We start from the raw sequence: 57671 nt of genomic DNA on the forward strand, positions 1-57671 counted from the left end.
TTATTGAAACGCTAAAGCAGAAATAGCGCTAGATGGTAGGGCTGGATGCATACAAAGAACTTACTGGCATCACCGATAAAGTGATGTCTACACTTGTCCTGGCAAACATCATCGCCGCCATAAAAGGCTGGCCTGAGATAATCAAAGGACAGCCGAATTGTCGCGGTTTATCACAGCAATACATTGTGAGATATCTTTCCGGCAAAGGCATTGCAAAAAACATTGATTCATCAGAAATAAGGATACAGCGTGACCAATAACGAAAACCCAAACCAATCAAACATAATCCCATTCCCAAAACGCTTTAACGAAGATGGTGACACAGCCGAAGACTACGGATTAAGTCAGTTTGAATTTGAACGCCTGCTTGGCATTATGGATGCCTTGCTGCAGCTTCCAGACGATAATTTAGACGTTCTTTATTCGTGGATAAGAAACGTTGTTGAGTCCTGATGTTTAGGGGTTCACTCTAGAGGTGAGTGGTGATGATATAGGAAATCCTGCATCTTAATGGTTATGGGAAATCCCATATCAGCCGGTATCCCGCAAGGGCACCGGTTTTTTTATGCCTGGTGGTTCTGCATCGATCTGACCAGAAAGCCGGCAGGCTGGTTTTATGGCCGGGTTACGTTGGGATGGTTGGTGCGGTTTATTGTTGATTACAGATGTTTAACTGCAACGATTGCCGCCTAATTGTTCGGTATTGTCCGCCAAAATCCGATGCTGCATGGTGGGTAAAATGGTGGGTAGAAACCAGAAAAGAGACGTAAATTATTGATTTATAAATAGTGAATGGCGGAGAGACAGAGATTCGAACTCTGGGTGGGCTACAAACCCACGACGGTTTTCAAGACCGCTGCCTTAAACCACTCAGCCATCTCTCCGCGATCTGTATATATTAACCCAACCACTTTAAAAAGCAACCTTTTTCGTCAGTTTTTTAGCTCAAAATCTGGCTCAAAATTGAAAATCATCCATAACCGCCTCCTCCTGGAGTTTCAATTTGGATTGCATCACCAGCTTGAGCCTCAATTTGTGCACAGCCCGGTAAACATTCTATTGTGCCGTTTTTCCGGATAACGGTATTTTTGCCGCATTTCCCCGGTTCTGCGCCGTTGACTGCAAATGTGGGTTTGAACCGGTGACTGGATAAAACACTGACAGTCATAGGCTCCATGAATCTGATCCTGCGCTGCACGCCATTGCCGCCTTTATGCCTGCCGGTGCCGCCGCTGCCTGCTCTCATTGAGAACTCTTCCAATAAAACCGGAAACCGCCACTCCAGCACCTCAGGATCGGTTATGCGGGAATTGGTCATGTGCGTATGAACGGCATCGCAACCGTCAAAATCAGCGCCAGCTCCCGCACCGCCACAGATCGTCTCGTAGTACTGGTATTGGGCATTGCCGAAAGTCAGGTTATTCATTGTGCCTTGCGATCCTGCCAATACGCCTAATGCGCCATATAAAGCATCGACAATATATTGCGAGGTTTCGACGTTGCCTGCGACAACTGCCGCAGGATAATGCGGATTTAACAGCGAACCTTCCGGAATAATGAGTTCCAGCGGTTTCAGACAGCCTGCATTCAGCGGGATGTCATGCTGCACTAAGGTTCTGAACACATACAGCACGGCGGCTTTACAAACGGCTGACGGCGCGTTGAAGTTAGTTGCCGACTGTTTGGAAGTGCCGCTGAAATCGATTATCGCTGTTCCGGCTTTCCGATTTACGGTGATAGCTACGGCGATTTCGGCGCCGTCATCCATACTGTAAACAAACTGTCCACCTGGTAGCGACTTCAGGACATAGCGCACCGCCGCTTCGGCATTGTCCTGCACATGCTGCATGTAGGCCCGGACCGTAGCCAGCGAATAGCTGTCGACTATGTTTTTGAGCTCCTGCAGCCCTTTTTGATTGGCGGCAATCTGAGCCTGCAGATCGGCTATATTTTGTTCCGGATTGCGTGCAGGATACTTTCCTGACAACAGCCAGTTTCGAATGAGATGCTCCTGAAAATGCCCTCTGCTGACAATCTTCATACCGCTGCTGAGCACGCCTTCCTCTTCTATTTCCCGACTATGCGGGGGCATTGAGCCGGGCGTGATACCGCCGACGTCGGCATGATGTCCTCGGGAAGCGACAAAAAACAATAGCTCGTTGTCTCTATAAACCGGTGTCACGACCGTAATATCAGGCAGATGCGTTCCGCCATGATAGGGTGAATTCAGCAGATAAACATCGCCTTCCTGCATGGTGGCGCGCTCGGCCCGCAGCAAAGACTGAACGCTTTCACCCATTGATCCCAGATGCACAGGAATATGGGGTGCATTGGCAACCAATTGCCCTTTTCCGTCAAAAATGGCGCAGGAAAAATCCAGTCGTTCCTTGATGTTGACCGAATATGCGGTATTTTGCAGCACAAAGCCCATCTGCTCGGCAATGGACATGAACAGTTTGTTGAATATCTCCAGCATCACCGGATCAGGTGTCGATGATGCCAGAATGTTCTGCCGGACTTTGGTTTGTACGCGCGTCAGGATCAAATCCTGCTGAGCAGTCATTTCGCCCTGCCAATCCGGCTCGATGACGATAGTCGAAGTCGGCTCGATAATAATGGCGGGCCCCGGTATCGGAACGCCGGCCTGCAGTTGCTCTCTACGGTAAACCGGCGCTTGGTGAAAGTCATTCTGCATGAATACGCGCGTGAGGAACAACGGCTGATCATGCGGATGCTCCGCATAAAACTGCCGATCCTCGACCTGTTCATTGACCCCGATGATTTCCACCGAAGCTGCTTCGATCACCAGCGGTTTGCCCTGATAAACAAAACCGAATTGCTGCCTGTATTTGCTTCGAAACTCATTGAGCATTGTTTCCTTATCGGCAAACACGACCGGTAAAGCCGTGTCGGTGCCTTGAAAACGAAGGCGCAGGCGGCCGATTGCTTTAATGTGAGCCGCATCGACATACTGCGCCAGCATCTCCTGGCGGCCGCGCTGTTCAAGGTCCGCTATAATCGATTGCAAATCGGCCAGCGAAGTTTCCTGCCACGGCAGTTCCAGCGCCTGTTCTTTTAGCAGTCTGACATCGGCCAGCCCCATGCCGTAAGCCGACAAGACGCCGGCCAGCGGATGCAACAGAATACGCTGAACGCCCAATCTATCAGCAACCGCACAGGCATGCTGGCCGCTGGCCGCGCCATAACAGCATAAACTGTATTGGGAGACATCATAGCCTTTCTGTACCGATATTTTTTTAATCGCGGCCGCCATGTTTTCAACTGCAATGGCCAAAAATCCTTCCGCAACCTGTTCGGGTGTTCTATTGTTGCCGGTCTTTGCATTTATCTGGTCCGCCAATTCGGTGAACAACTGCCTGACTCGATCCTGATCCAATGGCAGATTACCCTCGGGGCCAAAAACATGGGGAAATAACGGCAGCTTGCCGAGCAAAATATTGGCGTCGGTAACGGTTAAAGGGCCGCCGCGACGATAGCCAGCGGGCCCCGGATTGGCTCCGGCGGAATCGGGCCCTACCCGATAGCGTCCCGCTTCGAAATGCAGAATCGAGCCGCCGCCCGCAGCAACGGTATGAATATGCATCATTGGCGCACGCATCCGTACGCCCGCCACTTCCGTTTCAAAACTACGCTCATATTCACCGGCATAATGAGCGACATCAGTGGATGTCCCCCCCATGTCAAAAGCAATGATCTTATCAAACCCAGCCCTGGCTGAAACAGCCACTGCGCCGACTATGCCGCCGGCCGGCCCCGAGAGAATGCTGTCTTTGCCTTGAAAACTTGCAGCATCGGTCAAACCGCCGTTTGACTGCATGAACAGCAGGCGGGCCGCATGACTATTACCATTAATGCCATCGGCCACCTGTTTGACGTAGCGCCTGAGCAACGGCGACAGATAGGCATCAACGACCGTCGTATCGCCCCGGCCGACAATCTTCATCAAGGGACTGACCTGATGCGATACTGATATTTGCGGGAAACCGATTTCTTCAGCCAAATCCTGCAATAACCGTTCGTGAACCGGATACCTCCAGGCATGCATCAGCACGATGGCTATGGAGCGAAAACCGGCATCGTAAACAGCCTGCAATTGCTGTCTGGCTTGTTGTTTATCGAGAGCAACCAGAATATCGCCCTGGGCGCTAACCCGCTCGTCGATTTCCGTGACGCTTCGATAGAGCTGTTCAGGCAACTGGATGTTCAAGGCAAAAATATCGGGACGGTTCTGGTAACCGATGCGCAAACAATCCTTAAAGCCACGGGTTATGATCAAAGCGGTCGGCTCGCCATGACGCTCCAGCAAGGCATTGGTCCCTACCGTTGTGCCCATTTTTACCGCCTCTATCATTTCACCGGGCAACACCCCATCCTTAACGCCCAGTATTTCACGCATGCCTTGTATAGCAGCATCCTGATAGCGTTCCGGATTTTCGGACAGGAGTTTCCGGCTGACAAGCCCGCCTTCAGGACTGTGGGCCACGATATCGGTAAAGGTCCCGCCCCTGTCTATCCAGAACTGCCAGCGATTAGATGATTCGATCATGAGCGAATGTCTGTGAATATCGGCAGGTGTGTTATTTGCCGAAAGAAATGACAGCACCTACATCAAGGCCAAGCTGCCTCGCATTGCCTTTATTGACGGCTATTTCAACCAGGCCGCTGGAGTTTTTATACCAGAAAGCCTGATGTTCGGCGACAGCGCTAAAAGTATCGGCCTGTTCCATAACAATGCCATTAACCATCAACGACTTGCCCGCCAGCCCTTCATGATAGCGCAAACCGGTCATGGCATTGCCGTAATGATCAAAATAGATCACTTCAGCCAAATCTACAGGCCAGGCGTCCAGATCGTGCCTGGCAGACGGCCTCAATAAATCGTCTGCGGCATCACAGGCCAGCCTCGCCGCGACAGGCGCAAATAAATCCCTGCCATGAAAGCTCATCGAACACTGTTCGGGACGCCAGACAATTTCAAACCACTGCACCTGTCGGGATTGCACGGCGACCGTATTTAACAGACCATTATCGGGGCCGACAAAATACTGGCCGTCGGCTTGCAAAACTACCGCTTTGCGTTCGCTGCCGACGCCGGGATCGATCACCGTCAGAAAAATGCTGCCTTTCGGGAAGCTGTGCCGCAAAGCGGCCAGCAAGTAAGAACTAGCGCGAGGATTAGCAATAGGCGCATTACTGAGCAGATCAATAACCGGATGCGCTGGCGCCATTTGCCGCAGCACAACCTCCATTTGCCCGGTATACGGCCCGGTCGGCCCAAAGTCTGTAAAAAGAACGATGATTGCCATAGCCCTTATTGAGCTAATATATCCAACCCGGCATTAAATGAAATGACCTGTTCTTCCTCTCCAGTAGACTCGCCGCGTTTCAGCCCCGCAAAATCGAACAACTGCGTATCGGCCAATTGCGAAGGCGCCACGTTCTGCAGGCTGGTAAAGATGGTTTCCAACCGTCCTGGAAACTGTTTGTCCCAGCCTTTCAGCATGACTTTCATGGCCTGCCGCTGCAGGTTCTCCTGAGAGCCGCACAGATTGCAAGGAATGATCGGGAATTTCTTGAATGCAGCAAACCGTTCAATATCTTTCTCGCGGCAATAGGCCAGCGGCCGGATCACGATATTTTTCCTGTCATCACTGAGCAGTTTGGGCGGCATGGCTTTCAGCTTGCCTCCATAAAAAATATTCAGGAAGAAAGTTTCAAGAATATCGTCGCGATGGTGGCCCAACGCTATTTTGGTAATACCGTTGGCTTCCGCGTAACCATACAAGGCGCCTCGCCGTAACCGTGAACAAAGACCGCAGGTTGTGCTGCCTTCAGGAATGATGCGCTTGACGATGCTGTAAGTATCCCTTTCGATAATGTGATAAGGAACGCCGATGGATTCAAGATATTCCGGCAATACATGCTCGGGGAAGCCCGGCTGTTTCTGATCCAGATTGACGGCGACCAGTTCGAATTCAACGGGAGCCGTCTTCCGCAGATTGAGCAGAATATCCAACAAAGTATAGGAATCCTTGCCGCCGGATAAGCACACCATGATCTTATCGCCGTTTTCGATCATGTTATAGTCGGCAATTGCATCGCCTACAGCATGGCGCAAACGTTTCTGTAATTTATTAAATTGGGTTCTGGATTTTTGATCTGGATCTGACATGGTCAGAATAACATTGACTTAGAAAGACGAAATAAAGGCCGGGGTTCATCGGAACCCCGGATGGAACACGTTAGCCGTTGTAACGTTGGAAAATTAAGGTTGCGTTGGTTCCGCCGAAGCCGAAACTGTTCGACATGATGGTATTTAGCGTGACATCATCCTGCCGTTCGCGCACGATGGGAATACCTTCCGCATTCGGATCCAGATGCGTGATATTGGCTGAAGCGCTCAGGAAGTTTTCTTCCATCATCAATAAAGAATAAATGGCCTCATTAACACCGGCTGCACCTAATGCGTGACCTGTCAGGGACTTCGTTGAGCTGACCCATGGCACATTGCCGGCGCCGAATACGGTACGCAGGGCTTCCAATTCTCTGGTATCGCCAACGGGCGTACTGGTACCATGTGCATTGATGTAATCGATCTTGTCATGCACAGTTGCCAGCGCCTGCTGCATGCAGCGCACAGCGCCTTCGCCTGAAGGCTGAACCATATCATAACCATCAGAGGTTGCGCCGTAACCTGTCAGTTCGGCATAGATCTTGGCGCCGCGGGCTTTGGCATGTTCCAGCTCCTCGATGACCAACACACCGCCGCCGCCGGAAATAACGAAACCGTCGCGGGTTTCATCATAAGGCCTTGAAGCTGTCGTCGGCGTATCGTTGTACTTGGCTGACAGTGCGCCCATCGCATCGAACAGGACGGACATGGTCCAGTGCACTTCTTCGCCGCCGCCGGCAAACACAATATCCTGCTTACCCATCTGGATCAATTCCATGGCATGGCCGATACAGTGAGCACTGGTTGCACAGGCGGAGCTGATGGAGTAATTGACGCCTTTGATTTTAAAAGGTGTCGCCAGACAAGCCGTATTGGTGCTGGACATGGTCCGGGTCACCATATAAGGGCCTACTTTTTTAATGCCTTTCTCGCGCAGAATATCTGCCGCATCCACGAGATTCGAGGTTGAAGGGCCGCCTGATCCCATTACCAGACCGGTCCTGACATTTGATACATCCGACTCCGCAAGACCTGCATCATCAATAGCCTGCTGCATGGCAATATAATTAAATGCAGCACCATCGCCCATAAAACGTTTTATTTTACGGTCTATAAATTCGTCCTGATCTATATTGACAGGCCCATGAACATGACTGCGAAAGCCAAGTTCTTTATAAACATCGGCAAAAACGATTCCAGAACGCCCTTCTTTTAAGGAATTTACAACCTCATTTCGGTTATTGCCGATGCTGGAAACGATGCCTAAACCGGTTACCACGACTCTTTTCATTACAATAGCCTCTAGAAATCTTCTGTAGAAGTAAATAAACCAACCCGCAAATCGGTAGCTTCGTAAATTACTTTACCGTCAACTTCCATAGTGGCATCAGCGATACCCATAACCAACTTCCGCATTATTACTCTTTTCAGATTGACTCGGTAAATCACTTTTTTAGCGGTCGGCAAAACCTGCCCAGTAAATTTAACTTCACCTACACCTAAAGCCCGTCCTTTACCTGGTCCGCCCATCCAGCACAAATAGAAGCCTATCAATTGCCACATGGCATCTAATCCCAAGCAGCCCGGCATCACCGGATCGCCTTGGAAATGGCAAGCAAAAAACCATAAATCAGGAGTTATATCCAGCTCAGCAATAATTTCGCCCTTCCCGTAAGCGCCGCCTTCATCCGATATATGGGTAATCCGGTCCATCATTAGCATATTTGGTAGAGGCAATTGCGCATTTTTCGGCCCGTATAGCTCCCCCCTACCGGACTTCAATAATTCTTCGCGCGTAAAACTATGCTGTTTCTCCATAATATTTATGTACCTAAGTTAATAATAATTATTCTTGCATCAAACGCGCATTATCTAACAGACACCAAAAAAAATCAGCTCAATTTTTAGCCCGGTAGCACATCCAGCATGAAATCTTTTATCCTGAGCGCTTTCCTGTGCATACGCTCCTGATAAATCATGATGTAAGCAAGCACTGAAGATACATATTTTCGGGTTTCCTTAAACGGGATGGTCTCTATCCATATGTCCGCCGGCACAATCTCGCCGCTAGGCAGCCACTGTCCTACCCGCCTGGGCCCTGCATTATAAGCGGCAGTTGCCAGTGCGAAATGACCGTTAAATCGGTCCAACAGTTGTCTGTAATAAAAGGAACCGTATTTGACATTAATGCCGGGATCAAACAGGCTTGCCTCGGATTGCCAATTCTCACGAAGGTCCCGTGCAATTTGCTGGCCCGTTTTCGGCATAATCTGCATAAGTCCTCTGGCGCCGACCGGCGACTCGGCATACCTGTCAAACACGCTCTCCTGGCGAATGAGGCCGAAAATTACAGCCGGATCAAGATTGTGTCTATTCGCATTATTGCTGACTTCATTGAGATAATTGACCGGGAACCGTAGCCCCATGTCATCCCAGTAATCGGCCTTAGCCAGCGTAAAAATAGCCACTTGATTCCATTGCCACTGTTGAGCCAATTTGGCCGCAGTCATCAAGCGCTCTTTGGGCAGTTTTTTGACGGCAAACCACCATTGCCGTTGCGCTTCTGGCATACGCCCCAGAAAATCGAGCTCCCGGGCTATTTTAAAGTCATTTTCTTCGGCCAGTGCCTCAAGCTCATTCCCTGACAGAAAAACAGGTTTATCGGTTAACTGATAAGGCTTGCTGACGGTATCGGCTGCAAGAAAGCCGTAAAAACTCCGGTCTTCAGCAAGATGATTGTAGATAGTCTGTGCCTGCAACACATCGCCCGTTTTAGCCAGTGCGCGAGCTTGCCAGTACTGCCATCGGGGCTCCAGCCGCTCCTGATCCGTCAAGCCCGCCAGCGCATCGGCAACATGTTGCCAATTCTGTTCGAGCAAGGCGGCTCTGGCTTTCCATTCCCTGACCTCCGCATCGACATTGCCCAACCGGCTCAGACGATCATAGGCTTTTTTGTTCTTATTGAATGCCAGGGCCAGTGCGAGTCTTCGTTCGATTCGCTGGTCCGTTTGCGCATCTATAGCGAAATTGTATTTCCTGCTGTCCCAGATTTGCATCGCCAACTCGGGATCTGTTTTGGCCATTCTGTCGACAGCATGCGCAAAGATACGCCCACCCTGCTGGTCCGGGTTGATCCCTAAAGTATCGCTTCCTATTAGCTCGGGCTTTTTATGAATTTGCAGCCATACATCGGCAATAGCCTGATCCGTTAATAAACGCTTCAGATACTCCGCCAGCTGGACATTATCTTTCCGCAATGCCAATTCGAAGCGTTGCCAGATCAACTCCTGCGTAAAAAGCGGCGACTTGATCAATGCTGACGTCAATGCATCGCATTCCTTAGGCAGAGACTTCGCCACTGTCCACAGGCGCTTTGCTTCATTCAATGCCAGTTGAATGTCGCCCGTCAGATATTTGGCCCAGTAAAACTGGCATTCCAGCGCGCTGTTGCCGCCTGACTGATAATGTTGAAGAAATTCGTGCCAGTTTTCATGCTGAGCCAAGTAGCTCAGCCATTGAGACCTTAACAAATCGGCATAACGTGTATCTTTGTATTCCGATAAAAATCCCAGAATTCCGCTTGTCTGATGCAAATTATTCTTTAGCCACTGATAGTGCAGATACGGATACAAAGGATAGCTTTTTAAAGACGGGGCGAGGTCCCAAAATGCCTCGTCCTTTCCTTGGGCAATCAACTTTTCCGCTTGCAGAAAATCAGCTCGTTGCTGTTCCAGTGTATTTCCCGATACGTTAACTGGCAAGGTCAGCACGCACATTAATAACAAATATCCGCACCGGTATTTCTTCTTCATAATTTTTAACAACAGTTTTAGTTATTTTCTTAAAGATGTCAGACAGATATAATGTGGGGTTTATAGAACGCATCATACCTATCGTGCAAACAAAGCATCCCTCAAAACAGGCCACGCAATATTACGGCTGGGATTATATCTTTCAAATCGTTTCAGAGCACAAAAAACAACTGATCAATGCGCATCTGATCGCGATTCTGGCGACTATCGCCAGCGTACCGGTTCCTTTGCTGATGCCGCTGCTGGTCGACGAAGTCCTGCTGAACAAGCCCGGCATGACCATCGCATTCATCAATTCGCTGACGCCGGCCCACTGGCACACGCCGATCCTTTATATTGCGGCCGTTTTGCTGGCAAGCCTGCTGCTGCGCATTTTTGCGATTATTTTCAACATCATTCAAGCCCGGCAATTCTCCTTTATTTCCAAAGATATCATTTTTCGTATCCGTAAGAATCTGATCAGGCGTCTGCAGACGATTTCCATGTCCGAATACGAAAACCTGGGAACAGGCACTGTGGTCACGCACCTGGTGACTGATCTGGATACGATTGATACCTTCATAGGCTCTACCATCAGCAAATTGCTGATAGCCGCCCTGACCATCATCGGCACAGCCGGCATCCTGCTATGGATGCACTGGCAGCTGGGTTTGTTTATTTTATTATTAAATCCTGTCGTGATCTATTTCACGCGTGTCGTCGGATCACGTGTCAAGGATCTGAAAGCCAAGGAAAATTCCGCTTATGAAGTATTTCAGCAATCGTTAACCGAAACGCTGGAAGCGATTCATCAAATCCGCGCCAGCAATCGCGAGAAGCATTATTGTCAACAGCTGATCGAATCGGCCCGCTCGGTGAAGGATTATTCAATGATCTTTGCCTGGAAAAGCGATGCGGCCAACCGGATGAGCTTTCTGGTATTTCTATTCGGCTTCGATGTGTTTCGCGCCTGCGCCATGCTCATGGTTTTCTATTCCGACCTTAGCATAGGCGAAATGCTTGCCGTATTCGGCTACCTCTGGTTTATGATGGCTCCGGTCCAGGAAGTACTGAATATTCAGTATGCGTTTTACGCGGCCAAAGCCGCTCTAAGACGTATCAACCGCCTGAATGCGCTGCAGCAGGAACCCCATTACCCGCATCTGGAAAATCCGTTCCTGAATAAAAAAACCGTCTCCATACGCGTCGACAATCTGCACTTCAGCTATGGTGATGAGCAAATACTGAACGGCATCAATCTGGAAATCAAAGCCGGCGAAAAAGTAGCGCTGGTCGGCGCCAGCGGCGGCGGCAAATCCACACTGATACAAACGCTCATCGGTCTCTATCCGTCCAGCGGCGGCCGGATTTATTTTGACGATGTCCCCATCGATCATATCGGCCTTGAGGTTGTCCGGGAAAATGTCGTAACCGTCCTGCAGCAGCCTATTCTGTTCAACGATACCATCCGCGCCAACCTGACACTGGGCAGATCCGCTACCGATGCCGAATTATGGCATGCACTGGCGATCGCGCAATTAAAAGACACGGTCAGCGACCTGGAAAAAGGTTTGGATACGGTAGTCGGCCGTCATGGCATGCGGCTTTCCGGCGGCCAACGGCAACGCATGGCCATCGCGCGGATGATAGTCGCCAATCCTAAAGTCGTGATACTTGACGAGGCCACTTCGGCACTCGATAGCGAAACAGAACATAAATTGCATCAAGCCCTCGCCGATTTCCTGAAAGGCCGCACAACCATCATTATTGCGCATCGCCTGAGCGCCGTAAAACAAGCCGATCATGTCTATGTATTTGAAGGCGGCAGTATTTGCGAACAAGGCCGTCATGAAACTTTAATCAATCAAAAAGGTCTTTACGCCAAGCTTTATGGGGATTATCAATAGTCATGGCTGAAATATACGATCTGCACTGTCACTCAACGGCTTCCGATGGTGCATTATCGCCAACGGAACTCATAAAACGCGCCCATGAGCAAGGCGTTACCTCACTGGCTTTGACCGATCACGATACGACAGCCGGACTAGCCGAAGCCCGGGCTGCGGCGGCTGCAAGCGGCATCAAGCTGATATCTGGCATTGAACTTTCCACCAGCTGGCACGACAAATGTTTTCATATAGTCGGTCTGGGGATCAATCCTGATTATGGCCCATTGGCTCAAGCCACTCAGAACCTGCAAACCGTGCGTCTGGAACGCGCTGAAAAAATCGCCCAGAAACTCGAGAAAAAACGTATTCCCGGCGCATTCGAAGCTGTCAAGCGAGCTGCTGGCGACAGCATGATCACACGCACCCATTTTGCTGACTTCCTGCTGTCACAGCACCACGTGTCAACGCAGCAGGAAGCTTTCGACCGTTATCTGGCCCGGGGTAAACCGGCCTATGTATCCACACCCTGGGCCGAACTGGAGCAGGCGATCAATTGGATCACCGAGTCAGGCGGCATTGCCGTCTTGGCTCATCCGTTGCGTTACAAGCTGACGGCCAACTGGATGAAACGGCTGTTGACCGCTTTCAAGGAAGCTGGCGGCCAAGGTATAGAGGTTGTAACAAGCAGAATTAGTGCCGATGAAATTAAATTGGTTGCCGGCTACGCCGCACGCTTTGAGCTGGCGGGATCAGCAGGTTCTGACTTTCACAATCCTGAAAATCAGTGGGTTGAGTTAGGCCGGCTCGCCCCTCTCCCTCCCCATATCAAGCCAGTATGGGAATTACTGGAAGTTCAAGGTTAATGGCACTTTTTCATCCATTGCCAATCACATTGATGTGAGCTTTGAACCGACGTATGATGATTTAACTTTGCTTGATTTGGTGCAATCATGGGCCAGGAAATCTCTTTAGAGCAATTTGATGAGAAGAACTTCGAGCGCTTTTATCAAAAGCTCAAGCAGGAGACTCATCTGCTCAGCCAATTAATTGAACAGAATGCCTGTTCCACCCATCAGCCTGTGGCCGGCTTCGAAATTGAAGCCTGGCTGGTCGATGAAAACATGCGCCCATCACCGACTAATGAAAATTATCTGACTACGTTCAACCATCCGTGGGCTTCGGCGGAACTCGCCAAATTCAATATAGAATTCAACAGCACGCCTGCACCTTTAACCGATGATGTTTTCAGCCGCCTGCACGAGCAGTTGCAGACAACTTGGGCAGAAGCCTGTCAGCACGCGGAAGCCCTAGGCAGCAACGTTGTCATGATTGGCATTCTGCCGACTTTAAAACAGTCGGACTTGAATCTGAGCAATATGTCAAACATGAACAGGTATCGCGCCCTGAATGAGCAAGTGCTGCATGCCCGCGGCAGGCCGATACACATCGATATCAATGGTGCGGAACACCTGAAATTCGACCATGACGACGTGATGATAGAGTCAGCCACCACATCATTTCAATTGCATATCCAGCTGCCGCTAAGCATCGCACATCATTTTTATAACGCTTCGATCATTGCGTCAGCCCCAGTTGTCGCGTTATGCGCCAACGCTCCTTTCTTGTTCGGCAGAGAGCTCTGGCATGAATCACGTATTCCCCTGTTCGAACAGTCTGTTGAATCCGGCGGCTATTCAGGCGCCTCGCATGGCCCGATCAAACGCGTCAGCTTCGGATCTGACTACGCAAGACACTCTATCATCGAATGCTTTCAGGAAAATCTTGATCACTTTCCTGTGTTATTGCCTGTCGAGCAGGACTCCGCCATCGAAGCCTTCGCACACTTGCGTCTGCATAACGGCACCATCTGGCGCTGGAATAGGCCATTAGTCGGTTTCGATGGAGACGGCACACCGCATATCCGGGTAGAACATAGAACACCCGCTTCCGGCCCCAGCGTGATCGATTCGATCGCCAACGCGGCGTTTTACTATGGTCTGGCCCAAAGCATCTGCGATGAAATCGTAACCAAAGGCTGGCCATTGCCGTTTGCCCAGGCCAGGGATAATTTTTATAAGGCAGCCCGTTTCGGCTTGGACAGCCATATCATCTGGTTCGACGGCCATAAACAGCGTCTGCCTCACTTATTTGAAACAGAACTTTTACCCAGAGCGACGTCAGGTCTGGAAACTTTGGGCATTCGCCGTACCGATATCGACACTTATCTGGATATTATCCGTCAACGTATCGCCCATAGGCAAAATGGCTCTCAATGGCAGCGCCAGTATATCCACGAACACGATCATGATTTCACGGAGATGATGCGAAATTACCTTAAAAATCAAAATAGCGGCAACCCTGTCAGCACTTGGACCTTAGCGTGAAAACATTGAGCCTTAATCAATTGGATTACTTGCCCGATGGCCTGCTGGAAGCCACGCCGGAAAGTTTGCACAGAATATTGCCCAAGCCAACCCTGATTCATTTGGCGGGCCGACATGCCGAACCTCTATTTGTATCAATTTTGCTGCATGGCAATGAATCGACAGGACTTTTCGCACTGCAACTACTGCTGAAAAAATATCAAAACCAGCCTTTGCCGCGCTCACTGTCCATTTTCTTCGGCAATATCAGCGCCGCCAGTAAAAACTTGCGAAGACTTGATAACCAGCCTGATTACAACCGCATATGGCCCGGTACCGAGCTGCCTGATTGCGCGGAAACCGAAATGGCAAAGGAAATTGTCTCGATCATGAAGAAGCGCCGTGTTTTTGCCAGCGTCGATATACATAACAATACCGGATTAAACCCTCATTATGCCTGTGTCACTAGGCTGGATAACCCGTTTCTACAACTGGCCTCCTTATTCGGCCGGCTGGTTGTCTACTTTATCCGGCCTAAAGGCGTACAAACAGCCGCATTCGCGGAAATATGCCCGGCTGTTACTCTGGAGTGCGGCCGCCCCGGCCAACACTATGGTATCGAACATGTGCTTGAATACCTGAACAGTTGCCTGAATCTTGCCGCATTACCGTTGCATCAAGTTCAGCCTCAGGATATTGACCTTTTTCATACGATCGCCCAGGTTAAAGTGCATGAAAAAATTAATTTCAGCTTTAACCGAACCGATGCCGATCTTTTGCTGAATGAAGACCTTGAACGTATGAACTTTACCGAGATTCCAGCCGGTACTGTATGGGGAACTTCCAGATTCAACTCGCTGATACCGCTCATCGCTCAGGATGAATCCGGAAATGATGTGACTGAAAAATGTTTCTCTATTGAAAACGGCGATTTATTGATAAACCGAAATAACACCATGCCTTCCATGCTGACACTGGATGAACATGTGATCAGGCAGGACTGCCTGTGTTATTTAATGGAAAGAATACATTTATGAGCTTCTGGAAAACCAAAAAACTGATTGAAATGACGGCCGAAGAATGGGAGTCGTTGTGCGATAACTGCGGCAGATGTTGCCTGAACAAGCTGGAAGACGAAGATACCGGCGATATCTATTTCACCAGCGCCGCTTGCGACCAGATAGACCTGGAAACTTGCCGATGCACCCACTACGCCGACCGCTTCACTGTAGTGCCCGAGTGCATTGATTTAAGACAGCCCGGCTTTACTGCATACAATTGGCTACCATCAACCTGCGCCTACCGTTTGCTCAATGATGGCGGAGAGCTTCCTGACTGGCATCCTCTGGTTTCAGGAAATGCCGAAAGCGTGCAGGAAGCAGGTATCTCAATCAGTAGTTATGCGATAAGGGAATCAGAGGTTGATGATCTGGAAGATCATATTATCGAATGGCTGGATTAATTAGCCTACAACCAGTGGCTCTGGGACTATTCTTTTTCTATCCACGCTTCCAGCGCCTCAATAATACCCTTTGCCTGCTCCTTACTGGAAATATTGAATTTTGATTTTTGCTGGTATTCGCCGTTGCGTTTCTGATAGCGGCGAATGGTATATTTATCAGGGCCATATTCCCCTTTGGCGCGATCCCAATCCTGATAACGGAACATGACCGTAGCCCAGGCACCTTTGGTCAGCACTTTTTTATCCAGCTCTTTGACTGTCTCAATCCCGCCATCTTCATAAGTTACAGTCAATTCATCTACAGTTTCAGCCATATTAGCTCCACGTTATTACAAATCGGTGAGCAGTGTATCAATTTCGGCCAAATGCGCCAATAAAGTTTGTAGATTGGCATCATGTCTGAAATATTCCTCGGCATAAGGCGCAATAGCGCAAGCAGTCGGCAACGGTGCTGCATGTTCGATTAATGCCCGCATTCTTGGCAGAAATATAAATTGCAACCATTGAGGGAAATCCAAAGTATCGCAGCTAAAAGGCAGTTCACTCGAAAGCGCCTCAACCGGAGGTAAAGCACCCTGCCAATAATTCAGCTGTCGCAACTGAACTTCCACTTGAAACAATAGTTCAGCAATTTTCCGGCACTTATCCGAAGCCATGTTACTTGGCGATGAATTGACCGAACGCGCGACTACCTTCGCCGGTCTGGATCGTATCAACCACTTCCAATGTCTGTGCGTCGATCACGGAAACATTGCTGTCGAACCAGTTCGCCACATAAACATGCCGATCATCCGGATGCGTATAAATGCCTTCCGGTTTATCGCCGACATCAATCAGGGCGATTTCTTTTAATGTGGCGGTATCAATGACCGAAACCGAGCCGTCATCCTGATTGGTGACAAACAAAAGACTGTCGCCCTTCGCCAGGGTCGCAGCATAAGGCCGGCTATTTACTTTGACTGCCGCAATGCGTTTTAGATGGCTTTTTTCCAATACCGTTACATCATCGCTTTCCACATTAGCGACATAAATGCGCTCGCCTTTGCTATCGACAGTCAGACCAAATGGATGCGCGCCAACCTTTGTAGTATTTCTGATCGTCAATTTGTCCAGATCGATCTGCGAGACTGAATCATCCAACCGGTTAGCGACATATAACCAGCGATTATCAGGACTCACCATCAAGCCGGAGGGCGATTTGCCCACGACAATGGTTTCTACGATTTTCAAACTATCGGCATCAATCACTGATACGGTATTCTTATACCAATCCGCCACATAGATGCGCTTGCCGTCCGGCGCCGTAGCAATGCCTAAAGCACCATCGCCGACGGCGACTTCAGAAATAACTCTGCGTTTTACTGCATCCAGAACAGCAAAGCCTCTCGCTTCCGGAGCGCTGACATAAATTCTGTTACCGTCCGGTGCAACGGCAACACCGGCAGGCTTGCCGGCAACGGCAATCGTATCGACTACTGTACCTTTTTTCGTGTCGATAATGGAAACGCTGTCTGCCAATTGATTACTGATATAGGCGAAAGGCTCCGCCATAACCGATGCTGATAAGAAGGCTGTAGCGACCGCCATCGCTACAGCCATGTGGTTCACTCGGAACACGCGTAAACCCTTACTTTTCAGCTAAGGTTTTCAGATTTTCCAAACCTGATTTTAAAATAGCCGTCACAGCCGTGTTAGCAGCTTCTTCATTCATTTCCGCAGGCGGATTGTTGTTCATGTAAGCGCGGTAATAACCCGCTTTCCAGGATACAACCGATGTATTGCCTTTGCCTTCTACCTCAATGCTGGCCGCATAGTTGTCAACTGGCAAAACAGGCACTTTCTCTTCAGCGCCGGCATGAGTAATGGTTTTCGCTGTGCTCATTTCAGTGATTTTATAAGCATACGTCATTTTTTTGTCGTCATGCTTTTTCAATTCTTCGGTAATAGTACCGCCGTCTTTCAAAGTCAGAACACGGACTGAACCTTTATCGTTGCCTTTATCGGCTTTGGTATCCTTGATGCCGGGGTGCCATGACATATCGCCAAAGTCTTTAATGATGCCCCAGACTTTTTCGGCAGGCGCATTGATGGTGATTTCTTCTTCAGCTTTCTGGCGCACAGGACCGTGCGCATTAACAGCCGAAGCAAAAAAGAACAGTAAAGCTGGAAATAAAATAATTTTCTTCATGTGATTAACTTCCTTATGGAAACATATAAACTGAACCACCCATTATATGCCAACTCCACGCAGCTGGCATCAGTTAGCGCATTCTTAATCCAAGCTTATGAGCGGAATAGTTATCTTGACTGATACAATTGAATATGAAATTAATTTTGCAGAGCCTTTCATCAAACTAACTTAACGCCGAACCGTTCCATTTTCTCGAAAGCGTATACTTCCAGTGCTGTGATTATATCCGGGTTAATATTTTCATTACCTTTAAGTTCTTCAAGGCGATTGAAATATTCACCAAGCAGAATCCCGGCCCCAGCCCGTCCGCCAGTTAACCGGTTTCTACAAAACTCATGCCATCTCTGCGTCTCTTCATGAGTTAGAGTTTTCGGATAATTGCGCGCCCGGTATCTAAATAGCATCTCCGGCAAGCGAGCATCGGAAAAATCAAAAACCGCTTTTGCCAATTGATCCGGCGCCATACCCCTGATTCTCGCCATTTTTTGTTTATCTGATTCAGAGAAAAAACCGCCGCTATAAAGCGCCAAGTCCGGATCATATTCCTGCTCTGCGTAGTCGTGGCTAAAAACGGCCGAAAGTTTCGCTTCCAGGTTAGTTGCCGCCTTAATCTTTTCAATATTGGCATAGCAGAAAGCCAGGTCGATTTCCAGCCGCTCCGCATCATTCGGCTTGATAACAGACACCGGAGCCAGCACGGGACATTTATTAATATGAACCGTTTTTAGCGGTATTCTTTCAACGCCTTCCGGCAATTCACCGGTTGCTGTAAAGATCCTCTGCTGAATTTCTTCGACAGATAACGACAGCATCGGTTCAGGATCTATAGAAAGATCGTAAGCAATGATGCCATTACTGTTGGTCGGATGCTTGCAGACAGGTAAAATGACAGCAAGACAATTCTTGGCCGCTGCGTATTTGCCCGAAATATGCACAAGCGGTTTAAAGCTGCCGAGTTGCAGCAAATTAAGCACCTCGGATTTAATCCGATGCTGCAGTAAAAACTGATACAGTTTTGGCTGGGCTTTTCTAACTAACCTGGCTATCGCTATAGTGGCATACACATCGGAAAGCGCATCATGCGCAGCTGAATGTTCAATACCATTCGCTTGGGTTAATTCTTCGAGCCTGAAACAGGGTCTTCCATCTTCATTAACTGGCCAGTGTATACCATCAGGACGCAGAGCACGCGCAGCCCTGACCAGATCGATCAGATCCCAGCGTGAATTGCCATTTTGCCATTCACGCGCATAAGGATCATAAAAATTTCGGTAAAGGCAATTGCGCGTTACTTCGTCATCGAAACGGATACTGTTATAGCCGACAGTGCAGGTATTAGGCTGAGACAACTGCTGATGAATCAGTCGCGTGAATTCCGCTTCGCAAATGCCTTTCTGCTCGGCAAATTGAGGGGTAATTCCTGTGATAACACAGGCGTCAGGATGCGGCAGTGAATCTGCCGATGGTTGGCAATAAACGACGAGAGGGTCGTCTACAATATTGAAATCATAATCGGTCCGAATACCGGCAAACTGAACAGGCCTGTCTCTCCGCGGGTCTGTTCCGAATGTCTCATAGTCATGCCAAAAAAACGTGCCGCTCTTCATCCAATGAAAATTAATTCCTAAACTTTATTTAAGATTCGAGCGAAGCCAATGCTCTTAAAACATCAGTTCGGCTGACAATGCCTACCAGGTCAGTATCTTCAAAAACAGGAAAGCTTCTGTCTTTGGATTGCTGAAATTTTTCCGCCACGTCAACAATAAATGAGTCAGACTCAACACGAATTACGTCTTTTGTCATATATTCGCCGACTTTACCGCCCATGCCCTGATCGTAAACGTTTTCCGCAACAACCCGCATCACATCATTTTCCGAGAACATACCGATCAACTGGCCATGATTGTCAAGCACCGGGGCACTGGTAATTCTATGATCCAACAGTTTCTTTATAGCATCAAAAACATTGGTTTCTTTAGTCAAAGTAACCAAATGCTTGGTCATATAATCTGCAACAGTGATTTTAGCCAACATAACCAACTCCTCATTGTTATTTATTATTTCACTTCAGAGCCTGCCGTCCTGCTTATGCAAATCCTTGCAGAACTATCCTAAACCTTTCCTTCAGCCTCCAGCTTTTTCCTTTTATCACATTTTTCAACGCATATGCAATTTCCGTTATTAGCGCCGCCGCATGATCCTTTAATAGCCTTTCTGCCAAAAATAACCCCTATCGCCATTATTGCAATAACGACAAGCATGAATACAAAAGTTACAAGAAAATAAGTCATGATGTTACCTTTTCAATTCTGTAAAGCCAGTAAAGGCTCGCGTGCTTTTTTCGTAAAAACCCGAATCTTTTTTAATAATAAATAATGCCGCTATATTATTGCGCTCGGCAAATTTATAACCTTCATCCGGACCCAGCACCATAATAGCGGTTGCCAGTGCATCGGCTTCCATCGTCGTTTTGCTCAGGACCGTAATGGATGCGAGCGCATGCGTTATAGGCCGCCCTGTTCTTGGATCGATAGTATGGGAAAAACGTACGCCATCGCCTTCGAAAAAATTCCGATAATCACCGGAAGTTGCCATGGCTATATCGGAAATGCCAACCACTTTCTCTATCACTCTTGTATCCGGCGTTGGTTTCTCAATAGCTATATGCCAAGGCTCGGCATTGGCATTTTTCCCTCTTACTCTTATCTCTCCGCCAATTTCGACCATATAGTCGGTTATGCCATTCTTTTCCAATAACAAGCCTACCTGATCCACAGTGTAGCCTTTTGCTATAGCCGACAAATCCACATACAGGTCCGGTATCGCTTTTTTAACAGCTAACGTTTCTTCTTTAATACTTAGATATTTATAGCCAATTTTGTTCAATCGCGCCTGTATAAGCGCATCGTCAGGCGCGACAAATTTCATCGGATCTGGCCCAAATCCCCACAAATTGACCAGAGAACCCACGGTTATATCAAAGGCTCCGTTGGTCAATCGGCTAATTCTTTGCGCTTCCTTCAATACTGTAAATAAAGGCGCGGAAACGGGCACCCAATCAGTCGAAGTGTTTTGATTAAAACTGGACAGTTCCGAATCTTCCAGATAAGTGGACATCTGCCCATTTATCTCATCCAAAAGAGCCATGATTTGATGTTTCAATTGCTCTGAAACCACCGATTCAGGCAATTTACTGACTTTAATGTGGAAACTGGTACCCTCTGTTAATCCTGAGTAGATGAACGGGTACTCTTCTGCTTCATTGCCGCATGCCGACAATAAAAAAACGAGGAGCAGACCAAGCCATGCTCCTCGTCGCTGTTTGATAGTTTTCATGTGATTCCACTAGCCCTCTCCCGCAAGAAGTTTATCCTTGCGGGAGAGAATTCTATGTCTTACTTAACCGCCAAAGTCATCCAGGAAAATATTCTCTGGTTCAACGCCGTTTTCCAACAGCATGTTGATAACTGAGGAGTTCATGATTGGAGGTCCGCACATGTAAAACTCACAATCTTCAGGCGCCGGATGGTTCTTTATGAAGTTTTCATAAAGCACATTGTGAATAAAACCGGTATAACCTGTCCAGTTATCATCAGGCAATGGATCTGACAGAGCCACATGCCATTCAAAGTTATCATTTTCTCTGGCCAGCATATCGAAATCTTCCACATAAAACATTTCGCGTTTGCTTCGTGCGCCATACCAGAACGTCATCTTGCGTTTGGACTTCAGCCTGCGCAGTTGGTCAAAGATATGAGAACGCATAGGTGCCATACCTGCACCACCACCGATGAAGACCATTTCGGCATCGGTGTCTTTAGCGAAGAATTCGCCATAAGGACCGGAAACGATACATTTATCACCTGGCTTCAAATTAAAGATATAAGAAGACATGATACCTGGCGGTACGCTATCAGGAGCACCTGGAGGCGGTGTCGCAATACGCACGTTCAGCATAATTTCTTTCTCTTCAGGATAGGAAGCCATGGAATAAGCGCGCAAAGCCGGCTCTTTTACGTCGGAGACATAACGCCACAGGTTGTATTTATCCCAATCCTCATGGAATCTTTCTTCGATGTTAAAATCACTGTATTTAGCCACATGCGGAGGACACTCAATCTGAATGTAACCGCCTGCACGATACTTGATTTCTTCACCTTCAGGCAATTCCAGCACCAGCTCTTTAATGAAAGTCGCTACGTTGTGGTTGGATTTAACTGTGCATTCCCATTTCTTGACGCCGAAAACATCGTCTTCGACTTCAATTTCCATATTATTTCTAACCGTGACCTGACAGGAAAGACGCTCGCCTTCGGCCGCTTCACGTTTAGTAATATGCGATGTTTCAGTCGGCAGAATCTCACCGCCGCCTGAATGTACTTTTACCCGGCACTGAGCACAAGTACCGCCACCGCCGCACGCTGATGGTACGAACAAGCCGTTATCAGCCAATGCCGTTAACAATTTTGACCCCACAGGCACATGAATTTTCTTTTCATCATTGATCAGAATTTCAACGTCCCCGGAGGCAACCAGTTTATTTTTTGCGCCGATAATAACAAATACCAGCGCAATCACGATAACCGTGAAAATAATAATCCCTAATGCAATTTCCAGCATTATGCTACCTTCTTATAGTTGGATTCCAGAGAAAGCCATGAAGCCAAGCGACATCAGACCTGCAGTAATAAATGTAATACCCAAACCTTGTAAGCCGGCTGGAATATCACTGTATTTCAGTTTTTCGCGCACACCGGCAATAACCGTAATAGCCAATGCCCAGCCGAAACCACTGCCGATACCATAGGTAACACTTTCACCGAGGTTATAGTCACGCTCTATCATGAACAAGCTTCCACCAAGAATGGCGCAGTTCACGGTAATCAACGGCAGGAAAATACCTAATGCCGAGTACAAGGCCGGGAAAAACTTGTCCAGAATCATTTCCAGAATCTGTACCAAGGCGGCAATCATACCAATACAGCTTAACAGCGCTAAAAAGCTTAAGTCCACACCGGTAATGCCCATCCACGACAGCGCATCTTCTTTTAACAGCGTATGGTAAATAATATTGTTGGCAGGCACCGTAATGGTTTGCACGACCATTACTGCGATGCCCAATCCCATAGCCGTCGAAATCTTCTTGGAAACCGCCAGGAATGTACACATACCTAGGAAGAAAGCAAGAGCCAGGTTTTCAATGAAAACCGCTTTTACAAATAAGCTAATGTAAGCTTCCATTAGTGATGCCCTCCTTCACCATGAGCAATCGACATGATTTTGAAATCAGCCTTTTCAGCTTGCTCAGGTTTGAATTGACGAATAGCCCAGATAATCAAGCCAATGATAAAAAACGCGCTAGGAGGCAACAGCATTAAACCGTTAGGATCATACCAGCCGCCGTCTTTTGATAAATGGAATACTTCAAAGCCCAATAATTTACCTGAACCCAGAGTCTCTCTAAAGAAAGCCACAGTGACAAGAATCAAGCTGTAACCCAAACCGTTACCGATGCCATCCATAAAGCTTGCTAAAGGCGGATTTTTCATCGCATACGCTTCAGCGCGTCCCATAACGATACAGTTGGTGATGATCAAACCCACGAATACGGACAATTGCTTGCTTACTTCAAAAGCAAATGCCTTCAGAATTTGATCAACCACGATTACCAAAGACGCAATAATGATCATCTGCACGATAATACGTATACTGCTTGGAATATGGTTTCTGATGGCACTGATCGCCGCGCTTGAACAGGCCGTTACGGATGTCAGCGCAAGCGCCATGATCAGCGATGTAGACATCTGAGATGTGACCGCCAAAGCAGAACAAATCCCCAGAACCTGCAACGTAATCGGATTGTTATTGACCAATGGTTCGGTCAATACTTTTTTTGTTTCGCCAGTTAATACTGCACTCATGATTTATTCTCTCCAGCCTTTCTTACTTTATTTAAATACGGCGCAAAACCTTCATTGCCCATCCAGTATTTAATAAGATTGCTTACACCATTACTTGTTAAAGTCGCGCCGGCCAAACCGTCCACTTGGTATTCAGATCCCGGTTTATTCTTGTCCACTACACCTTTGACTAAACCTAAAGCAGGCTCTCCGGATGTAGAATAAACTTTTTTACCGTTCCACAAGGCACGCCAGTTAGGATTTACAACTTCACCGCCCAGGCCCGGTGTTTCGGCTTGATCATAAAAGTTAATGCTTTGTACAGTTTGTCCATCAGCCGCCAAGGAAATAAATCCGTACAGCGTCGACCACAAGCCATAGCCATTCACAGGCAGAATGATAGATTGAATATCATCGCCGTTTTTGACTAAGTAAACTTTAGCAATTTTGGCTTTTGCACGAATGTGCGCAATGTCTTTATCAGCAGGGATAGCGATACTTTGCGCAGGATCTTTTGCCGCCTTACGTTGATCGTAAGTTGCAACATCCATATTTTCTACGTAGTCACCCGTTTCAATATCAACCAGTTTGGCTTCAATCTGTTCCTCGAAAGCTTGGTCGATATCAGTATCGGCTTCCAATAAACCCGCTACATCAAGAATATTCTTCTTCATGTCCTGTTCTTTATTGTCGAATTGCAATGGTTTCAACGCGACAGCCGCGAATGCCACCAAAACCGCACAGAACAAACACAGTGACAATGCGATAGCGATAGTTTTTTCTAAACTATCATTGCTCAGTGCCAAAACTTTATCGCGGTAAACTTTAAATTTTTCGTAATGTTCACATTTTTTAACTGCGTTAGGCATGACGTTTCACCCTTCTTCTAATGTTTGCCTGAACGACAAAATAATCAATGATTGGTGCAAACATATTGGAAAACAGAATCGCCAGCATCATGCCTTCGGGGAAAGCAGGATTGATGACGCGAATGATCACTACCATCACACCAATTAATAGTCCATATACCCACCGGCCTGTGTCAGTACCAGCTGCTGTTACGGGATCAGTTGCCATATAAACAGTACCAAAAGCAAAGCCACCTAAAACCAGATGCCAATACCAAGGTAACGCAAACATCGGATTAGTTTCGCTGCCTACGATGTTCAACAACAACGATGACGCTATCATGCCGATCATGACACCCGCCATGATTCTCCAAGATGCCACACGTGTATAAAGCAGGAATGCAGCGCCGAGCAGAATAGCAAAAGTAGATGTCTCGCCCATAGAGCCAGGAATAAAGCCAAAGAAAGCCTGCAGCCAGCCATACCCTTCTTTAATCGCTTCAACGCCGCCTGCTGATGCAAGGCTCAAAGGCGTTGCGGCGGTAAACCCGTCTACAGCGACCCATACTGAATCACCTGACATGGAAGCAGGGTAAGCGAAGAACAAAAATGCACGACCAGTTAATGCTGGGTTTAGAAAGTTTTTGCCGGTGCCACCGAATACTTCCTTGCCGATAACAATACCGAATGAAATGCCCAGGGCAACCTGCCATAAAGGAATCTCAGGAGGCAGAATCAATGAATACAACATTGATGAAACCAGGAAGCCTTCGTTGACTTCATGTCCACGCACTGTGGCAAACAAAACTTCCCAAATACCGCCGACAGCCAGTGTCACAATGTAGACAGGCAGGAAGTACAGAGCGCCATGAACCAGGCATGACAGTGGGTTATATGGGCTGTATCCGAATATCATCATGGGGATACTGCGCCAGTTATCCGCCTTTTCCAGCCCCATTGTTTCCATAGCTACGTTGGCTTGATAGCCTGTGTTATAGAAAGCCATCAAAATACAGAAAAATGTTGCTATCACAACAAAAGTCATGGTCCGTTTCAGGTCATTACCATCACGAACATGCGTTGTGCCACGTGTTACATCAGAGGGTGTATAGATGAAAGTATCCACCATCTCATAGAGACCGTAGTACTTTTCAAACCTGCCGCCTTTTGTAAAATGCGGCTCTATGCTATCTAAGAAATCTCTAGCCGACATTATCCTTCCTTCTCAATTTTAGTTAAATTCGCTCTCAGCACGGGACCGAAGTCATGTTTGCCCGGATCGACAAAAGTTAACAAGGACATATCTTCCTCATTAAGTTCTAGACAGCCCAGTAATTGAGCCTGATCCGTATCGCCTACTACCAGTGATTTCACTAATGGCGTAGGTAAGATATCCAGGGGCATCACGGTCTCATAAATGCCGACAGGAACAATCGCCCGGTTGCTGCCATTTTTGCTTGTTGTCAATGGAAACTTGCGGCCGGTTTTGCGATCAACGCTTGAGGTATAAACATCCAGCGCAGAGTATTTATCTTTACCAGGAACAATCCAGCCGAATAATTCACGCGCACGGCCTTCTTGCAGTGCTGAAACCTGATTACTGTAATAACCTAAATAGGCAGCCCAATCTGCTGCTCTGTGTCCATATAAGACAGAACCTGAAACCACGCGGCTTTCAACGCTCTCATCCAACTCACCGGCAACCAGGTCCTCGGTATTAGCACCGACACGGGTACGAATCAGTCTTGGATTTTTGACGGTTGGCCCCGCTAATGACACAACTCTTTCAACATTCAGCTTGCCGGTTGTAAACAACGCGCCAATTGCCATCACGGCTTGGTAATCCAGATGCCAGACGAACTTTTCCGCATTGACAGGATCGATAAAGTGGATATGCGTGCTAGGCAAGCCTGCAGGATGCGGACCTGAAAACTCGGCAACAACCACTGAAGGCGTATTGCCTGTGGTGATATCGGCGCCGGTAGCCTTGCAAACATAGGTTTTACCGGCCGTCAGCTTGGAAACAACAGCTAATCCATTGGCAAAATCATTGCCGCGCGCCTTAATGATAACGACGGGATCAGCCGCTAAAGGACTGGTATCGATCGCCGTTACGAAAATGGAATGAGGTGTGCTATCAATCGCTGGAATTTTTCCATACGGACGTGTACGCAAGGACGTCCACAGGCCTGATGCCAACAGATTTTCTTTAACCTGTTCCGCTGTTAAATCATTTAACTTGGACTCTTCATATTTTGTGAATGACTCTTCCGCATTTCCTTGCAGTTCAATCACAACAGATTGTAAAGCCCGTTTAGCACCACGATTGATGACTTTCACAACGCCCGCTCCAGGCGAAGTAAAATTAACGCCAGGATTTTTCTTGTCACTGAAGAGTATCTGGCCTAGTTTGACCGTATCCCCTTCACTGACCATCATAGTAGGCTTCATGCCTACATAATCCATCCCCAGGACGGCAACGGACCCAACCTCATTGCCATCCTCAATAACTTGTTTGGCCCCCCCAGTTATGGGCAAGTCCAAACCTTTTTTAATAGTAAATTGCATAGTTAATAAGCCTATTCTCCAAGCAATGCTGTAAAACTTTCCCCCTATTTTAAGAACGGCAAAACAAGAGGCATATTAAGACATAAAACAGCGGCATTACACCATAAAATCAAGCTTTTCTCAACAAAGACCGACTGATACTGTATGCTTTTATTGCACAATATAACCAAATTATTTTTTGTATATTAGAATATATTAAAATACAAATTCCATTACATATACCTTCTTGTTTTCCCGATGTTAATGTTATTTTATAAACCCATTACAAACCGCTAAAACACCTAAAAGCCAATAGAACCAATCCACCTTGCCTATGAACTGCATGATAACATCGAACAACCGGCGCGTTTCCTTGCCCAATCCGGACGCTTTGCAGCAAACGCTTCCTTGCCGACCTGTTCATCATACGGATGCCGCAGCAACTGCAGTAACTCATCAATCATTGAATAGTCGCCCTGCCCGGCTTTGTCGATAGCCAATTGAGCCATGTAATTTCGCAGCACATACTTAGGATTGACGGAATTCATGCGCACCCTTCTATCCTGATCCAGCGTTTCTTCCTTCTGGATTCGCCGCACGTAATTTCTTAACCAATGACCAATGCGCTCTCTATATTGAGGGGTTAATTGCTCCGGCACATAATAAGCTTCCATCAGCGGCATTATCAGTGTTTCATCGCTGACATCCTCAGGCGGTCTATTATCGATCTTCATCGTGGCCAGCTTGCGATAGAAAATAGTCATATCCGTTTCAACCAACTGCAATATAGCCAATAATTCCGTGCTTAATGAATTGTCAAAGGCTCTCAAGCCCAACTTACTGGCCATCATATCCTGCCAGCCTTTCTCAAAGCTTTCAGCATAAACATTGATTGCCTGTTGCATCAGATCGGCTTGTTCGATCAACGGATAAACGGCATTGGCCAATTGCGCCAGGTTCCAGAAGGCGATCTGCGGCTGATTGCCGAAGCGATAACGGCGCGTTGAAGCATCGGTCGTGTTGGGCGTCCAGTCGGGATCATAATTCTCCAACCAACCATAAGGCCCATAGTCAATAGTGAGCCCGAGGATAGACATATTGTCAGTATTCATGACGCCGTGAACGAATCCCACACGCTGCCAGTGCACAATCATCTCGGCTGTCTTGCGGCAGACTTCCTCAAACCAGGCCAGATAAACCGCTGGCGAAGGCTCGCCTAAATGCGGAAAGTCAGTTCGAATCGTGTAATCCACCAGCTCTTTGAGCAGTTTGATATCGCCGCGCGCCGTAAAAATCTGAAAACTGCCGAAACGCGTAAAAGAAGGGGCCACCCGGCACACGACAGCTCCCGGCTCAGCCTTTGGATTGCCGTCATAGAACATATCCCGAATCACGCTCTCGCCGGTCAATGTCAAGCTCAAAGCCCGTGTTGTCGGCACGCCCAGATGATGCATAGCTTCGCTGCACAAAAATTCGCGTACTGACGAGCGCAATACAGCCAGACCGTCTGCCATACGCGAATATGGCGTAGGGCCGGCGCCTTTGAGTTGCAAAACCAACCGCCGCCCTTGACGATTGAGGACCTCGCCCAGATTGATAGCCCTCCCATCGCCAAGCTGCCCTGCCCAATTACCGAATTGGTGCCCGCCATAACAGGTCGCATAGGGCTCCATACCCACCGACAATCTGTTGCCTGTAAATACGTCGGCAAAATAATCCGATTCACAAATTTCTGGATCCAAATCCAGCTGAGCTGCAACTTCTCTGGAATAGGCAATCAGTTTTGGCTTGGCGACCTTAGTCGGCAGCACACGGGAATAACAGACGCCAATCACCTGACGGCGATTATTTGAAACATCAGGGTCGCCAGGCAACTCGCGGATAAAACGATTATCAAACAGCAACGCATCAAGGTGAGTAATTTTTGGCATGGAATTCATATTGAAAAATCAATCGCAAAAAAGAAAAAGAATCATGAGCTTTTCTGATTATTTTTCTTACAAAATTAAAAATGTAAGCTATTTTATTGAATATAAATAATATTTAAAAATAACTTATTGCTTGCAATAGCAATAATTTTAGAAATCGTCCTTGATCTGAATACCTGTAAAATCCACAAATTTTGTGCAGACAGAATTAAAGAATATGCTTATATGATCAATTAGGCATGAACCTTAAGAAATTCTTGACATTAAACTCATAATTAATTGAGGCCGCGCATTATCTTTGTAAAGAATATTAACGATAATCTAATAACAACGCGGATTTTTGTAATTATGCAAACAATGCATACAATTGCATTGCTCTCAGGAAGCGCGTAACTCTTCATTAAATGAAAAGTTAGTATAAAATTATGTTAACTTCGTCACCATTCCTTACTCATAGTGAACTAATACTTGGAAATTAGTTAAACATCGCGTGACATACATTAACTCACAGGCACGCCGCTAAGATAAATTAAATATACCTTATTGTTTTTACGGGCATTTTCTAATAAAAAAATGCACTTAACCGGAAATTTCAAGCCAATTCCGGCGGTGATATATAGTTCACTTGGGATTTGGCTAAAAATTACTTCCTAAAATTTGAATCTTGCATAGGATTTGCTGACCAAGAGTAGGCGCTTTAAGCGACGCAGTGAAGCGCATTACTCGCGGACAATGCGCCTCCTTTCGGCTGCGCTCAGGATAGGCCTTACGCCGGCACATCCTGCTATTAATCAGGGAAATTATTTACGACCGAATCCTTGGTATAATGTGGATTCAAATTTCACTTATATTATCGATTAGTAAAAGCAACTCGCAACCATGCGTTAACTATTGATTTCATTAAAAAACCAGATTCTCTATTACTAAACGTGAAATTTATTCGACTTATTTTATTGCCATTCCTTTTGTTTTTCGTATCTGAAATCAGTTACGGACGACATTCCGCCATTGTTATCGATGCCGATAACGGCAACATATTGCACGAAGTAGAGGCCAACCAGCGCTGGTTCCCGGCATCCCTGACAAAAGTCATGACACTTTACATGACATTTGATGCTTTAAAAGAAGGGCAAATTAGTCTGCATGATACTTTGACTGCTTCCTGGCATGCGGCACGGCAGCCTAACAGCAAACTAGGCCTGAGGCAGGGAGAGACATTGACTGTCAGGGATGCTATCTTAGCCGTAATCACACGCTCGGCGAATGACGCAGCGGTCGTTCTTGGCGAAGAGCTGGGAGGAACCGAAGAAAACTTCGGTGCAATGATGACTGCAAAAGCACGCTCATTAGGCATGAGCAGCACTCGATTCATGAATGCGACCGGGCTTCCTAATGATTTGCAAGTTACCACCTCGCGGGATCTTGCGATTTTGGCATGGCGGATCCAGCGCGATTTTCCTGTTTATTATCAATTTTTTTCTGCTCAAAGTTTCGATTACAAGGGCACCACTTTGCGCAGCATCAATGCTTTCGTGAAGAATTATCCTGGCGCTGAAGGCATGAAGACCGGCTTTACCTGCGGATCGGGCTATAACCTGATGGCATCAGCGCATCAGAATGGTCAACGACTGATCGGCGTAGTATTAGGAGGAATGACCAGCAAGGAACGCTATCAGCTAATGACTCAGATCATGGATGCCAGCTTTGCCAAAAGATTTAGCGATAATCCATCAAGAGATATTTATTCCATACAAACCAGCTCATTCAGCCCTCCGCCTTATCAACTTGGTTGCGGCAGCCACCGGGCGACATCAAGTCTGTTAGCGCAAGGCGACGACATTAGCAGGCATATAAGTCATGCCACGCACTCCAGAAAGACCCATCACATCAAGCGCGTGAACAAAGTCAAGCATACGAGAAAAGCCGCGCACATAAGCAAAACCAAAAGCGCTGCCAAAACCAGAAAGGTAAGCAGAACCAAAACCGCTTCTAAAGCAAAAAGCGCAACTAAAACAAAGACTGCGGCCAAAACAAAAAACGCGAGCAGAATCAGGAAAACAAATAGCTAGGTCCGCCCGCTGGAATTCGCAAGGAAGCGAAAAAAGTATCTATCAGGACTTACGCAGTTTGCCTGTTCAACTACCGCAACAAGCGGTTTTAAAACCTGTAGGGAGGGGCGGCTTCAGTCGCCCATTCGAGTATAAAAGGCGACTGAAGCCGCTCCCACAGGCTTGCGTAAGTCCTGTCTATTATGAGATCGCCCTCTAAAGCAAGGGCTCGTAACACAGGTTCGGAAAGGTCGGATAAATAAAACGGATCAGTTTTGACGGAGCCTTAGTTCAGCAATGCATTAAAAATGCGAAACCTAAACATACCCTTGCGGATTTTTGCATTGCCAGTTCCAGGTATCTGCAACCATATCATCAAGATTTTTCTCTGCCTTCCAGCCAAGTTCTTTGTACGCCAACTCAGCATTGGCGAAATATTCGGGAAGATCCCCTGCTCTGCGCGGGCCGATTTTATAATTTACTTTCCGTCCCGTTACTGCTTCGAAAGTTTTTATAATGTCAAGAACGCTATAGCCTCTGCCCGTACCGAGGTTATAAGCCTTGCAGCCGCCTGACTTGAATTTTTCGCCCTGTAGCGCTTCCAGCGCCTTGATATGGCCTTTAACCAGATCAACCACATGAATATAATCTCTGACACCGGTACCGTCCCGGGTCGGATAATCATCACCGAAGACGGATAACTGCGCCAATTTACCGATCGCCACTTGCGAAACGTAGGGCATCAGGTTATTGGGAATACCGTTGGGATCCTCGCCGATCAAACCGCTTTCGTGTGCACCGATCGGATTAAAATAGCGCAGCAAGGCAATTTTCCAGGGTGATTGAGCTCCGTTGATTGCATCGGCCGCCGACAGGTCGCGCAGAATCTCCTCAATCATGAGTTTGGATCGGCCGTAAGGATTGATCGCGCCCAGAGGAAAATCCTCGACATACTGCACAGAGGTAGATTCACCATAAACGGTCGCGGAAGAACTGAACACCAACTGCTTAACGTTGGCTTCGGCCATCGCTTCAGCCAGTACCATCGTGCCGTATACATTATTATGATAATAACTTAACGGCTGCCTGCACGACTCGCCTACGGCCTTTAATCCGGCAAAATGCATGACGGCGCCGATGGGTTCCCGGTCAAAAATTTCTGTTAATGCCTTCTTGTCACGAATATCGGCTTCGTAAAACTGTAGCGTTTTACCGGTTATTTGCTCCAGCCGGCGCAAAGGCTCCACTTTGCTATTGGATAAGTTATCGACGACGACAACCTGATAGCCGGCCGTAAGCAATTCAACACAAGCATGGCTGCCAATATAGCCAGTCCCGCCAGTGACCAATATCGTTTGTCCATTCATGCCTGCGAACCCTTGTTAGTCAATTTTTTTCAACTTTATTAAATGCAAGCGCCGATTATCGGCCCTGATCACTTCAAACCGCAGATTTTCGACAACTAGGCTTTCGCCTTTTTTAGGCATATGCTCCATCTGGCTGACAATGAATCCGCCAACGGTATCGTACTCATCAGTTGCCAGATGCGTGGAGAAATACTCATCGAATTCTTCTATCGGCGTTAAAGCTTTTATCATGAACTCGTTTTCATTACGCTGGGAGATATATCCTTCATCTTCCTCCTCATCATATTCGTCTTCGATTTCGCCGACAATCTGCTCTAACACGTCTTCAATGGTGATCAAGCCGGCCGCCAAGCCGTATTCATCTATCACGATGGCCATATGATCGCGGTTAGTACGGAATTCTTTCAGTAAAACGTTCAGACGCTTGCTTTCCGGGACGAAATTGACCGGACGCATGATTTCTTCAACTTTAAGATGCTTATTCTGCAGGGCATGCGCCAAAAGATCTTTCGCCAATAAAATACCGACGACTTTGCTGCGGTCATCTTCAATAACCGGAAAACGTGAATGCGCTGATTCCAAAACCAGCGGAAAGATGGTGTTGAGCTCGGCATCGCGCGGCACTACTACCATTTGGATACGCGGTATCATAATATCCCTGACACGCATCTCAGATACTTGTAAAACCCCTTCAATCATGGACAAAGCATCGGTATCCAACAATCGTTTTTCCCTAGCTTCTCTCAAAATTTCAAGAAGGTCATCCAGATCCTGCGGCTCCCCGGTCAGCAGATGGCTTATTTTATCAACCCAACTCTTCTGCGGGGAGTTTCTACTTGGGGGTTGTTCATCATTCATGCTTTTATCACCTCAATATAAGGATTATTTATATTCAATTTTTTGAGAATTTCTATCTCTTTGCCTTCCATCAGTTCGGCTTCGTCATCATCAATGTGGTCATAGCCCAACAAATGCAATACACCGTGCACAACAATATGCGCCCAATGGTGACCTAGCGGCTTATGCTGTTCGCTCGCCTCCCTGACCACAACCGGCGCACAAATCACCAGATCGCCCAACAAATTCAATTCAATGCCGTCCGGCACTTCAAACGGAAAACTGAGAATATTGGTAGGCCCTTTTTTATGACGGTATTGTTCGTTGAGCTGAGCGCTTTCCGCCTCATCGACAATACGGATGACCATTTCGATGTCCTGATTGACATCTTCAAGCGCTGCATCAACCCATGCCTGAATTTGTGCCTCATCCGGCTGGTCTTCCGATTCAAAAACGCGCTGGATGTCTATCTGGTTCATCAATTCGCCTTGTGCTTGTTCTCATACGTTTCATAGGCCGAAACGATACGCTGCACCAGAGGGTGCCGGACGACATCGCGTGCATTGAAAAAAGTAAAGCTGATGCCTTCAACATCCTTCAAAACCTCAAGCACATGCCTTAAGCCGGACATTTTTTCGGAAGGCAAATCAATTTGCGTCACATCGCCCGTCACTACGGCAGTCGAGCCGAAACCGACACGGGTCAAAAACATCTTGATCTGTTCCATAGTCGTATTTTGCGCCTCGTCCAGAATAATGAACGCATCGTTGAGCGTCCGGCCGCGCATAAACGCCAGCGGAGCCACTTCGATAACGCCGCGGTCGATCATTTTTTCAACACGCTCAAAACCGAGCATTTCATACAGGGCATCATAAAGAGGACGTAAATACGGATCGACTTTTTGCGCCATATCGCCGGGCAGGAAGCCGAGTTTCTCGCCGGCCTCCACGGCTGGACGCACCAGGATGATTTTTCTGACCTTCTCGGTTTGCAGCGCTTCAACCGCACAGGCTACAGCCAGATAGGTCTTGCCGGTCCCGGCAGGACCGACACCGAAGTTGATGTCATGCGACATAATTTTTCGCAGATAATCCTGTTGGTTGGCCCCGCGGCCTTTCAAGATGCCGCGCTTGGTCTTGATCAGGACATTCGGTTTATCCGCCTCTTCAGGCGCAGCCAGAATCTGTTCTATAGAAGCGTCCTGCATAGCCAAATGGATCAATTCGGATGTCAGCGGTTCTCTTTCAGTGCTTTCGAACAATTTCTGCATGACTGCGCAAGCCGCTTTTACGGAACTGTCAACGCCGGTCACTTTGAAATGGTTACCGCGATTGGCGATTTCAACCTGAAGGCGGGCTTCAATCTGCCGCAAATGAGAATCGAACTGACCACAAAAATTAGAGAGCCTGACGTTATCGGCAGGCAACAGGGTAATTTCCTGAGTTGTCATAACAGTCAATAATTAATTGTGTTGGATAATTTTATCGACAGAAGTATCCACAATACGTCCTCGCAAAGAGTTGGCCAGCGCTTCGGTAATCAATACATCGACAAACTGCCCTGCCAATCTGGGATGGGCAATGAAATTGACGACGCGGTTATTTTCGGTTCTGCCTTGCATCTGTAACGGGTTCTTTTTTGATTGTCCTTCGACTAAAACGGTCTGCACGGAATTGACCATGCTATCTGAAATCGCGGCAGCCATCTCATTGATGCGCTGCTGAAGGCGGTCGAGACGCTGTTTTTTAACTTCCTCAGACACATCGTCAGGCATATCGGCTGCTGGTGTTCCGGGGCGCTGGCTATAAACGAAACTATACGACAAATCGAAACCGATTTCTTCGATAAGCGTCATAGTTTCTTCAAATTCAGCTTCAGATTCACCCGGGAAACCGACAATAAAATCCGAAGACAGATAAATATCAGGCCTTACTTCACGTAATTTGCGAATTTTTTCAATGTAATCGGCGCGCGTGTAGCCACGCTTCATCAGTTTTAATATGTGATCGCTGCCGCTTTGCACGGGCAAATGCAGATGATCGACGAGCTTCGGGATTTCAGCAAACGCTTCAATCAGGCTGTCGGTAAATTCAGCCGGATGGGAAGTCGTAAAGCGGATGCGGTCTATGCCGTCCACGGCCGCAACATAATGCAGCAATAAAGCGAAGTCGGCGATATCGCCATCATCCATCTCGCCGCGATAGGCATTGACATTCTGGCCCAGCAGATTGATCTCGCGCACACCTTGCGCTGCCAGTGCGGTGATTTCAGCTATCACATCATTCAACGGCCGGCTGATTTCCTCTCCGCGCGTATAAGGGACTACGCAGTAAGTACAATACTTGCTGCAACCCTCCATAACAGACACAAACGCTTTCGGCCCTTCGGCTCTGGGTTCGGGCAAGGCATCGAATTTCTCTATTTCGGGGAATGACACATCGACCACGCGCTCGTGTTTCGTGCGTGCCTGATCAAGCAACTGCGGTAGACGGTGCAAAGTTTGCGGACCAAAGACGATATCGACATAAGGCGCGCGCTTCTGAATGGCGGCCCCTTCCTGGCTGGCTACGCAACCGCCGACACCGATGATGACATCGGGACGCTTGTCTTTGATTTTGCGCCATTTGCCTAAGGCTGAGAATACTTTTTCCTGTGCTTTCTCGCGTATCGAACAGGTGTTGAGCAATAAAATATCGGCCTGTTTCGGATCATCTGTCAGTTCAAGACCGTGTGAAGCCTTAAGTACATCCCGCATTTTATCGGAATCATACTCATTCATTTGACAGCCATTGGTCTGAATATAAAGTTTTTGAGTCATATTTTGTATTGGTAAATCACCCGGAAATAAAAAGCCCGGAATCAACCCGGCTTTATTTTGCGATGAAACGGCGATTCATGCGCCCGATAATAAAAAAACCCTTGAACATTAACAAGAGCTTAACGAAAAGCAGACATTATACCCTGAATAGCGTTTAAACAAGAAACTCGTACCATGACCAATCATCGCTCCGGATTCAATTACCTTTTAAGACTATTTAGCAAAGCAACAATTCAATCCAATGCAACACCTTTCCGGAGCCGGCCGATTGCAGATGGTTCAGGCAGCCTATGTTGGCCGTCACAATGAGATCAGGCTCATTCGCCTGAAGCGCCTGCAGTTTATTGTGCAATAATTGCCGGGATAAAGCCGGCTCCAGCAAGGAGTAAACACCCGCAGAACCACAGCAAAGATGCGCATCGGCGACGGCCGCCAGCCGATAACCGACTTTCTCGAGTATCGCCTCTACAGTTCCGGTTATTTTTTGCCCGTGTTGTAGCGTGCAAGGCGATTGAAAGGCGACCTTTCTGCCATCGCCCTTAAATTGGGACAAGTCTTCCGACATTAACACGACGCTGACATCCTTGACCAGCGACGAAAATCGCATTGCTTTTTCGGCGTAATCATGGTCATGTCTTAATAGCTCGCCGTAATCTTTCACCATCACGCCGCAACCGCTCGCCGTCATGACAATGGCTTCAACACCCTGCTCAATATAAGGCCAACAAGCATCGATGTTATTGCGCGCAAAAGTCAGCGCTTTTTCATGATCGGACAAATGGTAATCCAGAGCTCCGCAGCAACCGGCTGCCTTCACTTGAATCAATGAAATACCCAGCTTATCCAGAACCCTGGCTGTTGCCGCATCAATTGACGGCGCCAGCGCTTGCTGCACACAGCCCGGCATGATCAGCATTTTCCGGGCATGAACCGCTTCAGACCAATCAGGGACTTTTGTTCTGTCTGGAATTTTATTTTTTAATGTTTGCGGTAAAACCGGCCTGATCAGCCGAACGCCATGCAGCAAGGCGTTGAAACGGTTCCGATAAGGCAAGACCGCCTTGATCAATCCCCGCAGTATTTTCTGCCCGGCTGCGCGCCCTACCCGCTCATCCAGCATAACCCGCCCCAGATCAAGCAAGCGTCCATAGCGAACGCCTGAAGGACAGGTCGTCTCGCAGGACCGGCAACTCAGGCAGCGATCCAGATGCTGTTGCGTTATGCGCGTGACAGGCTCGCCTTCCAGCATCTGCTTTAACAGATAAATCCGCCCGCGCGGGCCGTCGAGCTCATCGCCTAATAATTGATAAGTCGGACAGGTTGCATTACAAAAACCGCAGTGCACGCAGGCGCGCAAGATCCCCTCCAGCTCATCGTGCTCGGGCTTTTTCTTGACGAATTCGGCCAGATTAGTCTGCATTTACCAATCCCTGTACATTCTGTTCGGATTGAAGATGCCTGAGGGATCGAACGCCTGCTTTATGTTTCGGTTGAGCTCTTGCAGCTTGCCGCTTAACGGCTGAAAGACATCGCCGGTACGGTCCTTGCTTCGGAATAAAACCGCGTGCCCCTGCGCGTTTTCAGCAGCCGAAAAAACGCGTTGCGCCGGCTCTTCTGATTTCAACCAGCGCTGACCGCCGCCCCAGTCATAAAGCCAGGCGCCGGCCAGCTCCAGTTCTGCGGCGGCGGGAGGCACGACGATGCGCCATAAGTTCATGTCGCCTTGAAAGAAATCAAGGCGCTGCTCATTTAAACGCGGCCAAAACGAATGATCAGTCATAGCCTTATTGCCGCCCAGTTTACCGGCGGACGCTTTGACGGCTTTTTCGCCGCCGGATAACCTGACATATAAAATGCCGTCATAGTAACTTAAGCCGGAAACCGGCAGCGATTGCGAAGCCAGTTCCGTCATCTTACTGATCGCAGCGACAATATCCAGTTCGAAGCAGATCGTCTGTTCAAGCGCAGGCAACGGCAGCACTTTCAGGGAAACTTCCAACAACACGCCCAGCGTGCCCATGGCGCCGACCATCAGGCGCGATACATCGTAACCGGCCACATTTTTCATGACCTCGCCGCCGAACGATACAATTTCCGCCTTGCCGTTGATGAGCTTGCAACCCAGGACGAAATCCCGTGCCGCTCCGGTAAAAGGACGCCTCGGCCCGGACAGTCCGCAAGCGAGTGTCCCTCCCAAGGTTGCCTGATCCGAGAAATGCGGCGGTTCAAACGCCAGCATTTGGCCTTGTTCTGCCAGGGTTTGTTCTATCTCCGACAAGGGTGTGCCGGCGCGGGCGGTAATGATCAGCTCGGAAGGATGATAATTGACGATGCCTTGATGCTGCAGGGTACTTAACAGCAACCCAGCCGCTTCCCTGCCGAGAAAAGCCTTGCTGTTGCCGCCGACAATCTTCAAGGGTGTGCGGGTATCAACCGCATGCCGGACGGCCTGCTGCAGAAATGCTTCACTTGTGGCCGGCATCATCTATAGCTGACTTACTTTGGCGACAACGCCGAATTTGGGATGATCCAGATAATGAACCTCGTTCAGTTTAATGCGTCTGTTTTCATTCAAGCGGTAAACAAGCGCTTCATTGTTAATCTGGGCGGGCGTGTATTCCAGGTCGACAATCAACTGCAGCGTCTGGCCGCGCTGGATGTGAACAAAGCCGTTCAAGACCCCTTCAGCGCTCTGGATATGGACAGGACTGCCCGATGCACCTTCCGCGACGGTCTGAAGCCAGGCGGCATGCATAACAGGCGTATAAACCGGATCTTTCGATAAGGCCGCATAAGCATCGGCGAGCGATAACGTATCGGCTTTTTTATAAGCTGACAATTCAGTCAGATCGGCCGGCCATTCAATTTGGCTCTCTGTTTGCTCAAATACTTCGGTATTAGGCATATTCTGAGCAAAAACTATCAATTCAATCTGATAATCATGGGGCTCGGCACAAATTTGGCTACTAAAAAAACTCAGCAACATAGCTAAGCCATAAGCCATCAGTTTTGCCATCCTTGCATTTCTATCATTCAATAGCGGCATTTATCAGTTTAATCCGAAAATGTTTTAACTAAATCGAAGATATTAAACCTATCGACAGTTTACATCCAGCCTGATGAATGTCTGCAAGGAATTTATTCCCCCTCTGCGGTCACTGATTTGACCACTCTTTTAGTGCCTCTGCCGATCGATTTGGCCGCATCACGCGTGCCATGGCCGATCTCTCGGGTCACATCGCGCGTAGTATGCCCTATGGTTCTGCCCGCTTCCTTAAACTCGGCGCACGCCGATAAATACAGGCCGCATGAAATGGAGATTAGTATTTTTGGAAAGTTTATAGCGGGCTGGATCATTTATTTTCAATAGCCACGCTCAAGGTCATTTATCTCTTTCAGTATGCCGTCTTCAAACAACAGGCGTTGCTTGAGCCGTCTCGGCCCGAAATTGTATATCCATTCATGGATGATAACCTGCTGAAAGCCTTCAATTTCAAGCGAACCGCCCGGGTGTCGTAAACGCTCCCCCCTATAGCCTATCCGCTCATCCATGTATTCGGGTTCGCCGCATTTTTGCAGAACCTCTGTCTCATGATCACCTCTCTCGATGACCCACTTCCCGCATCTCATGGCTGCATTGGCCGTGCCGGCAAAAATGAGAAAACCAAACAGCAGCAATATTTTTTTCATCCTGATTATCCATGAAGCTTAAAAAATAACTAAACCTTAACCTCATCCGATGAACAGGGGATGAATAATCTCTACAAACCAGATCGGTTCAGACTCTTCCTCAAACGGTATTATACCCGTTTGGCCTGAGCGCATGCCCGGCTTTTTGAAGAGCCGATATAACCTGTTCCGCAGTTATGCTTTTTGTACATTCGAATGCTCTGACCGTATTTTTATGGTCCGGGCACCAGTTCCAGTCGCCGGGATCGAGTCTATACCTGTTGAAACATCCGCTGCATACCGGCTCATCCGGGGAAATCCTGATGCAGTCTTTCATTTCGGAATAAGGATATGAAAATCCGCTAATCAGACAAGTCGGACATCCGACAGCCCAGGACAGCCAGCTTAGCCCGCTGCCGATTCCTATAAACAGCTTTGCATGCCTCAGATAATTGATAATCTGTTCGAGAGGACCTTCCGGAATATAAATAATTCCATCCGGCGCTTTATTGTTCATGTGCTCATGCCCCTCTTTCGACAAAAGCACGACCTGATAGCCGCTATCATTCAGAACCCGGACGGTTTTCTCCCATCCCGTCCTGTTATTCCAGTACTTGGCCTGGGCTGTGGAATGAACGGCAATGCAGACATAGTCCTGAGCCATGGGCCGAGGCAAATCCACCTCCTTGATGCGAGGCCGGTTGCCTGAATAATCCAGGCCGAGAATGTCGGAAGCCGTTTCGCCCAAAGGTTGTTCACGAAAATTTCTGACATTCTTGTTGTAATCGATATTCCCATAGGCATCATAAAACCATCCGAGACGATACATGGCATACAAGTCACTCACGACTACGCCGGGTTCAACGAATTCAATTTCAGGATATTTCTCCGCAAACAAATCGTTCATAAAGGTCGAACAGACCATTTGGCACGCATGTTTTTCCTTGAATTCCTCTACTGAATGCAGCCATGCCAGCGTATCGCCCAGTGCTTTAGATTCCAAGGCAATATAGACTCTCTGCTCTTTACAATCATAAACATGACTGAATACCTGGGCATTATCGGATTTTCTGAAAATATTGATTTTCCATTTCGTAAAATAGCTTCGCGCTGTGCGAATCCATTGGTTATTCTGTATTACGCCCTGATGCACGACTTCATCGTTTGCTGTGTCAATAAACTGCACCCGATAAAATTCATGAACGTTGCCAATTATTTCGATCGACGCGCCGTCGATAAAACTGAAGCGGCAGATATTCACCGGCAATTCTTTCCGGAAATTGAATTGTTTTTTGCGTTTGCTTTTGCCCATAGTGAACAAATCCGGCGATTGTTGGGCGATTCGACAGCGACCTCTATCCGTGCTGTTTACAATGCTCTCGAACGCGAGAAAATGCGTCATCCGCATTTGCAATCTCAAGGATAGGTACGGATGACGCGATCTTTACAGATTTATAAAATTATTTTGCCATATTGATGCTTTGTAAAACATAATCAAGAGTAATTTCCAGATTACTTTCTCCGGCCGATGTTCCATCGCAAGTTGTAGTAGGTTTAGCCTCCCTGACTTTCCACTCCTCGACATTATTCGGATTTTTTTCCATCACGACATTGTAATGTCCGGCGAAGATTGTCTGTTGTACGTCGACGCAAGGAATCACCAACAGGCTATCGTCAAAACTAACCCTCACTTTCTTGCTCACTTTCTTGCGCAGGTCATAATCTATCGTGACTTCCAATGTTTTGCCAGTTCCATCCTCGCCTTTGAACACCGAAACGCTCGGCATGCCGATGGCGGCCAGCACATCGTCGGTATCGATATCATCATCAAACGGATTTTCACAGATCGGATCCGTTGTGCGTTCAGCGCGTTTAAGCTTCCAGTCAAAGCCGCTGCCGTCGCCGGCCAAGCTCATCAATACGTTGTAACGTCCATCGAATGGAGAATTTCTCACATCAACACAAGGTATGACCAATAATTTATCACTGAAACCGGCTACAACTTTTTTCCTGGGATCGATGTCGCCTGATGCGCCGTTTGTACCTGACGTGCCATTCGTACCTGACAGGCCGCTTGTACCTGATGTACCGCTTGTACCTGATGTGCCATTTGTACCTGATAGGCCGCTTGTGCCTGATGTACCATTTGTACCCGATGCGCCATCTGTACCCGATGTGCCGTTTGTACCCGATGCGCTCGATGAACTGATTCCATCATCAGGCACATCCTTCGCAAATAAAGGTGTAGTTGCGGCTAAAGAACCGGCTATTAGTATCGCTATATTGCTGCTTATTTTCATAAATGCCTCCTCATAAAAGATAAATTTCGAGTTAAGAATCACTTAATTGGAGTTTTTGTCAGTTCAAATACTCAATAGTTGATCCCTTGAAAACACTAAAGGTTCAATTTGATGTCGAGTTAAATTAAATAGTGACTTTTTGAGAGTGTGTTGCGAACTTCTGAAAAATGCCGGTAAGAAATTCCGATCCGAGATAGATTATGCGCCAACTGTACGGATTCTCGACTGAAAGCCATTGAACAACCATCCGATCGCATAGTCGAAAATTTTATTTCCGGAAAGGTGTGTCAATCATGTTCGCACATGGCTTTAAATGGCACTTCATTCGTGGCCTAAGCGTTCTTCTCGTTGCCTTGTGCCTGCCTTTGACAGTCTCTTACGGACAAGGCGAAGAGCTTGTCGAGCCGCCTCCAACCCCCTCAGCCAACCAGGATGGCACCAGCTGGCCATCGGCAGAGCAGGCGCGCGTTGCTGAAAGTACTTTCGCTGTTCAACTTGCTGAAGCGTTAAAGCTTGGTCCCATTTCTAGCGGAACAAATGCCGAAGAACTGTTGAGCAACCTGGGCATAAAACCTTCAAATGGGTGGGTTTCGGAGCGCCCGATTACTCCGGTCGCGCTAAATGATATCGAGAAGGGAATTTCCGCCGCGAGCGATCAAAAGAAAATCGCTCTCAAAAAGGATCAGGCGCTGAAGCTTTTCGGTGATATCAAGGCCAAGCTTGGATTAAATGTCAATCCAAGCCTGGAAACTCTTGTTGACCAGACACCAGGCAATAGAGTGATCTACCGCTATACCGATGCAGAAGGCGTGATTCACTTTACCGATGTATATGATTCCATACCGGAAGAATACCGGAAGAATGTAACAAAGAACTCTGAATGAGCTCTCTATGGACGCAGGCGGCAGCGCAGCAAGAACACCCGAACCTCATTTTAATTCAGTAAATACTTGCCTGCAAAGAGAGGCAATTATGAAAAAGCGAGTTATATCTTCGTTGGCCATAATTGGGCTTGCCTTTATGATTCAAAGCTGCGCTTTCTATGCTCAACCTTATGGGCAGGTAGGATTTTACGGCGGAGATGGCCCTTATTACGGTTTTGGCTTGGGCTTAGGGTCTTATAGCTATTACCCTTACCGCTCGTATGGTTATTATGGGTATCGCCCTTATGGCTATCGTCCTTATTATTATGGCCACAAGCCTTATCGATACTATCAATATGGCCCCAGAAATTACGGTTGGGGAAGCCCCAACAGAGGCAGCGGCCGCAGCAGAGGATTCAGCGGCGGGGGCTTTGGCGGCCTAAGGCGGCGCTGATATTAAGATCAATGTGCAAACACATGCCTAATACGATGGATCTAATTTAATTAATCCCATGCTCAAAATATACGCTTCTCAAGTAAGGAAGTGCCCATTCCCTGGAAAAAGATCGTTCCTTAACGGAGGGATTAAAAAATGTTGCGGACTTTAAAATCCTTAATGTTCATCTTTATACTCAATTCATGCTCGACAATGCCGACAGGCCCCAGCGTATTGGTGCTGCCAGGCGACGACAAAGACTTTAACCAATTCCATGCTGATGATGTGGCGTGCAGGCAGTACGCCAACGAACTGATCACGGCGCCGCAAAAAGAACCCGACTCTAAAGAGGAAGGCCAGCAAGGTTATGACATCGGCTATATCCAGTGCATGTATGGCAAAGGACATCAAGTTCCGTTGCCGGAAGAAATAGTATACGAGACCTTGTAGGAATGCATACGCCTCCAGCGTCGGAGGCGCCTCCACAAAAGTATTTTTATTGATTCTGTACCAATAAATGATCAGTGAACGCGTTCAATTGCTGCAACAATTGACTGTGGGGAAACAAATTGCGCACACTGTAGAGCCGTTGTTTCGCAGACAGCAGCTGTTTTTGCGCCAGCAACGCCAAAATTTCCCGGCATTGCTGGCGAATCAAGAAATCACGGAAGACAAGCGCCAGCCCGTTTTTTTTAAAGCGCAGCGAAAGCGTCAGAGCGCTGGCGCTTTGCCCGGCTTCATTATCCTGCCAGTACCGTATCGCTTTGGACAGCCAGAACCGGGCGGATTGCTCGGCCGCTATCATGTTGTCTAAATCAGCCTGACACCGGGGACATTGCGCCGCGCCGCCCAGGCGGGCATTGCAGCATGGGCAGCGTTCCATTAGGATTCCAGATAGTAGATAATGTCGTTCAATTGATCGACCGGCTCTTTCAGGCCTTCGATATCCTTGGCTTTGATGCACGCCGTTATGGTGCCGATCAAATCGACCATGTCTTCTTTGTCCGTCTCGGAGACACGCTCAAACAAGCTTTCGGCTTTTGCCATCACGCTACGCGCGGCTTCGATTTCCGGCGCGGCCGGCTCTTCGAAAGGTGCCGGTTCGCCCAACTCATCAGGATTGTGTTCCAATTGCCCGAATAACGACGTGATGCGCTGCTTGGCGGTATCGAGCGTTGTGCTTTCAAAACGCGACAGGGCATTTTTAATGACGATTGATTTTTCCAGACCGGTAGCTTTTTCCTGTGCCGAAACGTGCAAAATGCCGTTGAGGTCCAGAGCCAGCGTCAGCGTTATCACGTTGCCGGCTGCCACATTTTGCAGGCCTTCAACCCGAAACTCGCCTATGAGGGTATTATTTAAGGCATCGGGATATTCGCCTTGATAAATGGCGACTTCAACGAATTCCTGACCATCATAATTGGTCATGAAGGCCTCGGTTTTGCGGTTCGGCAACACGCTGTTCTTATGAATGACCGGCACGAACATGAAAGGGTAAAACTCGCCGTTCAACGTGCCTATGGCGCTGGTGCCGTAGGTGTACGGAGTCACGTCGACCAGCACCGTATCCACTTGCTCGCCGCTGATCATGGCCGCCTGAATGGCTGCGCCCATGGCCACACATAAATCAGGGTCGACTTCGCCGTGGGGTTCGAAACCGAACTCACTGAACAGGCGCTCCCGTACACAAGGGGTACGGGTGGAGCCTCCGACCAGAATGACTTCATCGATATCCGATGCGGTCAGTTTTGCCCCTTTCAGAGCGATGTGCACGGCATCCAGGGTAGAATTGATATAGTCCTCGATCATAGCCTCGTATTCCATCCGAGACAACTCAACCGACAAATGGACCGGCGATCCCTCATGTTCCAGCAGATACTCTTCCTCAATCTGTGCATATGGCTGATCGGAAAGCAGGATTTTTGCATTTTCCGCAGCCCGGGCGATGCGCGCCATGGCTTTGCTGTGGTCGCGGGCATCCACATGGCTGGTTTTCTGCAGATGCTTAAGCAGATGTTCTATGATTTTCTGATCAAAGTCATCGCCGCCCAGGTGATTGTCGCCATGGCTGGACAGCACTTCGACGACGCCGGACTGAATGTTGACCACGGACACATCAAACGTGCCGCCGCCCAGGTCATACACCAGCATGCGCTTGGCTTCGGACTGGCTGGCGCCGTAAGCCAGCGCCGCCGCAGTGGGCTCGTTAATCATGCGCACGACTTCCAGCCCGGCAATTTCGCCGGCCTCGCGCGTGGCTTGCCGCTGGGCATCGGAAAAATAAGCCGGCACGGTGATAACGGCCTTGCCGACCGGTTGCCCGAGGTGCTTTTCGGCAATGGCTTTCAGGCGTTTCAGAATGATCGCGGAAATTTCCTGCGGCGCATAGGGCTGGCCCGCCAGTGGCACCTGGATGTCTTGCCCCATCAGGCGCTTGATGGATTTGACAGTGCGTTCCGGGTAAACCAGATATTGGTTCTTCGCCGTTTCACCGACCAGAATGTTGCCGTGGTCATCGATGCCGACAAACGAAGGCAGGATTGTTTTGCCGTCGCCGGCGATAACCCTGACCTTCCCCTGCTCGACAACCGCGACTTCCGAATTGGTAGTGCCTAAATCGATGCCAATGATGATGTCTTTCATAAGTGTTCCCTAGCGTTGATTTTTATTGACTTTAACTTCCGCCAGCCGCAGAACCTGATCCTGGAGCAGAAAACCTTTCCGCAGTTCCTCCAGCACGATGCCGTTTTCGAGCTTTGGGTCATAGCCTGTTTCAAGCGCACTCATGGTAACAGGATCGAATAACTGACCAACACAATCTATCGGCCGAACCTGATACTGTTGCAGAAGCTGCTCGAAACGCCTGACCGTCATCGCCTGCCCTTCCTTAAAGTGCTTGATGAACCGTACGTCCTGGTCTCTGGAATGTTTGAACAGCGACGAGACCGGCCTGTAGTTTTGCAAGGCTTCCAGCCCTGCGGCCAGCCGATCATAGATTTCAACAATATCCAGCAGCACGGTGCGCATGATTTGACGCTGTTGTTGCTCCATTCGTTCGGCATGCACGGCAAGTTCCGCCGCCAGGGCTTTATTATCCTCCTGCACAGTGGCCAGCGCCGAGCTGAGCGTATCCAGCGCACTTTTAAACTGCCTGGATTCGGCCTTGACTTCCGCTTTCAAGCCCGCCATTTCGCTCAGCAAGGTGTGCAGGTCGGGTTGCTCCTGTGTGGTGAACGGTTCAAGCCGACTCTGCTCCAGATAATTGCGGAAGTCTTCGAGTAATTCGTTTTTCTGTACGTCGGTGGTCATGATTTTCCGGCATGAAGTTTGGCGTCAAGGCGATTTGTCTCATCAAGACCCGCGCGCAACAGTTGTTTAAAGTGTTCCGGCCTAACCTGCGGGGCTTGCGTTACGTGCAGGGCTTGATCGAGCAATTCATCGAAGTCAGCGGTCGGGACACTGAACAAGGTATGGCTCAGCCGGCTTTTGTGGTCCTTTATCGACAGATAAGCGTTATGTATCAGCTGGAACCGTTCCTGATCGCGATCAGGCGGATTGTCCTTAACTTTCTCTAAATAAGCCTGCTTGATTGCAGCATCGGTTGCTTCGGGCTCAACGGCCAACAGCTCGTAAGGAGTCTTCATAATAATTTACCGAGATTAAAAAGAGAAAAGCCGGATTTTTTGCTTACATTGAAGCACGCCAGAACATCCTCTACGCTGACATTGATGGCGATGCCTAAAGCATCTGCCGCTTTCACTACCATCAGCGCCGTGAATAGATCAGGATTTATCATGATAGCTTGCAGAACTTTGTCGCCATTCGCGCTATTCAGCTCTTGAACAAGCCGTTCCGGCGATGTTTTCTTGGATAAGGATGCCAGCTTTTTATTGAGCTTGTGGAATGTCTCGTAAGACAAATGGCCGAAAAGCTTATCAAACGGATCTTCCGGATTATTCTGTTCAGCCGAAGAAAACAGATTGTCGAGAAAGCGCATCGCTTTCACCGGATGCGCTTGGCGATAGCCGTCCAGGTAATGGCCGATCAGCATTGCGGCGCGATGATCCTTCTCCAGCCTGGCTTTTTCGCGATTGTCCTCCAGGCGCAATCGGTCAATAAAGGAGCAGCGCTCGGGGTCACCGTCGGTCTCGGAATAAATCCCGTAATAGATCCAGACAGGCTTTTGCCAGCTGGACTGCGCCCGTTTCGAGCAATGGCGCAACAGTTCGAAGTGCTTGATGCCGCCCAGCGTCTCGCATAACGCCAGCAGCAGGTTTTCAGCATAATCCTGCTGCTGCAGCGATTTTTTCAGGGCGGCCTTGATTTTCTCCAGCGCCTTGTGCAGTTGCTCCTGAGTGCCGGATTCCTGATCGTACCGCTTTAGCCGCTCGACCAATCGGGCCAGTTCCTGCGCCGACAGCACATGATCTTTTGCAGGCGGCAACTCCCGCAGAAGCGTCGCAACAGGCAGGCCCGTTAAAAGCGCTTCCATGGCGGCCTGAAAATGCATATTGACCGGGTCCGTATTGAGCTGACTCAAAGCCTCGGTTATATGTTGCAAGCCCTGTCTTTTATCCTGGCTCGCAAAAACCAAAAGCCCCCGCATGAGCTGAGCCTGAAAGATATAACTTTTACCCAATTTCAGGCTTTCCGCTTGCTGAATTTCATTTTCAACCGACGGATATGCCCTGCTTTGCAGCAGCTTGCGCGCATGCGCCAAATGGCTTGAAAACAGCGCTTGTTTGGCAACCGTATTAAGCGGATCAATGGCTAGTATTTTCTGCGCATATTGACCGGCTTCTTCAGGGGCCTTATCGCGCATGGCTGCCTGAAGCGCCAGAGTCAGCACGTCAAGGTCCCGCGGGAACCGGGCGAGGGCTTTGCCCAGCCATTGTTTAAAGGTGCCGGCTGTGTCCGGGAACTGACCGTAGTAGCCCAGGATCTGCAGATAGCTGCCTTGATCGTCAGGATCATGCTCCAGGCTTTCAATCAGCAACTGGATTTTTTCCTCGGCATCTGGCTGATTTTCCGCAATATGGCGCAAAATCAACGCTATTTTCAAGGCATTGCCGGAGCCTTCCCTTGCCAGGACTTCCATGCATTGCCGCCAATGATATTCGGCATCGTAACTGTTGTCTTCACGCTCGCAGGCCAGCGCCATTAGCCGGTTTTGTTCGAATTCACCGATCGGGCCGAAGGCGCTGTTGAAGTCCTGTTGGCCGGATGAATGCCGGACCAGCATGGCAAGACAGAAGCGCTGCGCCAGTTCCGAACCGCAGAGCGATCGGTAGTGAAGAGCCAGATCAAATTTCATCTGGTCGGGCCAGTCATTTTTTTGCTTGCTTAACTGCCCGATAAGCTCGAACTGCTCTTGCTTCAGTCCTGCTATTTCCCCGACAAGCTCACGTTGCTGAGGATTAAGCCTTGCCATCTCCCGGGCCAGCGCCGAGCCTTTTCGGGTACAAGTCAGCAGCAGACCGGCGGCTTGCGCATAGGGAGAGTGAAGCGGGATTTTGGCCAGCGATGCCTGCGCTTCCGCAGGCGTGACGGATACTGCAACCGCCGCTTTTAGCAATGTGCGGAAATCCCGGAATGCCGAACGATAAGGCAGCTGTTTCAGCGCTTCATCCATGCCGCTCAGGTTGTTTTCCTGATAGGCCTGCAAAGCCGTCTGCACGCTCGCTGAATGCGCGATAAAGTCGGAGTCTTGCGGCAAGACCTGCTGAAATTCAGGATGATCGGCAATAATTAACAAGCCCAGCAAGGCGGCCAGTTCGGGATAGTCTTTATCCAGTTGCCGGGCGGATAACTGCGCCAGGCATGACTGAACCCTGGCTGAGTCTTTGGTTTTAATCAGCCAGGTAATGTAGTGATCATATTTCTCGTAAGGCGGCTGGGCATATTGGCTATAGTTTTCCCACGACGCCAGCGCTTTCTTGTACAGCCCCTTTGCAGCAAACGCCAAGGCGCTTTGCAGGTAACAATAAGCCAATTGCCGACGCCACTCGCTGTTGTCGGCGCTCTGCAATAAATGCGTGTACAGCTCAATCGCTTTTTTATATTTACCCGCATTTGCCTGGGAAAGCGCCTGCTGTTCAAGGCTATCCTCGGCCATGCCGGAAACCGGCATTTGTCTGTTTTTGATTGGCATGATTGTGCGTGCAGAGATTGATGAACAACGGAAATGAATTATGATAAAGCATCTTTTCAATAAACCCTGCGAAATTCTCCACCCATGCTGTTTGGCTGCGGTGAAATGTCAACAAAACCAGCTACTTGTCATTCAATTTTGTGATAGGTATAGAAAAAACCGCCATTTAGGCCACAATTATTTTCAGCTGCTTTAAATGCTTCCGTATTCGGATCGATAGTGATGGCATCTGCATCTGTTAATCGCGCTGTAAAATGATCACTGCCGACAGTTATTAGTAATTGATTGCCGTTTTCAGTCGCGGTGCCCGTAATCTCACAAGTCCAAGCGCCTTGCTCTGGGTCAGCGGTCTGGATAGTTATTAGATAATTTTTATCTTCTGTCGGGTAAACGGTCATTATGCCAATATCCTTTTTTTCATATTGGCCGGCAAGCACAGATAGCTTTTTATCTGCACCGAATACGGCGAGACGTTGTTGGTAAGCGTTTGAAATACAATCGACATCGTTTTGACATTTATCGCGCAATTTGACCCATAGGGCCTGATCCTGGCGTAAACGGGATTTAAAGGCATCATCATTAGACGCGTCGATAAAACTTTTCCATATTTCGCCCAGCTTGCGATCTAGCCGAGCCAGCGTATCGTTGGCGCAAATTGTTTTTTCAACCGCTGTTGTTGCCTTTTTACAGTTGAATGATGGAGCAGTGGCCTCTGCCTGGACAAGATTAGCAGTTAGTAATAAGGATATAGCAAGGATATATTTATGATTGAGCATAAACAACAAAGTTATGACCTCTAATCACTACGAGGCATACATTCAAGATTTACTTAGAAACTTTAGCGCCTGGTGATATTTTTTTATTCTTGCCAGATCGATATCATTAACTGAGTCAATTCTGGTCAAATCCATATTATCTTTAATGTCTTCAATTTTTATTTTTTTAGCCAAATCATTAAGAGATACGCGTGAAATAAATTCTTCATAAGTTTCCCCGCCCCTCTTTGTCAAACAGTCGATAGCCTCAATAATTGTCGTCGAGAAACCTAACTTCTTTAAATCATCAAGCGAAATCTCACTATCTTCGATAACATCGTGTAAAACAGCAACAATTCTTTCGTGCTCGCTTTGAAATTTGAACATTACCCGTAGAGGATGTAGGATGTAAGGCTGTCCTGCTTTATCTATCTGCCCAGCATGAGCTCGAGATGATATTGAAATGGCTGTATCCAAATTACTCACTTTCTTATTTTTCCTTTGCTATATTCCTCTTGAGTAATTTCATGACCTGACAATAACGCTTCATTATACAATTTATTATCATAATTTATTGGCACAGGATTTTCGTTTTCCCCATAAAATTTTCTATATATCAGTCCGTTGGAGCAGGTGCGTCTGAACATAACTTCTTCATATGGATAATCAATATAGATATCTTTTGTGTTCAAATATTCGCCTGTCTTAATTGCCATTTGTCAAATTCCTGATTGATTCATAATAAGCTTTGCTTTGAGCTTCTATTACAGGTCTTATTGGATCTGCAGCAGGGAACGTTCTCCACTGTTCATGGAATTTGTGACCCTGCCTGCCAGCAATGCCGATTTTTAGTCGCAACAGAACTATGTACATCATCACCTAGCGATAAGGCACACTTCATTTATCGCACCCTCCTATAAATTACGAGAATCAATAAACTCAAGAGGCGACGACGCCCAAGTGTCGCAATCGTAAAAAGTAACGTATGTTGGTTCGGATTTATAAGAACTATCTGGTAAAGTTCGAGTGACGGCTATTTTCGCAAGAACTTTATTACCCACGTTCTGTACGCCTAGAAACTCACATTTATCACCAGGCTTATACTCGGAAGAGGACAGATAGGGATTGACAAGTCTGCGCTCGTCGGTACCATCCTGGTTTAGAACCAGCAAATTATTTGCTCCATATTTGCTCGAATTTTGCGTAACTATCAAATATTTCATATTTGGTGCAACTTCAATAGAACAAGTCTCAATTGCATCACATTTTCTCGTATATGCCACGCCATCAGCCACCCAAGCATAATGAGTCGGCTGATATTCCGGCTTTAAAAAATCCATTATTGGCACCTCTGGTGGAAATACGTTGGGTGGCCTCATATAACCGTTTGCAGAACAAATTACGAAAGATTCAATCATTATTATGGCCTATGGTAGTGTTGTAATATTGACAATACGAACAAATTCTTTGGCTGTATTTCTTGGAAGATCCAAGAAATATTGCTGAGCGCCGCCAGAAAGTGAACCTTGTGGACCTGCAATCCCATCAAGCGTTCTAAAAGGTTTAACAACTTCAAATTCAACTGTTTTGGGTATCCCATTCGGCTTCCACTTCTGATCGATCGCCATCTTACTAAGCGCTTCAGCTTGGCTGCTAAACGTATCGGTTGTGCCCCAGCCGCCCACACCTTCTGTGCTAGTAGGATTTACTAATTTACCCAGCTGAATATCGTCCATCGACATGTTGAATCTTTCACCCGGCACCATATCTCTTTCTGCGACAGTAGTGTCTTCCTTGAACGGCGGTGTTTCTCTTGTCGCACGCCCCCTATCAATCAGTTCAGCATTAGCATCTTCCGCAGTACGATATTTAATTTTGCCTCTAAAGCGTAGATGTTCATCTGGAGCGGCGCCTTTATCAATACGCAACTTTACATCGTTTTTCTTCTCACACGCAGCCGTCGCCTTATTGGCGATCTCCGGGTTACCCGATGTTTTGGCCTTGCCAAGGGCAGCTTTGGCTTTGCCAGCGGCCTCTGTTGCTGCTTCAGTCGCGGCATTGACAGCAGGCTTCAAAGCTGCGCCGGCTTTACCCGCACTTTTAGCCGCCCCCGCTACGCCCGCTCGAGCACCCTCAGCCATCAACACGGCATCCGTCACCGAACCGCCCAAGGCCCGCATGTCGCCCTTCCGGACAGCGTCAGCCACCGCATGGGCCATATTGCCAGGCATGCTTTTAACCGCATCGCCCAAGCCTTCATAACCACCTTGGGCAGCCGCCTTACCAAGAGCGCTCAAGGGCTCGATATCCTCGACCATTATCTTGGCGGCGGCTTCATTTGCGCCTATGGCTGATAAGCCTTCCTTAGCGGCAATTTTAGCGCCGCCTACAGCCACCTGCCCGAAGTCATAGACTCCATAAGCGCTTTCTTCAGCAATATTGACGGCTGAATCGCCGACTCCTTTCATATATTCGACAAAATTTACTGCCGGGTTGTCACTTGCCATGATAGTCCTTCCATGATTGCTTGATTATTCAAAGTTCGATCCCCCATTCCAGCTCGACGCAACCTGCCAGCGTGGCGCCGCGCAGTGTTGGCAGAATGGCGGGATCATTGAAAACAGGGGCCAGCCAAGGCTTGGCATGCTTTAGATAAAAGTCTTTTCCCAACAAACTCTGGCATACAGCAAATGCCGTCATGCCCGTCGCATCAACGATCCGATGCCGGCGCGCCATCTGCATGGACTGCCCAATAAAGGTATTCAATGCCATTTCATCAGGAGGGGCCTGGGTCCTGGATTGTTGCGCGGCTAATGCCGCCATGGCCCAGCAGGTGCGTGCGGCCACTTCGTCGGACAACCGCGTAGGGTCCGAGGTAAACCAGTCGCGCCGATTTGCTTCCCGAGCCGCATCTGCCCATGCTGCGTCGCTAATCAGGTCAGGCAGCAGATCAGGAATATCGTCCGGGTACAATGACAAATCATCCAGCACCGCCTGAATTTCAGGCTGCAAATCGAAGGATGGACCAATGGCGCAGCAGTAATGCAGGTAGGTTGTCAGCGCATTTTGATAATGAATTTCGTAGCGTTCTTCAGCATAATCAATCTTGCCAGCCACCATTCGCTGAGCTAAGCCTTGGGGCAGGATATGGAACAATTCCGGATAGTCGGGCCTTAATTGCCCGGTTAATCTGGCGGCAAACCGGGTCCTTACATCCGTATTGAATTGCTGCATCTGACTGGGAGTGATAACAATCATGCGCTAAACCTGCGTTTGGTTTGGCGAGAAAAGGTAAGATGATCACGTGCCAGAGTGGTAAGGCGCAATCCTTTAAGTGCAACAAGCCTAAGCGATGATGCGGCGCATAATTGATTTCGCCTCAGGAACACCACCTCTGCTTATCCCCCGATGATCACCGTAGGGCTCCCGCCTACGATCACGCCGCCATGCGCGGTCATATCGCCCATCCGCGCGGCGGGCATATTGCCGATCATGACGGTGGCCGAGCCCTGGGCGATCGTGTCGGGCGGTCCCACGCAGACGCAGGTATCGCCGACACGGGCAGCCGGCAGATAGCCGATCATGACTGTCGGGCAACCGGCGGCTATGGGGCCGCCGACATGCGGAACGGTGCCGGTGACCATCGGGCAGGTGTGCATATCGGAAATTCGGGCGGCGGGGGGCATGGAGACTCCTTAAACTCGGGATAAACGGTAAATGGTTGAGTTTGTTAAAGGCGAGCTTATCAAATCATGGACGAAATCAATTTATTCAGGACTGCTTAAATGTACTCGGCAATGCCGATACGGGAGCTGTCAAAGTCCGATATAACTTTAGCCGAGTAATGAAAGTATTTGGCTACAGCTATTTCAACCTAACCCAGCGCTGGTAGCCAGCATATGCATCTGTTCCAGGCATGCGTTTGCCATCTTTAAGTTCTTCAAGAGTCAGGTTGGACCACATCGTTTGATTATCATGCGATACGAAGAACTGGGCGAACCAGTCATTACCTATGCGCACTTCGTAAAGGATGTCATCCTTGTTGGCGCCTACGATCTTGAATTCTTCAAGATAACTCGGGTCGCGCTGAAACCACAGAGTAAATTCTTTTCTGATGGTTTCAGGAAATTGATCGCAAGCCCCAGGGGTATGGCTGTACCCGAAAGTCTGATGTTTGCACAAGGTCTTGTCGCCCATGGTATGCATTTCCATAATGGAAAGCGCCTCTCCCGTGATCGGGTCCCGGTCCGGGAAGAAGCTGATCTCTAGCCCAATAGGTAAAAGAGCAACCCCAACATCATTCCAGTACAAGTTCGTGATGTCATAGGGCGTCAGCTTGTTGTCGCGTTTTACAATGTAGACTTCGGCCACTTTCCAACGACCGGCAATTTTGGGCTCAAGCATGTTTTCAGATTCTCCGGCTTCGGCAGATTGAATGGTGAGATGAAACAAAATAATAAATAACGTAAAAAGAAATTTGCCTGGATTCATGGATTATTTCCCTGTAGCAAGGTATCCTCTGTTAAAAGATTTCCAGCATTGAAATGGGCTCTTAAATAAGGATATTCTCTATCCCTCTCTCTTAGTCGAGTAAAGATTTCATTCTGGTCACGGATTGAAATTGCCTTAGCCAGTTCCTCTTGAATCTGGCCTGTATGATAAACTTTCGAAAAAACGGTTGTTTGCTCAACGCTATCAAGTTCGCTGAATGCAACGCCATTTACTAAGTCGCGCCGCCTATCATATTGCCTCGCCGCCTCTTTCAATTTCGATTTTATCGAACTGTAATTCAAGGTATCCACTTCGTTTTGGCTCAAGGTCAGCTGGTGCATGCGCAGGTACTGGCAAGCTTCTGCGCGGGTTTTGCCCGCGTACGGCTTTAATTTGTCCTTAAGCGCCTGAGCTTGTTCGGCATCCAATAGCCCGGCGCCTGAAACACCCCCATCCACCAATTCATTAATTTCTCTCTCTGATTTTTGCCCCAGATCGACCCCCGCAGCCACCGTAACACCGGAACGATTTAAAGATTCACCAACCCTCCAACCACTGAGTGATCCTCTATCGCGTGCTGTGGAAGGCTGCAGAACATTAATGGAACGAGTGCCGAGGTTAACCCTTCTTTGCTCGAATGCCGGAGCCCAAGGCACATAAGCGCCGCCATAATTTTCCTCCCAGCCTAAAAGCTTATCAATATCGGCTCGCATGGTTTTGCCAGTCTCCGCTTGAGCGTCGTCCAAAATTTTTTGCTTCGCCGCCTCGCTGACGCCCATTTTAACGGTGGGACTAACACAGTTTAATTTGCTCGGTCCCCTTTCGTCCGGGCATGGCTGGTAAACGCCATCAGAAATCATGCCTGGACGAATCCGGTTTGCAGTTAACAGAACTTCTGCCTGTTCTGCCGGAGTCATAGTGCTCAGCCTCTCTTGCCACTCGACGGCCACCGGTTGAAGGTTCTGCCGCTCTTCTTCCGTCAGCGGCTGTGGAAGCCTTCGTCTTGATCGTCTTGATCTAGCCATAAATTAATTCCTGCTGTATTTTTATTTTCGGTTTCATCCTGCAAGCCGGTGCCGGTTTATATGATAAAAGCATGATCCACCTTGACACCTTTTTAATACCTACCATACACATGACCACATCCATTAACTGGTTTTTTGTAATCGCTAAAAGACAGTGGTTCAGAGAAATACCGGATTTTAGTTTTTGGACCCGTTGGAGCCATTTATTTATATTCAGCTAATTCACCCGCTCAAGCTAAGGATTCTTCTAGATTATTAATTTTTTGCCGGCAGGCCGATTCTTGATCCCACGGCATAGTCAAGCCAAATCAAAGCGGCCTCTATTTCCTCTTCTTCATCGCCATAGCTTTTAATGGTTGCCAACATTCTGTTTACATATCGATCATCGCCACCTAAATGTATTGCTTTGAGAACCAGGACGGTCAATGCAATATAAGCTGCCTGTCGGGTAAATCCATTTGACTGCCCCCAGTCAAACAGCCAATTGGCAATATTGTAGATTTGCTCCAATTCCAGAACATGTCCTGCCTGAAATTCACTTTCCCACTGCGGTTTGAAAGCCAGCCATGCTGCGACGGCATCTCGAACATAGCGATCAGTCTGTCGATCGATAAACTGGTCGGACAATTGCTGCTTTTGTGATTTGGTTATGACGAACATAATGATCCGAGTTGTTCAGGTTAACGTATCCATAAGTAAATTTTGTCTGTCCCGAAAAAAACTGGCCAGGTTCTTGCCCTCGTCTGTTTCGGCAAACCAGGTTTTCACAGGCCCGAAAAACTCAGCACTCTGCTCGGCACTGCAGGTCGGCAAAAAAGCGCTCAGCACGCGCGGATCGTAGTAGCGGAATAGCAGGGATTTATGGAGTTCCCTGTCGTAGACCATGTTCAGCTTACGCAGATGCCGGTGCAAAGTGCGAAGGTCGCAGCCGGCGACTGCGAATACGCCCCAGTGCCTGCCCCAGCCCTGCCCCGTCACCCACTCGGTGAACGCCGTGCCCGGCTCCAGCCGGGCCAGATACGGCGCGCATTCGGCGATGTCCGGCGCCAGTTCGCCGCGATACAGGCAGGCGAATTCGGGGCGCTCGCCGTACAGATGATCGAGCAGCGCCGGATTGGCGGCGCCGTCCAGAATGGCGTAGGCCTGCAGATTCGGGCTATCGAACAGCTGGCGCACCAGGTTTTTCTGTAAAAGCTCGGCTTTCTGCGGATTGATCGTCATGTTCGCGGCCCTCAAGCTTTATTGCCCGCGGCCGCTTCCGCGCACTTTTCACAGAACGGCGCACCGCTCTCAGCGGCTTCTTTCAGTACCTGAGCGGAGGGGCCGTAGACGGTCGGCTTGGGCGGCCGCGAGGCGGCTTTGGCTTCATTAACCTGGCCGGCTTTGTCCTGGTCGGCTTCCTTGGGCGCTTTGGGCGCATCCGGCGCACAGCCCGAACCCGATCCGGCCGAACCGCCGCTGTTGATCAGGACCGGCGTGCCGGAGATCGTCACGCCGGAAGGCCCGACGACGATGAAGCCGCCGCCGGCTTTCAGGGTGATGCTGGCGCCGGCCTCGATGACGACGTTCATGCCGGCCTTCAAGTGGATTTCCTGGCCGGCATCGAGCGCATGCTTCATGCCCACTTTTTCCTGCAGATCCTGATCGACCTTGAGGGAAAGGCTGCCGACCACCGCCGCGTTGCTGTCGCCTTTGATCGTTGAATGCCTGTCGCCGTCGATTTGCTCCAGCAGGTCTTTTTTGACGATCAGATGCCGCTCGTTGCCGATCCACTCCAGACTGTCGTTCTTAACGCGCAC

General features: G+C 48.4%; 61 protein-coding genes and 1 tRNA gene (1 of these 62 running past the window's edge). 11 read left to right on the top strand and 51 right to left on the bottom strand.

Features of this window, described 5'->3' with window-relative positions; all coding sequences use genetic code 11:
• Positions 1-32: 32 nt before the first annotated feature.
• Together IT781_RS10295 and IT781_RS10300 are read left to right on the top strand one after the other, a co-directional pair.
• A complete protein-coding gene (locus tag IT781_RS10295; protein ID WP_194970072.1) occupies positions 33-260 on the top strand; it encodes a hypothetical protein in 228 nt (75 codons plus the stop codon).
• Positions 250-453, top strand: coding sequence for a hypothetical protein (locus IT781_RS10300; protein WP_194970073.1), 204 nt, complete (start codon positions 250-252; stop codon positions 451-453). The genes IT781_RS10295 and IT781_RS10300 overlap by 11 nt, the downstream gene beginning before the upstream one ends.
• 340 nt (positions 454-793) lie before the next feature.
• On the opposite strand, the gene IT781_RS10305 is transcribed toward IT781_RS10300, so the two are convergent.
• The 7 genes from IT781_RS10305 to IT781_RS10335 form a co-directional block, all read right to left on the bottom strand.
• Positions 794-884, bottom strand: a tRNA-Ser gene (locus tag IT781_RS10305).
• Between the two features lie 86 nt (positions 885-970).
• The gene (locus IT781_RS10310) at positions 971-4567 is read right to left on the bottom strand and encodes a hydantoinase B/oxoprolinase family protein (protein ID WP_194970074.1); all 3597 of its coding nucleotides are present in this window, start codon (positions 4565-4567) and stop codon (positions 971-973) included.
• A 31-nt stretch (positions 4568-4598) separates the two neighbouring features.
• A complete protein-coding gene (locus IT781_RS10315) occupies positions 4599-5327 on the bottom strand; it encodes an S-adenosyl-l-methionine hydroxide adenosyltransferase family protein (protein WP_194970075.1) in 729 nt (242 codons plus the stop codon).
• 5 nt (positions 5328-5332) lie between these two features.
• Entirely contained in the window at positions 5333-6193 is an 861-nt protein-coding gene (gene ttcA, locus IT781_RS10320) for a tRNA 2-thiocytidine(32) synthetase TtcA (RefSeq protein WP_194970076.1), read from the bottom strand.
• A 70-nt stretch (positions 6194-6263) separates the two neighbouring features.
• Positions 6264-7484 carry a beta-ketoacyl-ACP synthase I gene (fabB, locus tag IT781_RS10325; protein WP_194970077.1) on the bottom strand — a complete coding sequence of 407 codons (1221 nt, stop codon included), beginning with the start codon at positions 7482-7484 and terminating at the stop codon, positions 6264-6266.
• 11 nt (positions 7485-7495) lie between these two features.
• Positions 7496-8011 carry a 3-hydroxyacyl-[acyl-carrier-protein] dehydratase FabA gene (fabA, locus tag IT781_RS10330; protein ID WP_194970078.1) on the bottom strand — a complete coding sequence of 172 codons (516 nt, stop codon included), beginning with the start codon at positions 8009-8011 and terminating at the stop codon, positions 7496-7498.
• A gap of 86 nt (positions 8012-8097) precedes the next feature.
• Positions 8098-10005 (bottom strand): transglycosylase SLT domain-containing protein, encoded by a 1908-nt coding sequence (locus IT781_RS10335; protein ID WP_228779065.1) that lies wholly within the window; start codon positions 10003-10005, stop codon positions 8098-8100.
• A gap of 233 nt (positions 10006-10238) precedes the next feature.
• Here IT781_RS10335 and IT781_RS10340 point away from each other — a divergent pair, with 233 nt between their 5' ends.
• From IT781_RS10340 to IT781_RS10360, 5 genes are all read left to right on the top strand, one after another.
• The gene (locus IT781_RS10340; RefSeq protein ID WP_228779070.1) at positions 10239-11891 is read left to right on the top strand and encodes an ABC transporter ATP-binding protein; all 1653 of its coding nucleotides are present in this window, start codon (positions 10239-10241) and stop codon (positions 11889-11891) included.
• Positions 11892-11893: 2 nt separating this feature from the next.
• Positions 11894-12736, top strand: a complete 843-nt coding sequence (locus tag IT781_RS10345) for a PHP domain-containing protein (RefSeq protein ID WP_194970079.1) — start codon at positions 11894-11896, stop codon at positions 12734-12736.
• Positions 12737-12823: 87 nt separating this feature from the next.
• On the top strand, positions 12824-14257 hold the full coding sequence (locus IT781_RS10350; RefSeq protein WP_194970080.1) for a glutamate--cysteine ligase: 1434 nt from the start codon (positions 12824-12826) through the stop codon (positions 14255-14257).
• Positions 14258-14262: 5 nt separating this feature from the next.
• Positions 14263-15273, top strand: coding sequence for a M14 family metallopeptidase (locus IT781_RS10355; protein WP_228779071.1), 1011 nt, complete (start codon positions 14263-14265; stop codon positions 15271-15273).
• A complete protein-coding gene (locus IT781_RS10360) occupies positions 15270-15698 on the top strand; it encodes a YcgN family cysteine cluster protein (RefSeq protein WP_194970082.1) in 429 nt (142 codons plus the stop codon). The genes IT781_RS10355 and IT781_RS10360 overlap by 4 nt, the downstream gene beginning before the upstream one ends.
• Before the next feature lie 26 nt (positions 15699-15724).
• Here IT781_RS10360 and IT781_RS10365 read toward each other — a convergent pair whose 3' ends face one another.
• The 15 genes from IT781_RS10365 to IT781_RS10435 all read right to left on the bottom strand — a co-directional run bounded on the left by IT781_RS10365 (position 15725) and on the right by IT781_RS10435 (position 29124).
• On the bottom strand, positions 15725-16012 hold the full coding sequence (locus IT781_RS10365; protein WP_194970083.1) for a hypothetical protein: 288 nt from the start codon (positions 16010-16012) through the stop codon (positions 15725-15727).
• 15 nt (positions 16013-16027) lie between these two features.
• The gene (locus tag IT781_RS10370) at positions 16028-16354 is read right to left on the bottom strand and encodes a YqcC family protein (protein ID WP_194970084.1); all 327 of its coding nucleotides are present in this window, start codon (positions 16352-16354) and stop codon (positions 16028-16030) included.
• A 1-nt stretch (position 16355) separates the two neighbouring features.
• Entirely contained in the window at positions 16356-17297 is a 942-nt protein-coding gene (locus IT781_RS10375) for a beta-propeller fold lactonase family protein (RefSeq protein ID WP_228779066.1), read from the bottom strand.
• 28 nt (positions 17298-17325) lie between these two features.
• Positions 17326-17886 (bottom strand): SRPBCC family protein, encoded by a 561-nt coding sequence (locus tag IT781_RS10380; protein ID WP_194970085.1) that lies wholly within the window; start codon positions 17884-17886, stop codon positions 17326-17328.
• A 161-nt stretch (positions 17887-18047) separates the two neighbouring features.
• Positions 18048-19496, bottom strand: a complete 1449-nt coding sequence (gene sbcB, locus IT781_RS10385; RefSeq protein ID WP_194970086.1) for an exodeoxyribonuclease I — start codon at positions 19494-19496, stop codon at positions 18048-18050.
• A 28-nt stretch (positions 19497-19524) separates the two neighbouring features.
• Positions 19525-19923 carry a CBS domain-containing protein gene (locus IT781_RS10390; RefSeq protein WP_194970087.1) on the bottom strand — a complete coding sequence of 133 codons (399 nt, stop codon included), beginning with the start codon at positions 19921-19923 and terminating at the stop codon, positions 19525-19527.
• A gap of 77 nt (positions 19924-20000) precedes the next feature.
• Positions 20001-20180, bottom strand: a complete 180-nt coding sequence (gene nqrM / locus IT781_RS10395) for a (Na+)-NQR maturation NqrM (protein ID WP_194970088.1) — start codon at positions 20178-20180, stop codon at positions 20001-20003.
• A gap of 4 nt (positions 20181-20184) precedes the next feature.
• Entirely contained in the window at positions 20185-21225 is a 1041-nt protein-coding gene (locus tag IT781_RS10400) for an FAD:protein FMN transferase (RefSeq protein ID WP_194970089.1), read from the bottom strand.
• Between the two features lie 63 nt (positions 21226-21288).
• Positions 21289-22509 carry an NADH:ubiquinone reductase (Na(+)-transporting) subunit F gene (gene nqrF / locus IT781_RS10405; RefSeq protein WP_228779067.1) on the bottom strand — a complete coding sequence of 407 codons (1221 nt, stop codon included), beginning with the start codon at positions 22507-22509 and terminating at the stop codon, positions 21289-21291.
• Positions 22510-22521: 12 nt separating this feature from the next.
• Positions 22522-23130 carry an NADH:ubiquinone reductase (Na(+)-transporting) subunit E gene (gene nqrE, locus IT781_RS10410; RefSeq protein ID WP_027157411.1) on the bottom strand — a complete coding sequence of 203 codons (609 nt, stop codon included), beginning with the start codon at positions 23128-23130 and terminating at the stop codon, positions 22522-22524.
• Positions 23130-23810, bottom strand: coding sequence for an NADH:ubiquinone reductase (Na(+)-transporting) subunit D (locus tag IT781_RS10415; protein ID WP_194970090.1), 681 nt, complete (start codon positions 23808-23810; stop codon positions 23130-23132). The genes nqrE and IT781_RS10415 overlap by 1 nt, the downstream gene beginning before the upstream one ends.
• A complete protein-coding gene (locus IT781_RS10420; protein ID WP_194970091.1) occupies positions 23807-24658 on the bottom strand; it encodes a Na(+)-translocating NADH-quinone reductase subunit C in 852 nt (283 codons plus the stop codon). Before IT781_RS10420 ends, IT781_RS10415 begins: the two co-directional genes overlap by 4 nt.
• Positions 24651-25850 carry an NADH:ubiquinone reductase (Na(+)-transporting) subunit B gene (locus IT781_RS10425; protein WP_194970092.1) on the bottom strand — a complete coding sequence of 400 codons (1200 nt, stop codon included), beginning with the start codon at positions 25848-25850 and terminating at the stop codon, positions 24651-24653. Before IT781_RS10425 ends, IT781_RS10420 begins: the two co-directional genes overlap by 8 nt.
• A complete protein-coding gene (locus IT781_RS10430; RefSeq protein ID WP_194970093.1) occupies positions 25850-27205 on the bottom strand; it encodes a Na(+)-translocating NADH-quinone reductase subunit A in 1356 nt (451 codons plus the stop codon). The genes IT781_RS10425 and IT781_RS10430 overlap by 1 nt, the downstream gene beginning before the upstream one ends.
• A gap of 311 nt (positions 27206-27516) precedes the next feature.
• Positions 27517-29124, bottom strand: a complete 1608-nt coding sequence (locus tag IT781_RS10435) for a YdiU family protein (RefSeq protein WP_194970094.1) — start codon at positions 29122-29124, stop codon at positions 27517-27519.
• A gap of 917 nt (positions 29125-30041) precedes the next feature.
• On the opposite strand from IT781_RS10435, the gene IT781_RS10440 reads away from it, so the two are divergent.
• Positions 30042-31181 carry a D-alanyl-D-alanine carboxypeptidase family protein gene (locus IT781_RS10440; protein WP_370526983.1) on the top strand — a complete coding sequence of 380 codons (1140 nt, stop codon included), beginning with the start codon at positions 30042-30044 and terminating at the stop codon, positions 31179-31181.
• Positions 31182-31477: 296 nt separating this feature from the next.
• Here the strand turns inward: IT781_RS10440 and galE are convergent, their stop codons facing one another.
• The 12 genes from galE to IT781_RS10500 all read right to left on the bottom strand — a co-directional run bounded on the left by galE (position 31478) and on the right by IT781_RS10500 (position 42151).
• Positions 31478-32527 (bottom strand): UDP-glucose 4-epimerase GalE, encoded by a 1050-nt coding sequence (gene galE / locus IT781_RS10445; RefSeq protein ID WP_194970095.1) that lies wholly within the window; start codon positions 32525-32527, stop codon positions 31478-31480.
• Positions 32528-32542: 15 nt separating this feature from the next.
• Positions 32543-33385, bottom strand: a complete 843-nt coding sequence (locus IT781_RS10450; protein ID WP_194970096.1) for an HlyC/CorC family transporter — start codon at positions 33383-33385, stop codon at positions 32543-32545.
• Entirely contained in the window at positions 33382-33843 is a 462-nt protein-coding gene (gene ybeY / locus IT781_RS10455; RefSeq protein ID WP_194970097.1) for an rRNA maturation RNase YbeY, read from the bottom strand. The genes IT781_RS10450 and ybeY overlap by 4 nt, the downstream gene beginning before the upstream one ends.
• Entirely contained in the window at positions 33843-34814 is a 972-nt protein-coding gene (locus IT781_RS10460) for a PhoH family protein (protein ID WP_194970098.1), read from the bottom strand. Before IT781_RS10460 ends, ybeY begins: the two co-directional genes overlap by 1 nt.
• A 12-nt stretch (positions 34815-34826) precedes the next feature.
• The gene (gene miaB, locus IT781_RS10465; protein WP_194970099.1) at positions 34827-36182 is read right to left on the bottom strand and encodes a tRNA (N6-isopentenyl adenosine(37)-C2)-methylthiotransferase MiaB; all 1356 of its coding nucleotides are present in this window, start codon (positions 36180-36182) and stop codon (positions 34827-34829) included.
• Between the two features lie 217 nt (positions 36183-36399).
• Entirely contained in the window at positions 36400-37602 is a 1203-nt protein-coding gene (gene glcF / locus IT781_RS10470) for a glycolate oxidase subunit GlcF (RefSeq protein ID WP_194970100.1), read from the bottom strand.
• The gene (gene glcE / locus IT781_RS10475; protein WP_228779068.1) at positions 37603-38667 is read right to left on the bottom strand and encodes a glycolate oxidase subunit GlcE; all 1065 of its coding nucleotides are present in this window, start codon (positions 38665-38667) and stop codon (positions 37603-37605) included.
• The gene (locus IT781_RS10480) at positions 38668-39087 is read right to left on the bottom strand and encodes a CsiV family protein (protein WP_228779069.1); all 420 of its coding nucleotides are present in this window, start codon (positions 39085-39087) and stop codon (positions 38668-38670) included.
• 233 nt (positions 39088-39320) lie between these two features.
• Positions 39321-39539: a hypothetical protein gene (locus IT781_RS10485; protein WP_194970101.1), complete on the bottom strand. Its 219-nt coding sequence runs from the start codon at positions 39537-39539 to the stop codon at positions 39321-39323.
• A 6-nt stretch (positions 39540-39545) separates the two neighbouring features.
• Positions 39546-39872: a DUF2845 domain-containing protein gene (locus tag IT781_RS10490; RefSeq protein WP_194970102.1), complete on the bottom strand. Its 327-nt coding sequence runs from the start codon at positions 39870-39872 to the stop codon at positions 39546-39548.
• A gap of 100 nt (positions 39873-39972) precedes the next feature.
• Positions 39973-41253 (bottom strand): autotransporter strand-loop-strand O-heptosyltransferase, encoded by a 1281-nt coding sequence (locus IT781_RS10495; protein ID WP_194970103.1) that lies wholly within the window; start codon positions 41251-41253, stop codon positions 39973-39975.
• Positions 41254-41311: 58 nt separating this feature from the next.
• The gene (locus IT781_RS10500; RefSeq protein ID WP_194970104.1) at positions 41312-42151 is read right to left on the bottom strand and encodes a hypothetical protein; all 840 of its coding nucleotides are present in this window, start codon (positions 42149-42151) and stop codon (positions 41312-41314) included.
• Positions 42152-42444: 293 nt separating this feature from the next.
• Between IT781_RS10500 and IT781_RS10505 the strand changes: the two genes are divergently transcribed.
• From IT781_RS10505 to IT781_RS10515, 3 genes are all read left to right on the top strand, one after another.
• Positions 42445-43035 (top strand): hypothetical protein, encoded by a 591-nt coding sequence (locus IT781_RS10505; RefSeq protein WP_194970105.1) that lies wholly within the window; start codon positions 42445-42447, stop codon positions 43033-43035.
• 7 nt (positions 43036-43042) lie between these two features.
• Complete coding sequence (locus IT781_RS10510) at positions 43043-43468, top strand: hypothetical protein (RefSeq protein ID WP_194970106.1); 426 nt, start codon at positions 43043-43045, stop codon at positions 43466-43468.
• 195 nt (positions 43469-43663) lie between these two features.
• Entirely contained in the window at positions 43664-43900 is a 237-nt protein-coding gene (locus tag IT781_RS10515; protein ID WP_194970107.1) for a hypothetical protein, read from the top strand.
• 46 nt (positions 43901-43946) lie between these two features.
• On the opposite strand, the gene IT781_RS10520 is transcribed toward IT781_RS10515, so the two are convergent.
• The 17 genes from IT781_RS10520 to IT781_RS10600 form a co-directional block, all read right to left on the bottom strand.
• Positions 43947-44333 (bottom strand): hypothetical protein, encoded by a 387-nt coding sequence (locus tag IT781_RS10520; protein WP_194970108.1) that lies wholly within the window; start codon positions 44331-44333, stop codon positions 43947-43949.
• Positions 44333-46093, bottom strand: coding sequence for an Hsp70 family protein (locus tag IT781_RS10525; protein WP_194970109.1), 1761 nt, complete (start codon positions 46091-46093; stop codon positions 44333-44335). Before IT781_RS10525 ends, IT781_RS10520 begins: the two co-directional genes overlap by 1 nt.
• A 9-nt stretch (positions 46094-46102) precedes the next feature.
• A complete protein-coding gene (locus IT781_RS10530) occupies positions 46103-46759 on the bottom strand; it encodes a nucleotide exchange factor GrpE (protein ID WP_194970110.1) in 657 nt (218 codons plus the stop codon).
• A complete protein-coding gene (locus tag IT781_RS10535) occupies positions 46756-47094 on the bottom strand; it encodes a J domain-containing protein (protein ID WP_194970111.1) in 339 nt (112 codons plus the stop codon). Before IT781_RS10535 ends, IT781_RS10530 begins: the two co-directional genes overlap by 4 nt.
• Positions 47091-49601: a hypothetical protein gene (locus IT781_RS10540; RefSeq protein ID WP_194970112.1), complete on the bottom strand. Its 2511-nt coding sequence runs from the start codon at positions 49599-49601 to the stop codon at positions 47091-47093. Before IT781_RS10540 ends, IT781_RS10535 begins: the two co-directional genes overlap by 4 nt.
• A 128-nt stretch (positions 49602-49729) precedes the next feature.
• A complete protein-coding gene (locus IT781_RS10545) occupies positions 49730-50377 on the bottom strand; it encodes a lysozyme inhibitor LprI family protein (protein WP_194970113.1) in 648 nt (215 codons plus the stop codon).
• 42 nt (positions 50378-50419) lie between these two features.
• Complete coding sequence (locus IT781_RS10550) at positions 50420-50842, bottom strand: GTP pyrophosphokinase (protein ID WP_194970114.1); 423 nt, start codon at positions 50840-50842, stop codon at positions 50420-50422.
• Complete coding sequence (locus IT781_RS10555; RefSeq protein WP_194970115.1) at positions 50839-51072, bottom strand: hypothetical protein; 234 nt, start codon at positions 51070-51072, stop codon at positions 50839-50841. Before IT781_RS10555 ends, IT781_RS10550 begins: the two co-directional genes overlap by 4 nt.
• A 198-nt stretch (positions 51073-51270) precedes the next feature.
• Positions 51271-51696, bottom strand: a complete 426-nt coding sequence (locus IT781_RS10560; RefSeq protein ID WP_194970116.1) for a hypothetical protein — start codon at positions 51694-51696, stop codon at positions 51271-51273.
• A gap of 87 nt (positions 51697-51783) precedes the next feature.
• On the bottom strand, positions 51784-52863 hold the full coding sequence (locus IT781_RS10565) for a hypothetical protein (protein ID WP_194970117.1): 1080 nt from the start codon (positions 52861-52863) through the stop codon (positions 51784-51786).
• A gap of 28 nt (positions 52864-52891) precedes the next feature.
• Positions 52892-53614 carry a hypothetical protein gene (locus IT781_RS10570; protein ID WP_194970118.1) on the bottom strand — a complete coding sequence of 241 codons (723 nt, stop codon included), beginning with the start codon at positions 53612-53614 and terminating at the stop codon, positions 52892-52894.
• 140 nt (positions 53615-53754) lie between these two features.
• Positions 53755-54042 (bottom strand): PAAR domain-containing protein, encoded by a 288-nt coding sequence (locus IT781_RS10575; RefSeq protein WP_194970119.1) that lies wholly within the window; start codon positions 54040-54042, stop codon positions 53755-53757.
• Positions 54043-54220: 178 nt separating this feature from the next.
• Positions 54221-54847, bottom strand: coding sequence for a hypothetical protein (locus IT781_RS10580; protein WP_194970120.1), 627 nt, complete (start codon positions 54845-54847; stop codon positions 54221-54223).
• The gene (locus tag IT781_RS10585; RefSeq protein WP_194970121.1) at positions 54844-55872 is read right to left on the bottom strand and encodes a pesticin C-terminus-like muramidase; all 1029 of its coding nucleotides are present in this window, start codon (positions 55870-55872) and stop codon (positions 54844-54846) included. The genes IT781_RS10580 and IT781_RS10585 overlap by 4 nt, the downstream gene beginning before the upstream one ends.
• 255 nt (positions 55873-56127) lie before the next feature.
• Complete coding sequence (locus tag IT781_RS10590; RefSeq protein ID WP_194970122.1) at positions 56128-56499, bottom strand: hypothetical protein; 372 nt, start codon at positions 56497-56499, stop codon at positions 56128-56130.
• Between the two features lie 48 nt (positions 56500-56547).
• Complete coding sequence (locus IT781_RS10595) at positions 56548-57093, bottom strand: DUF4123 domain-containing protein (RefSeq protein WP_194970123.1); 546 nt, start codon at positions 57091-57093, stop codon at positions 56548-56550.
• Between the two features lie 11 nt (positions 57094-57104).
• A protein-coding gene (locus IT781_RS10600) for a type VI secretion system Vgr family protein (RefSeq protein ID WP_194970124.1) crosses the window boundary here: on the bottom strand, positions 57105-57671 show its 3' portion. Its footprint extends 1530 nt past the window's final position; only the last 567 of its 2097 coding nucleotides appear in the window; the start codon falls outside the window, past its right edge; its stop codon occupies positions 57105-57107.

The sequence above is a fragment of the Methylobacter sp. BlB1 genome (assembly GCF_015476545.1).
GTDB lineage: Bacteria > Pseudomonadota > Gammaproteobacteria > Methylococcales > Methylomonadaceae > Methylobacter.

Excerpts from the sequence above, each read along its gene's own strand:
- IT781_RS10490 (WP_194970102.1), bottom strand. The coding sequence starts at position 39,872 with ATGAAAAAAATATTGCTGCTGTTTGGTTTTCTCATTTTTGCCGGCACG.
- IT781_RS10480 (WP_228779069.1), bottom strand. The coding sequence starts at position 39,087 with ATGCCTAATACCGAAGTATTTGAGCAAACAGAGAGCCAAATTGAATGG.
- IT781_RS10420 (WP_194970091.1), bottom strand. The coding sequence starts at position 24,658 with ATGCCTAACGCAGTTAAAAAATGTGAACATTACGAAAAATTTAAAGTT.
- IT781_RS10340 (WP_228779070.1), top strand. The coding sequence starts at position 10,239 with ATGCCGCTGCTGGTCGACGAAGTCCTGCTGAACAAGCCCGGCATGACC.
- IT781_RS10375 (WP_228779066.1), bottom strand. The coding sequence starts at position 17,297 with ATGGCTGTAGCGATGGCGGTCGCTACAGCCTTCTTATCAGCATCGGTT.
- IT781_RS10505 (WP_194970105.1), top strand. The coding sequence starts at position 42,445 with ATGTTCGCACATGGCTTTAAATGGCACTTCATTCGTGGCCTAAGCGTT.
- fabB (WP_194970077.1), bottom strand. The coding sequence starts at position 7,484 with ATGAAAAGAGTCGTGGTAACCGGTTTAGGCATCGTTTCCAGCATCGGC.
- IT781_RS10510 (WP_194970106.1), top strand. The coding sequence starts at position 43,043 with ATGGACGCAGGCGGCAGCGCAGCAAGAACACCCGAACCTCATTTTAAT.
- IT781_RS10575 (WP_194970119.1), bottom strand. The coding sequence starts at position 54,042 with ATGCCCCCCGCCGCCCGAATTTCCGATATGCACACCTGCCCGATGGTC.
- IT781_RS10595 (WP_194970123.1), bottom strand. The coding sequence starts at position 57,093 with ATGACGATCAATCCGCAGAAAGCCGAGCTTTTACAGAAAAACCTGGTG.
- IT781_RS10580 (WP_194970120.1), bottom strand. The coding sequence starts at position 54,847 with ATGAATCCAGGCAAATTTCTTTTTACGTTATTTATTATTTTGTTTCAT.
- IT781_RS10335 (WP_228779065.1), bottom strand. The coding sequence starts at position 10,005 with ATGAAGAAGAAATACCGGTGCGGATATTTGTTATTAATGTGCGTGCTG.
- IT781_RS10460 (WP_194970098.1), bottom strand. The coding sequence starts at position 34,814 with ATGACAACTCAGGAAATTACCCTGTTGCCTGCCGATAACGTCAGGCTC.
- nqrF (WP_228779067.1), bottom strand. The coding sequence starts at position 22,509 with ATGCTGGAAATTGCATTAGGGATTATTATTTTCACGGTTATCGTGATT.
- IT781_RS10560 (WP_194970116.1), bottom strand. The coding sequence starts at position 51,696 with ATGGATTTTTTAAAGCCGGAATATCAGCCGACTCATTATGCTTGGGTG.
- IT781_RS10400 (WP_194970089.1), bottom strand. The coding sequence starts at position 21,225 with ATGAAAACTATCAAACAGCGACGAGGAGCATGGCTTGGTCTGCTCCTC.
- IT781_RS10530 (WP_194970110.1), bottom strand. The coding sequence starts at position 46,759 with ATGACCACCGACGTACAGAAAAACGAATTACTCGAAGACTTCCGCAAT.
- IT781_RS10485 (WP_194970101.1), bottom strand. The coding sequence starts at position 39,539 with ATGATCCAGCCCGCTATAAACTTTCCAAAAATACTAATCTCCATTTCA.
- IT781_RS10310 (WP_194970074.1), bottom strand. The coding sequence starts at position 4,567 with ATGATCGAATCATCTAATCGCTGGCAGTTCTGGATAGACAGGGGCGGG.
- IT781_RS10430 (WP_194970093.1), bottom strand. The coding sequence starts at position 27,205 with ATGCAATTTACTATTAAAAAAGGTTTGGACTTGCCCATAACTGGGGGG.
- IT781_RS10425 (WP_194970092.1), bottom strand. The coding sequence starts at position 25,850 with ATGTCGGCTAGAGATTTCTTAGATAGCATAGAGCCGCATTTTACAAAA.
- IT781_RS10525 (WP_194970109.1), bottom strand. The coding sequence starts at position 46,093 with ATGAAAGACATCATCATTGGCATCGATTTAGGCACTACCAATTCGGAA.
- IT781_RS10585 (WP_194970121.1), bottom strand. The coding sequence starts at position 55,872 with ATGGCTAGATCAAGACGATCAAGACGAAGGCTTCCACAGCCGCTGACG.
- IT781_RS10535 (WP_194970111.1), bottom strand. The coding sequence starts at position 47,094 with ATGAAGACTCCTTACGAGCTGTTGGCCGTTGAGCCCGAAGCAACCGAT.
- IT781_RS10540 (WP_194970112.1), bottom strand. The coding sequence starts at position 49,601 with ATGCCAATCAAAAACAGACAAATGCCGGTTTCCGGCATGGCCGAGGAT.
- nqrE (WP_027157411.1), bottom strand. The coding sequence starts at position 23,130 with ATGGAAGCTTACATTAGCTTATTTGTAAAAGCGGTTTTCATTGAAAAC.
- IT781_RS10570 (WP_194970118.1), bottom strand. The coding sequence starts at position 53,614 with ATGATTGTTATCACTCCCAGTCAGATGCAGCAATTCAATACGGATGTA.
- IT781_RS10390 (WP_194970087.1), bottom strand. The coding sequence starts at position 19,923 with ATGTTGGCTAAAATCACTGTTGCAGATTATATGACCAAGCATTTGGTT.
- IT781_RS10350 (WP_194970080.1), top strand. The coding sequence starts at position 12,824 with ATGGGCCAGGAAATCTCTTTAGAGCAATTTGATGAGAAGAACTTCGAG.
- sbcB (WP_194970086.1), bottom strand. The coding sequence starts at position 19,496 with ATGAAGAGCGGCACGTTTTTTTGGCATGACTATGAGACATTCGGAACA.
- IT781_RS10500 (WP_194970104.1), bottom strand. The coding sequence starts at position 42,151 with ATGAAAATAAGCAGCAATATAGCGATACTAATAGCCGGTTCTTTAGCC.
- IT781_RS10370 (WP_194970084.1), bottom strand. The coding sequence starts at position 16,354 with ATGGCTTCGGATAAGTGCCGGAAAATTGCTGAACTATTGTTTCAAGTG.
- IT781_RS10565 (WP_194970117.1), bottom strand. The coding sequence starts at position 52,863 with ATGGCAAGTGACAACCCGGCAGTAAATTTTGTCGAATATATGAAAGGA.
- ttcA (WP_194970076.1), bottom strand. The coding sequence starts at position 6,193 with ATGTCAGATCCAGATCAAAAATCCAGAACCCAATTTAATAAATTACAG.
- IT781_RS10515 (WP_194970107.1), top strand. The coding sequence starts at position 43,664 with ATGCCGACAGGCCCCAGCGTATTGGTGCTGCCAGGCGACGACAAAGAC.
- IT781_RS10415 (WP_194970090.1), bottom strand. The coding sequence starts at position 23,810 with ATGAGTGCAGTATTAACTGGCGAAACAAAAAAAGTATTGACCGAACCA.
- ybeY (WP_194970097.1), bottom strand. The coding sequence starts at position 33,843 with ATGAACCAGATAGACATCCAGCGCGTTTTTGAATCGGAAGACCAGCCG.
- IT781_RS10380 (WP_194970085.1), bottom strand. The coding sequence starts at position 17,886 with ATGAAGAAAATTATTTTATTTCCAGCTTTACTGTTCTTTTTTGCTTCG.
- IT781_RS10365 (WP_194970083.1), bottom strand. The coding sequence starts at position 16,012 with ATGGCTGAAACTGTAGATGAATTGACTGTAACTTATGAAGATGGCGGG.
- fabA (WP_194970078.1), bottom strand. The coding sequence starts at position 8,011 with ATGGAGAAACAGCATAGTTTTACGCGCGAAGAATTATTGAAGTCCGGT.
- IT781_RS10345 (WP_194970079.1), top strand. The coding sequence starts at position 11,894 with ATGGCTGAAATATACGATCTGCACTGTCACTCAACGGCTTCCGATGGT.
- galE (WP_194970095.1), bottom strand. The coding sequence starts at position 32,527 with ATGAATGGACAAACGATATTGGTCACTGGCGGGACTGGCTATATTGGC.
- miaB (WP_194970099.1), bottom strand. The coding sequence starts at position 36,182 with ATGACTCAAAAACTTTATATTCAGACCAATGGCTGTCAAATGAATGAG.
- IT781_RS10555 (WP_194970115.1), bottom strand. The coding sequence starts at position 51,072 with ATGGCAATTAAGACAGGCGAATATTTGAACACAAAAGATATCTATATT.
- IT781_RS10545 (WP_194970113.1), bottom strand. The coding sequence starts at position 50,377 with ATGCTCAATCATAAATATATCCTTGCTATATCCTTATTACTAACTGCT.
- IT781_RS10295 (WP_194970072.1), top strand. The coding sequence starts at position 33 with ATGGTAGGGCTGGATGCATACAAAGAACTTACTGGCATCACCGATAAA.
- IT781_RS10315 (WP_194970075.1), bottom strand. The coding sequence starts at position 5,327 with ATGGCAATCATCGTTCTTTTTACAGACTTTGGGCCGACCGGGCCGTAT.
- IT781_RS10520 (WP_194970108.1), bottom strand. The coding sequence starts at position 44,333 with ATGGAACGCTGCCCATGCTGCAATGCCCGCCTGGGCGGCGCGGCGCAA.
- glcF (WP_194970100.1), bottom strand. The coding sequence starts at position 37,602 with ATGCAGACTAATCTGGCCGAATTCGTCAAGAAAAAGCCCGAGCACGAT.
- IT781_RS10495 (WP_194970103.1), bottom strand. The coding sequence starts at position 41,253 with ATGACGCATTTTCTCGCGTTCGAGAGCATTGTAAACAGCACGGATAGA.
- IT781_RS10450 (WP_194970096.1), bottom strand. The coding sequence starts at position 33,385 with ATGAATGATGAACAACCCCCAAGTAGAAACTCCCCGCAGAAGAGTTGG.
- IT781_RS10360 (WP_194970082.1), top strand. The coding sequence starts at position 15,270 with ATGAGCTTCTGGAAAACCAAAAAACTGATTGAAATGACGGCCGAAGAA.
- nqrM (WP_194970088.1), bottom strand. The coding sequence starts at position 20,180 with ATGACTTATTTTCTTGTAACTTTTGTATTCATGCTTGTCGTTATTGCA.
- glcE (WP_228779068.1), bottom strand. The coding sequence starts at position 38,667 with ATGATGCCGGCCACAAGTGAAGCATTTCTGCAGCAGGCCGTCCGGCAT.
- IT781_RS10435 (WP_194970094.1), bottom strand. The coding sequence starts at position 29,124 with ATGAATTCCATGCCAAAAATTACTCACCTTGATGCGTTGCTGTTTGAT.